The 57671-nt window shown below is 69.2% G+C and carries 45 protein-coding genes and 12 pseudogenes (1 of these 57 running past the window's edge); 41 read left to right on the forward strand and 16 right to left on the reverse strand.

All coding sequences use genetic code 11. From position 1 onward, the window contains the following. Nucleotides 1-126: 126 nt before the first annotated feature. Nucleotides 127-1335, reverse strand: a complete 1209-nt coding sequence (gene eboE / locus ACZ4WH_RS33640) for a metabolite traffic protein EboE (protein ID WP_468187981.1) — start codon at nucleotides 1333-1335, stop codon at nucleotides 127-129. A gap of 363 nt (nucleotides 1336-1698) precedes the next feature. On the opposite strand from eboE, the gene ACZ4WH_RS33645 reads away from it, so the two are divergent. The 16 genes and pseudogenes from ACZ4WH_RS33645 (at nucleotide 1699) to ACZ4WH_RS33720 (ending at nucleotide 18691) form a co-directional block, all read left to right on the forward strand. Continuing rightward, nucleotides 1699-2763 (forward strand): 2,3-butanediol dehydrogenase, encoded by a 1065-nt coding sequence (locus ACZ4WH_RS33645; RefSeq protein ID WP_468187983.1) that lies wholly within the window; start codon nucleotides 1699-1701, stop codon nucleotides 2761-2763. Nucleotides 2764-2793: 30 nt separating this feature from the next. Beyond that, on the forward strand, nucleotides 2794-4170 hold the full coding sequence (locus ACZ4WH_RS33650; protein ID WP_468187985.1) for a M24 family metallopeptidase: 1377 nt from the start codon (nucleotides 2794-2796) through the stop codon (nucleotides 4168-4170). Nucleotides 4171-4219: 49 nt separating this feature from the next. Then, the gene (locus tag ACZ4WH_RS33655) at nucleotides 4220-5200 is read left to right on the forward strand and encodes a zinc-dependent alcohol dehydrogenase (protein WP_468187987.1); all 981 of its coding nucleotides are present in this window, start codon (nucleotides 4220-4222) and stop codon (nucleotides 5198-5200) included. Beyond that, nucleotides 5197-6267, forward strand: a complete 1071-nt coding sequence (locus tag ACZ4WH_RS33660; protein ID WP_468187989.1) for a zinc-dependent alcohol dehydrogenase — start codon at nucleotides 5197-5199, stop codon at nucleotides 6265-6267. Before ACZ4WH_RS33655 ends, ACZ4WH_RS33660 begins: the two co-directional genes overlap by 4 nt. Beyond that, nucleotides 6264-7166, forward strand: coding sequence for an NAD(P)-dependent oxidoreductase (locus tag ACZ4WH_RS33665; protein ID WP_468187991.1), 903 nt, complete (start codon nucleotides 6264-6266; stop codon nucleotides 7164-7166). Before ACZ4WH_RS33660 ends, ACZ4WH_RS33665 begins: the two co-directional genes overlap by 4 nt. A 275-nt stretch (nucleotides 7167-7441) precedes the next feature. Next, the gene (locus tag ACZ4WH_RS33670) at nucleotides 7442-8503 is read left to right on the forward strand and encodes an ABC transporter permease (RefSeq protein ID WP_468187993.1); all 1062 of its coding nucleotides are present in this window, start codon (nucleotides 7442-7444) and stop codon (nucleotides 8501-8503) included. A gap of 175 nt (nucleotides 8504-8678) precedes the next feature. Further along, on the forward strand, nucleotides 8679-9806 hold the full coding sequence (locus ACZ4WH_RS33675) for a substrate-binding domain-containing protein (protein ID WP_468187994.1): 1128 nt from the start codon (nucleotides 8679-8681) through the stop codon (nucleotides 9804-9806). 32 nt (nucleotides 9807-9838) lie between these two features. After that, nucleotides 9839-12343 (forward strand): ATP-binding cassette domain-containing protein, encoded by a 2505-nt coding sequence (locus tag ACZ4WH_RS33680; protein WP_468187996.1) that lies wholly within the window; start codon nucleotides 9839-9841, stop codon nucleotides 12341-12343. Between the two features lie 69 nt (nucleotides 12344-12412). Further along, on the forward strand, nucleotides 12413-13789 hold the full coding sequence (locus tag ACZ4WH_RS33685) for an NADP-dependent succinic semialdehyde dehydrogenase (protein ID WP_468187998.1): 1377 nt from the start codon (nucleotides 12413-12415) through the stop codon (nucleotides 13787-13789). Between the two features lie 572 nt (nucleotides 13790-14361). Next, nucleotides 14362-14615, forward strand: a pseudogene (locus tag ACZ4WH_RS33690) (IS5/IS1182 family transposase); the annotation flags it as partial. Between the two features lie 154 nt (nucleotides 14616-14769). Next, entirely contained in the window at nucleotides 14770-15540 is a 771-nt protein-coding gene (gene budC / locus ACZ4WH_RS33695) for a meso-2,3-butanediol dehydrogenase (protein WP_468188000.1), read from the forward strand. Between the two features lie 549 nt (nucleotides 15541-16089). Continuing rightward, nucleotides 16090-16653, forward strand: a pseudogene (locus ACZ4WH_RS33700) (transposase); the annotation flags it as partial. Beyond that, nucleotides 16587-17122: pseudogene (locus ACZ4WH_RS33705) on the forward strand (transposase); the annotation flags it as partial. The pseudogenes ACZ4WH_RS33700 and ACZ4WH_RS33705, both read left to right, overlap by 67 nt. Before the next feature lie 419 nt (nucleotides 17123-17541). Continuing rightward, a complete protein-coding gene (locus ACZ4WH_RS33710) occupies nucleotides 17542-17772 on the forward strand; it encodes a helicase associated domain-containing protein (RefSeq protein WP_468188002.1) in 231 nt (76 codons plus the stop codon). Next, on the forward strand, nucleotides 17769-18077 hold the full coding sequence (locus ACZ4WH_RS33715) for a helicase associated domain-containing protein (RefSeq protein ID WP_468188004.1): 309 nt from the start codon (nucleotides 17769-17771) through the stop codon (nucleotides 18075-18077). Before ACZ4WH_RS33710 ends, ACZ4WH_RS33715 begins: the two co-directional genes overlap by 4 nt. Nucleotides 18078-18505: 428 nt before the next feature. Further along, entirely contained in the window at nucleotides 18506-18691 is a 186-nt protein-coding gene (locus ACZ4WH_RS33720) for a hypothetical protein (RefSeq protein WP_468188006.1), read from the forward strand. 85 nt (nucleotides 18692-18776) lie between these two features. Here the strand turns inward: ACZ4WH_RS33720 and ACZ4WH_RS33725 are convergent, their stop codons facing one another. The 3 genes and pseudogenes from ACZ4WH_RS33725 to ACZ4WH_RS33735 form a co-directional block, all read right to left on the reverse strand. Then, entirely contained in the window at nucleotides 18777-18941 is a 165-nt protein-coding gene (locus ACZ4WH_RS33725) for a hypothetical protein (protein ID WP_468188008.1), read from the reverse strand. 496 nt (nucleotides 18942-19437) lie between these two features. Next, nucleotides 19438-19890 (reverse strand): annotated as a pseudogene (locus ACZ4WH_RS33730) (IS701 family transposase); the annotation flags it as partial. Nucleotides 19891-20024: 134 nt separating this feature from the next. Next, nucleotides 20025-23204, reverse strand: a complete 3180-nt coding sequence (locus ACZ4WH_RS33735) for a S8 family peptidase (protein ID WP_468188010.1) — start codon at nucleotides 23202-23204, stop codon at nucleotides 20025-20027. Nucleotides 23205-23992: 788 nt separating this feature from the next. Between ACZ4WH_RS33735 and ACZ4WH_RS33740 the strand changes: the two genes are divergently transcribed. Next, nucleotides 23993-24691 carry a hypothetical protein gene (locus ACZ4WH_RS33740; RefSeq protein ID WP_468188012.1) on the forward strand — a complete coding sequence of 233 codons (699 nt, stop codon included), beginning with the start codon at nucleotides 23993-23995 and terminating at the stop codon, nucleotides 24689-24691. A gap of 62 nt (nucleotides 24692-24753) precedes the next feature. Here ACZ4WH_RS33740 and ACZ4WH_RS33745 read toward each other — a convergent pair whose 3' ends face one another. Further along, entirely contained in the window at nucleotides 24754-26181 is a 1428-nt protein-coding gene (locus ACZ4WH_RS33745; RefSeq protein WP_468188013.1) for a non-reducing end alpha-L-arabinofuranosidase family hydrolase, read from the reverse strand. A gap of 1075 nt (nucleotides 26182-27256) precedes the next feature. Here ACZ4WH_RS33745 and ACZ4WH_RS33750 point away from each other — a divergent pair. The 5 genes and pseudogenes from ACZ4WH_RS33750 (at nucleotide 27257) to ACZ4WH_RS33770 (ending at nucleotide 32133) form a co-directional block, all read left to right on the forward strand. Then, on the forward strand, nucleotides 27257-28693 hold the full coding sequence (locus ACZ4WH_RS33750; protein ID WP_468188015.1) for an endo-1,4-beta-xylanase: 1437 nt from the start codon (nucleotides 27257-27259) through the stop codon (nucleotides 28691-28693). A gap of 100 nt (nucleotides 28694-28793) precedes the next feature. After that, a pseudogene (locus tag ACZ4WH_RS33755) lies at nucleotides 28794-29243 on the forward strand (RICIN domain-containing protein); the annotation flags it as partial. Next, a pseudogene (locus tag ACZ4WH_RS33760) lies at nucleotides 29241-29443 on the forward strand (IS5/IS1182 family transposase); the annotation flags it as partial. The pseudogenes ACZ4WH_RS33755 and ACZ4WH_RS33760, both read left to right, overlap by 3 nt. Nucleotides 29444-29961: 518 nt before the next feature. Further along, complete coding sequence (locus tag ACZ4WH_RS33765) at nucleotides 29962-30159, forward strand: hypothetical protein (protein ID WP_468188017.1); 198 nt, start codon at nucleotides 29962-29964, stop codon at nucleotides 30157-30159. A gap of 747 nt (nucleotides 30160-30906) precedes the next feature. Further along, the gene (locus tag ACZ4WH_RS33770) at nucleotides 30907-32133 is read left to right on the forward strand and encodes an IS110 family RNA-guided transposase (protein WP_468188019.1); all 1227 of its coding nucleotides are present in this window, start codon (nucleotides 30907-30909) and stop codon (nucleotides 32131-32133) included. Nucleotides 32134-32138: 5 nt separating this feature from the next. Here the strand turns inward: ACZ4WH_RS33770 and ACZ4WH_RS33775 are convergent, their stop codons facing one another. After that, nucleotides 32139-32723 (reverse strand): hypothetical protein, encoded by a 585-nt coding sequence (locus ACZ4WH_RS33775; RefSeq protein ID WP_468188021.1) that lies wholly within the window; start codon nucleotides 32721-32723, stop codon nucleotides 32139-32141. A gap of 523 nt (nucleotides 32724-33246) precedes the next feature. Here ACZ4WH_RS33775 and ACZ4WH_RS33780 point away from each other — a divergent pair. From ACZ4WH_RS33780 to ACZ4WH_RS33790, 3 genes and pseudogenes are all read left to right on the forward strand, one after another. Then, nucleotides 33247-33576: a hypothetical protein gene (locus tag ACZ4WH_RS33780; RefSeq protein WP_468188023.1), complete on the forward strand. Its 330-nt coding sequence runs from the start codon at nucleotides 33247-33249 to the stop codon at nucleotides 33574-33576. A 370-nt stretch (nucleotides 33577-33946) separates the two neighbouring features. After that, nucleotides 33947-35201: pseudogene (locus ACZ4WH_RS33785) on the forward strand (IS256 family transposase). 25 nt (nucleotides 35202-35226) lie between these two features. Next, nucleotides 35227-35967 carry a GNAT family N-acetyltransferase gene (locus tag ACZ4WH_RS33790; RefSeq protein ID WP_468188025.1) on the forward strand — a complete coding sequence of 247 codons (741 nt, stop codon included), beginning with the start codon at nucleotides 35227-35229 and terminating at the stop codon, nucleotides 35965-35967. A gap of 57 nt (nucleotides 35968-36024) precedes the next feature. Here ACZ4WH_RS33790 and ACZ4WH_RS33795 read toward each other — a convergent pair whose 3' ends face one another. Beyond that, nucleotides 36025-36333 carry a hypothetical protein gene (locus tag ACZ4WH_RS33795; RefSeq protein ID WP_468188027.1) on the reverse strand — a complete coding sequence of 103 codons (309 nt, stop codon included), beginning with the start codon at nucleotides 36331-36333 and terminating at the stop codon, nucleotides 36025-36027. A 452-nt stretch (nucleotides 36334-36785) separates the two neighbouring features. Here ACZ4WH_RS33795 and ACZ4WH_RS33800 point away from each other — a divergent pair, with 452 nt between their 5' ends. After that, nucleotides 36786-37061, forward strand: coding sequence for a hypothetical protein (locus tag ACZ4WH_RS33800; protein WP_468188029.1), 276 nt, complete (start codon nucleotides 36786-36788; stop codon nucleotides 37059-37061). Between the two features lie 10 nt (nucleotides 37062-37071). Then, nucleotides 37072-37419, forward strand: a complete 348-nt coding sequence (locus tag ACZ4WH_RS33805; protein WP_468188031.1) for a DUF6233 domain-containing protein — start codon at nucleotides 37072-37074, stop codon at nucleotides 37417-37419. Between the two features lie 380 nt (nucleotides 37420-37799). Here ACZ4WH_RS33805 and ACZ4WH_RS33810 read toward each other — a convergent pair whose 3' ends face one another. Beyond that, entirely contained in the window at nucleotides 37800-38075 is a 276-nt protein-coding gene (locus ACZ4WH_RS33810) for a hypothetical protein (protein ID WP_468188033.1), read from the reverse strand. Further along, nucleotides 38072-38437: a M28 family peptidase gene (locus tag ACZ4WH_RS33815; protein ID WP_468188035.1), complete on the reverse strand. Its 366-nt coding sequence runs from the start codon at nucleotides 38435-38437 to the stop codon at nucleotides 38072-38074. Before ACZ4WH_RS33815 ends, ACZ4WH_RS33810 begins: the two co-directional genes overlap by 4 nt. 786 nt (nucleotides 38438-39223) lie before the next feature. On the opposite strand from ACZ4WH_RS33815, the gene ACZ4WH_RS33820 reads away from it, so the two are divergent. The 5 genes from ACZ4WH_RS33820 (at nucleotide 39224) to ACZ4WH_RS33840 (ending at nucleotide 43311) form a co-directional block, all read left to right on the forward strand. Further along, entirely contained in the window at nucleotides 39224-40246 is a 1023-nt protein-coding gene (locus tag ACZ4WH_RS33820) for a peptidoglycan-binding protein (RefSeq protein ID WP_468188077.1), read from the forward strand. Further along, a complete protein-coding gene (locus tag ACZ4WH_RS33825) occupies nucleotides 40243-40968 on the forward strand; it encodes an ABC transporter ATP-binding protein (protein ID WP_468188037.1) in 726 nt (241 codons plus the stop codon). Before ACZ4WH_RS33820 ends, ACZ4WH_RS33825 begins: the two co-directional genes overlap by 4 nt. After that, entirely contained in the window at nucleotides 40955-42190 is a 1236-nt protein-coding gene (locus ACZ4WH_RS33830) for an ABC transporter permease (RefSeq protein WP_468188039.1), read from the forward strand. The genes ACZ4WH_RS33825 and ACZ4WH_RS33830 overlap by 14 nt, the downstream gene beginning before the upstream one ends. Nucleotides 42191-42324: 134 nt before the next feature. Further along, on the forward strand, nucleotides 42325-42942 hold the full coding sequence (locus tag ACZ4WH_RS33835; protein ID WP_468188041.1) for a hypothetical protein: 618 nt from the start codon (nucleotides 42325-42327) through the stop codon (nucleotides 42940-42942). A gap of 201 nt (nucleotides 42943-43143) precedes the next feature. Further along, entirely contained in the window at nucleotides 43144-43311 is a 168-nt protein-coding gene (locus ACZ4WH_RS33840; protein ID WP_468188043.1) for a hypothetical protein, read from the forward strand. Here the strand turns inward: ACZ4WH_RS33840 and ACZ4WH_RS33845 are convergent. Continuing rightward, a pseudogene (locus tag ACZ4WH_RS33845) lies at nucleotides 43266-43498 on the reverse strand (IS5/IS1182 family transposase); the annotation flags it as partial. The gene ACZ4WH_RS33840 and the pseudogene ACZ4WH_RS33845 sit on opposite strands and share 46 nt — an antisense overlap. Nucleotides 43499-43626: 128 nt before the next feature. Here ACZ4WH_RS33845 and ACZ4WH_RS33850 point away from each other — a divergent pair. Then, complete coding sequence (locus tag ACZ4WH_RS33850) at nucleotides 43627-44322, forward strand: response regulator transcription factor (protein WP_468188045.1); 696 nt, start codon at nucleotides 43627-43629, stop codon at nucleotides 44320-44322. Between the two features lie 29 nt (nucleotides 44323-44351). Further along, nucleotides 44352-46298 (forward strand): sensor histidine kinase, encoded by a 1947-nt coding sequence (locus ACZ4WH_RS33855; protein ID WP_468188047.1) that lies wholly within the window; start codon nucleotides 44352-44354, stop codon nucleotides 46296-46298. On the opposite strand, the pseudogene ACZ4WH_RS33860 reads toward ACZ4WH_RS33855, so the two are convergent. The 3 genes and pseudogenes from ACZ4WH_RS33860 to ACZ4WH_RS33870 form a co-directional block, all read right to left on the reverse strand. Next, a pseudogene (locus ACZ4WH_RS33860) lies at nucleotides 46207-47098 on the reverse strand (IS5 family transposase). The gene ACZ4WH_RS33855 and the pseudogene ACZ4WH_RS33860 sit on opposite strands and share 92 nt — an antisense overlap. 409 nt (nucleotides 47099-47507) lie before the next feature. Continuing rightward, nucleotides 47508-50255, reverse strand: a complete 2748-nt coding sequence (locus ACZ4WH_RS33865) for a toll/interleukin-1 receptor domain-containing protein (RefSeq protein WP_468188049.1) — start codon at nucleotides 50253-50255, stop codon at nucleotides 47508-47510. 44 nt (nucleotides 50256-50299) lie between these two features. Next, nucleotides 50300-50770, reverse strand: coding sequence for a hypothetical protein (locus ACZ4WH_RS33870; protein WP_468188051.1), 471 nt, complete (start codon nucleotides 50768-50770; stop codon nucleotides 50300-50302). Nucleotides 50771-51324: 554 nt separating this feature from the next. On the opposite strand from ACZ4WH_RS33870, the gene ACZ4WH_RS33875 reads away from it, so the two are divergent. Both ACZ4WH_RS33875 and ACZ4WH_RS33880 read left to right on the forward strand, forming a co-directional pair. Beyond that, a complete protein-coding gene (locus tag ACZ4WH_RS33875; RefSeq protein ID WP_468188053.1) occupies nucleotides 51325-52017 on the forward strand; it encodes a hypothetical protein in 693 nt (230 codons plus the stop codon). Between the two features lie 57 nt (nucleotides 52018-52074). Next, nucleotides 52075-52605, forward strand: coding sequence for an NUDIX domain-containing protein (locus tag ACZ4WH_RS33880; RefSeq protein ID WP_468188055.1), 531 nt, complete (start codon nucleotides 52075-52077; stop codon nucleotides 52603-52605). A 327-nt stretch (nucleotides 52606-52932) separates the two neighbouring features. Here the strand turns inward: ACZ4WH_RS33880 and ACZ4WH_RS33885 are convergent. Further along, nucleotides 52933-53683, reverse strand: a pseudogene (locus ACZ4WH_RS33885) (DEAD/DEAH box helicase family protein); the annotation flags it as partial. Between the two features lie 474 nt (nucleotides 53684-54157). Here ACZ4WH_RS33885 and ACZ4WH_RS33890 point away from each other — a divergent pair. Then, nucleotides 54158-54391 (forward strand): hypothetical protein, encoded by a 234-nt coding sequence (locus ACZ4WH_RS33890; protein WP_468188057.1) that lies wholly within the window; start codon nucleotides 54158-54160, stop codon nucleotides 54389-54391. Nucleotides 54392-54542: 151 nt separating this feature from the next. Beyond that, the gene (locus ACZ4WH_RS33895) at nucleotides 54543-55151 is read left to right on the forward strand and encodes an SMI1/KNR4 family protein (RefSeq protein ID WP_468188059.1); all 609 of its coding nucleotides are present in this window, start codon (nucleotides 54543-54545) and stop codon (nucleotides 55149-55151) included. Between the two features lie 124 nt (nucleotides 55152-55275). Here the strand turns inward: ACZ4WH_RS33895 and ACZ4WH_RS33900 are convergent, their stop codons facing one another. Then, nucleotides 55276-56046, reverse strand: coding sequence for a transposase (locus tag ACZ4WH_RS33900; protein WP_468188061.1), 771 nt, complete (start codon nucleotides 56044-56046; stop codon nucleotides 55276-55278). A 61-nt stretch (nucleotides 56047-56107) separates the two neighbouring features. On the opposite strand from ACZ4WH_RS33900, the gene ACZ4WH_RS33905 reads away from it, so the two are divergent. Both ACZ4WH_RS33905 and ACZ4WH_RS33910 read left to right on the forward strand, forming a co-directional pair. Further along, on the forward strand, nucleotides 56108-56377 hold the full coding sequence (locus tag ACZ4WH_RS33905; RefSeq protein ID WP_468188063.1) for a YrhB domain-containing protein: 270 nt from the start codon (nucleotides 56108-56110) through the stop codon (nucleotides 56375-56377). Between the two features lie 26 nt (nucleotides 56378-56403). Then, a pseudogene (locus ACZ4WH_RS33910) lies at nucleotides 56404-56697 on the forward strand (transposase); the annotation flags it as partial. Between the two features lie 80 nt (nucleotides 56698-56777). On the opposite strand, the gene ACZ4WH_RS33915 reads toward ACZ4WH_RS33910, so the two are convergent. Then, on the reverse strand, nucleotides 56778-57350 hold the full coding sequence (locus ACZ4WH_RS33915; protein WP_468188065.1) for a dienelactone hydrolase family protein: 573 nt from the start codon (nucleotides 57348-57350) through the stop codon (nucleotides 56778-56780). A 294-nt stretch (nucleotides 57351-57644) separates the two neighbouring features. Between ACZ4WH_RS33915 and ACZ4WH_RS33920 the strand changes: the two are divergent. Next, nucleotides 57645-57671: pseudogene (locus ACZ4WH_RS33920) on the forward strand (integrase core domain-containing protein); its annotated part runs 102 nt beyond the window's last position; the annotation flags it as partial.

Below are 57671 nucleotides of genomic sequence, written 5' to 3' on the forward strand. Positions count from 1 at the left end.
AGGATGTTCTCCCCCCGGGGAAAGAGGAGGAAAAAGAGGGGGGGGGGCCCCCCCCCCCCCCCCCCCCCCCCCCCCCCCCGCCCCTGACGCGTACCCCTCACGGGGGACGTCGTACGGCGGAAGCGGTCAGCTGCCGTCGGTCAGGTAGCCGCGCAGCCACTGGAGTTCGCGGACCACGTAGTCGTCGATGTCGCCGTCCTTGAGGTGGGCTGGCAGCACGTCCCAGGTGTAGGTCTCGATCTCCAGGTGGGTGGAGCGCGGGTGGGCCAGGTGGGAGTCGAGGGCCTGCTCGATGGCGAACCGCGTGGTGCGGAACGGGCCGAGGTCGTCGAGGAAGACCGGCACGTGGAAGTGGGTGCGCCACTCGCGCTTGCCGCCCGGCTCCCGGTGCCACTCGGCGATGGCGTCGGACAGGTTCAGGTGGCGGGTGATCTTCCCGTCGCGCAGTTCGCTGGTCTGGCTCAGGTAGATCGTGTCGGTGAAGCGTTCGAGCTCCGCCACGGTCTCCTCGGTGACCTCCGGTACCCACAGGGCGGCGGCGGCCTGGAGCTTGAAGACGGGCACGCCCGCCTCGGCCAGCAGTTCCAGGGAGGCGGGGATGTCGTCGAACTCCACGGCTTGGTGGCAGATGTCGAACACCACCCCGAGGTGGCGGCGGAGCGCGCCGTGCGCCTCGGACAGTGGGATGCCCGCCTCGGCGGCCAGGATGTCGGCGCCGGTGCGGGCGTAGAGCCGCTCGGTGAAGTAGCGGGCGGTCTCTTCGATGGTCTCCAGGTAGCAGAACGGCTCGGGTTCGATGGCGAGCTTGACGCGCCGCCCGGTGCGGCGTTCCAGGTCCACCAGGTCTGCCACCATCCGCAGCACGTTGCGGGTGAAGGTGTCGACGTAGGCGGGGTCGGTGGCCTTGGGGCGGAAGGCCAGCGGCATGGTCTGGATGCTGGGCTCGACGCCGGCCGGGGTGATGTCGGCCAGCACGTCGGCGACGTTCCGGGTGTAGGCGAGGCGCTCCTCGGTCGACCAGTCCGGCTCGTAGACGTCCTCCATGACCTTGCGGCCCTTGAACGACCCCTGCGGGAAGGCGTTGACGGTGTAGACGTACAGGTCCTCGGCGGCCAGGAAGTCGCGCAGCCAGGCGCGCTCCTTTGGGTCGGCGGAGAGGGTCGCGGCGGAGGAGCCGGACAGCCGCAGGGAGACGCCGAAGGGTGCGTCGGGGCTGACCCGGCGCTTCACCTCGGGCAGGTGGGTGACGAGGCTCGCGCGCATCTCCTCCCAGGTGTCGCCGGGGTGGACGAGCGTGGAGTAGGCGAGGTGGCCCAGCCAGTCGCCGAGGTTCATGGAGTCCTCCAGGGGATGTCCGGGCAGGGCGGACCGGCCCGGAGAGGCGGGGGAAGCGGAAAAAGGGGCCGCGGCCGGCCGGGATGTGGCGCAGGCCGGCGGCGGGGGCAGCGGAAGCCGGGCCCAGAGTTTCCTGGAAGTGAACAGTTTACGGGCGGACCACGTCAAGATGTCAGGGCGAATACCTGCGAGTATTGAATATTTCCGGCACAGGCATTGACGCGGCCCGAGGCAATCAGTTCACTGTGGCTGCACACCCGAGCTGAACAGCCGCTCGTTCGGCCCCGCTCCGTGTGTCTGTTGAGTCCACGCCCTGCGGGGCCGTCATCGTGTGAATCCCACCGGGCAGTCAGGAGTTTGAGGATGCGCGCAGCCGTCTACCACAGCAAACACGACATCAGGGTCGAGGACGTGCCCGAGCCGTCCGCCCCCGGGCCGCACGACGTCCGGATCCGGCCCTTCCTGTGCGGCATCTGCGGAACGGACCTGCACGAGTACGCCGCTGGTCCCATCGTCATCCCGACCGAGCCGCACCCACTGTCGGGTGCCGCCGCCCCGCAGATCCTCGGGCACGAGTTCTCCGGCGAGGTGCTGGAGACCGGTTCGCAGGTCACTTCGGTGCACGCCGGCGACCGGGTGACCGTGATGCCGCTGGTGTTCTGCGGCCGCTGCTACTACTGCGTGCGGGGACTCAACCACCTGTGCCCGCAGATGGGGTGTACCGGCCTGAGCTGGCTCGGCGGCGGCATCGCCGAGCAGGTAGTGGTGCCGGAGTACCAGGTCACGCCGCTGCCGGAGTCGGTGACCGACATCCAGGGCGCCCTGGTGGAGCCGGCGACCGTGGCGGCCTACGGGGTGGACCGCACCGGGCTGCGGGCCGGTGACTCGATCCTGATCACCGGTGCCGGGCCGATCGGCGCGCTGTCCGCGCTGTACGCCCACGCGGCCGGTGCCTCCCAGATCTTCGTCAGCGAGCCGAACGCTCGCCGCCGCGCCCTGCTGGACGCCTTCGGGGTGGCCACCGTGCTGGACCCGGCGGCCGTGAACGTGCCCGAGGCGGTCCGCGAGCTGACCGGCGGCATCGGGGTGGACACCGCGGCGGAGTGCTCGGGCTCCGAGCCGGGGCTCAACGCGGTGCTGGGGGCGGTGCGTTCGCACGGCACTGTCACGCAGGTGGGGCTGCACGTGCGACCGGCGTCCATCGACCCGATGGCGCTGTCCAACCGGGACCTCACCCTCACCGGGACCTGGTGCTACCCGGTGCACGACTTTCCCCGGATCACGGCGCTGATCGCCGCGGGCCGCTACCCCGTGGAGAAGGTGCTCACCGAGGTCATCCCCATCGACGACATCGTGGTCCGCGGCTTCGACCGCCTGCTTGACCCGGCCGGGGACGCGCAGAAGCTCCTCGTCAGCGTCGGTTCCTGAGTTCTCACAGGCCATACGGAGACAATCACCATGGGCATAGCGACCTTCGGCACGAACGCCGTCGACTGGGAGCAGCGGATCGACTTCGACCGGCTGCGTGACGACCGGCTGGCGCGGCTGCGCGCCCAGCTGGACGCCTCGGAGCTCGGCGCAGTCCTCGCGTTCGACTTCACCAACATCAGGTACATGACCTCCACCCACATCGGCACCTGGGCGGTGGACAAGCTCATCCGCTTCTCTCTGCTGGTGCGCGGCGGCGAGCCGATCGTGTGGGACTTCGGCTCGGCAGCCCGGCACCACCAGCTGTACTCGCCGTGGCTGGACTACTCCGGCGTCGAGAGCGACGACCCGCACGCCCCGCACCACGGCGCGTCGAAGCTGAATCCCTCCGGCGCGCGGGCCGGCATCTCCACGCTGCGCGGCGCGTTCCACCCGGACGCCGGGGTGGCCGACGAGGTGGCCCGCAAGGTCCGCCGGGAGCTGGAGCTGTATGGGCTGCTGAACGAGCCGGTCGGCGTGGACGTCATCGAGATGCCGGTGCTGGCCGCACTGCAGCGGGCCGGGGTCAAGGTCATCGACGGCCAGCAGGTCTTCCTGGAGGCCCGGCGGATCAAGACGCCCGGTGAGGTCTCGCTGCTGACCCAGGCCTGCTCGATGGTGGACGCCGCGTACGACCAGCTGTACGAGTTCCTGCGCCCGGGCGTGCGGGAGAACGAGTGCGTCGGCCTTGTCTCCAAGGCGCTGTACGACCTGGGCTCGGAGTTCGTCGAGGGCGTCAACGCCATCTCAGGTGAACGCTGCTCGCCTCACCCGCACGTCTACTCCGACCGCATCATCCGGCCCGGTGACCCGGCGTTCTTCGACATCCTGCACAGCTACCAGGGCTACCGCACCTGCTACTACCGCACGTTCGCGGTGGGCAGCGCCTCGATGGCGCAGCGCGACGCGTACACCCGGTGCCGGGAGTACATGGACCAGGCGATCGCGCTGGTCAAGCCGGGGGCGACGACGGCGGACATCGTGTCGGTGTGGCCGACGGCTCAGGAGTTCGGCTTCCCGGACGAGGAGGCGGCGTTCGCCCTGCAGTACGGGCACGGCGTGGGCCTGTCGATCTGGGAGAAACCGATCTTCTCGCGGCTGGTGTCGCTGGAGCACCCCGAGGTCCTGGAGGAGGGCATGGTCTTCGCGCTGGAGACCTACTGGCCGTCCGCCGACGGGCTGGGCGCGGCCCGGATCGAGGAGGAGCTGGTGGTGACGGCTGACGGCTGCGAGGTCATCACCAAGTTCCCCGCCGAGGAACTGCTGGTGGCCGGTAAGCGCTACTTCACCGCCGGCGGCACGCTGCCGACGCTGCGCGATTCGCAGTCCCACCTGAACACCGAGGCGGGCCGCAGCGGCGCGAGCTGACCTCGTTCATCCGCGCCCGCCGTCGTGGGCGCGCGTCGTAGGAGATCCTGTGAAAGCACTGCGATTCATCGGCGGCGACGCCGCGCGGGTCGACGAACTCGACATACCGCGGATCGCCGACGACGAGGTCCTGGTGGCCTCACGGTCGGTGGGTGTCTGCCACTCGGACATCGAACTGCTCGAAGGCCGTTACATCATCTCGTTCAGCTACCCGGTGATCCCCGGGCACGAGTGGGCCGGCGAGATCGTCGCGGCCGGTTCGTCGGTCAGGGGTCTGGGGGTCGGCGACCGGGTGGTCGGCGAGTGCGTCATCGGTGACGACCACTTCGGGTTCAGCATCAGTGGCGCGGCGGCGGAGTTCTTCGTGGCGCGACCCGAGTGGCTGCACCGGATTCCGGACAGCATGAGCTGGACGCAGGCCGCGCTGGTGGAGCCGTTCTCCTGCGGCTACCACGCGATCCTGCGGGCCGGTGACGTCGACGCCAGTGACACGGTGGCAGTCTTCGGCGCCGGGCCGATCGGGCTGGGCGTGGTGGCGGGCGCCGCGGCGCGCGGCGCGCGGGTGGTGGTGATCGAGCCGGACCCGGCGCGGGCGGCGCTGGCACTGGGCCTGGGCGCGGAGGCGCACCTGGACCCGCTGGCGGAGGGGTTCGCCGACGCGGTCGCCGAGGAGACCGGCGGCCGGGGCGCGGACGTGGTGATCGAGGCGAGCGGCAAGCCCGCCGCGATGGCCTCCGCGTTCGAGGTGGCGGCCTTCCAGGGAAGGATCGTCAACGTCGGTATCGACGTGGGTGGTTCGGCCCGGGCCGCGCTGGGGCTGTTGCAGTCCAAGGAGCTGCGGGTGCGAGGCATCATCGGTTCGCCGGCGATCTGGCCGCGGACCCTGCGGTTCCTGGAGCGCAGCGGTATCGACCTGTCGGCGGCGGTGACGCTGACGCTGCCGCTGGCCGAGGCGGTCACCGCGGTGGAGGCGGCGCGTTCCGACCGTTCCCAGGTGAAGATCCACCTCACGTCGCAGGCCACGCTGTGACGGCGGCGACGATGCGGGCGGCCGTCTACCACGGGGCGCGGGACGTGCGGATCGAGCGGCGGTCGGTGCCGTCGCCCGGTGCGGGCGAGGTGCTGGTGCGGGTGACCCGGTCGGGGATCTGTGGCACGGACGCCACCGAGTACCAGCATGGTCCCGGGCTGTTCCCGCTGGAGCGGCGGCATCCGGTCAGCGGGCATCTGGGGCCGATGGTGATGGGCCACGAGTTCATCGGCGAGGTGGTCGCGGCCGGGCCCGGGGCAGAGGGGTTCGCCGGGCGGCGGATCGCCAGTGGCGCCGGGGTCTCGTGCGGCGACTGCGCCTGGTGCGCGGCGGGACGGACCAATCTGTGCGCCGGGTACTGGACGCTGGGGCTGAACGCGGACGGGGGTCTGGCCGAGTACGCGGCGGTGCCGGCCTCCACCTGTGTGGTGGTGCCGGACGGCTGCGACGACGACAGCGCGGGCCTGGCGCAGCCGCTGGCGGTCGGGCTGCACGCGGCCCGGCGCTCCGGGGCGGGGCCGGGTGACACCGTGGTGCTGATCGGCGCCGGTGCCATCGGCTCGTTCATCCTGTGCGGGCTGGCGACGCGGTCGCTGGCGCGGATCATCGCGCTGGACGTGGACGAAGCCCGGCTGGCGACGGCGCGGGAGCTGGGCGCCACCGACACGGTGAACGTGACCGGCCGGGACGCGGTCGCGGCGGTGCTGGAGCTGACCGGCCCGGCGGGCGCGCCGGTGGTGATCGAGTCCAGCGGGGCGGCGAGGTCGGCGCAGCGGGCGCTGCGGATGGCCGGGCGCGGGGGCCGGGTGCTGCTGGTGGGGCTCTCCCACGAGGCGCAGCCGCTGGACCTGGCGGACGCGACGCTGCGGGAGGTCGACATGGTCACGACGGTGGCTCACGTTTGCGGGGAGGACATGCCCGAGGCGCTGGGCCTGCTGGCGGACGGGCGGATCGCCGGGCTCCTGCTGGACCGGGTGATCGGTCTGGACGCGCTGGTGGCCGACGGCCTGGAGCCGCTGGTGGCGGGCCGGGCGGCCGGCAAGATACTCGTGGACCCGCGGTCATGACCCGGGTCGCGGTGCTGGGGCTGGGCCGGATGGGTGCGCCGATGGCGGCCCGCCTAGCGGCGGCCGGTCACGAGGTACGGGTGTGGAACCGGGGTGCCGGCGGGCACGCGCTGCTGGCGCGGGAGCTTGAGTCGCTCGCCCCGGGCGCGCCGGCGCCGGTGGCCGGCGGGTCGCCCGCGGATGCGGTGGCTGGTGCAGAGGTGGTGCTGACGGTGCTGGCGGACGGTGCGGTGCTGGACGCCGTGCTGTTCGGCACCGGGGGCGCGGCCGGCGCGCTGGCGACCGGTGCCGTGGTGTGCGACCTGGGCACGTCGGGCCCGGCGGCGGCGCGCTCCTGCGCGGAGCGGCTGGCGGCGTTCGGTGCCGGGTTCGTCGACGTGCCGGTGTCCGGGAGTGTGTCCGCGGTGCGGACCGGCACCCTGACGGTGATGGCTGGTGGTCCGCCCGGTCTGGTGACGGCGGTCGAGCCGGTCCTGGAGGCCTTCGCGGGCGCGGTGCACCGGGTCGGTGACACGGGTGCCGGGCAGGCGATGAAACTGGCGGTCAACTCGCTGCTGCACGCGTACAACGCGGCGCTGAGTGAGTCGCTGGTGCTGGCCGAGCGCGGCGGTGTGGCGCGGGACGCGGCGCTGGACGTGCTGTCCGACAGTGCGGCGGCGGCGCCGTTCCTGCGCTACAAGCGGCCCGCGTTCGAGGATCCGGGGGCGGTGCCGGTGGCGTTCACCGTGGATCTGATGCGGAAGGACCTGAGGCTGGTGCGGGAGTTCGCCGCGCTGCACGGGTCGCCGATGCCGGTGGCCGCGGCGGTTGCCGCGGTCGCTGACGCGGTGTCGGCGGCCGGGCTGGGCGGCCACGACATGTCCGGTGTAGCCGAACACCATCGTGGCCGTCACGGCTGATCCCGCTGCGGCGTGCTGGTGACCCGACCGGGGTCACACATTGCCGCTGGCTCGGTGACCTGCTGAATCCACAGGTCACCGAGCGAGCGGCGGCGGTGCAGGGGCCGATGCCTTCCGGGGTGGCCGTGTCCCAAAATCTGTGCGCTATCCATTGACGAGCGATAGCCGCTTGTACAGCATTAGTGAACGCTCGATGTCGAGGATGTTTCCGGGCGTCGTGAGCGTGTTCTAGCCTCGGAGGACTTTCGATGAGCGGTACGCCAAGGGGTGTGCTCATGAGCAGCAGCCAGCAGACGGACCCCGCCGCGGCAGGGCGCCCGGCCGGTGAGCCGGCCGGCATTCTGCGCCAGGGGCCGGCGGGCCGGGCCTCGCGGGGCCTCGTGACCATCGTGGTGGCGACCGTGCTGCTGTTCGTGGTCAGCGCGGTCGTCCAGCCGGACAGCCTCGGCCACAGCTCGCTGCGTGGGATGCTGCCGTTCGCGGCGGTCCTCGCGATCGTCGCGCTGGGCCAGACCCTGGTGATCCAGCAGGCCGGTATCGACCTGTCGGTGCCGGGCACGGTGTCGCTGGCGGTGGTGATCGTCACGCACTACCCGAACGGTGACAACGGCAAGTTGTTCACCGCGATCCTGCTGGCCTACGCGGCGGCGCTGGCGACGGGCCTGCTCAACGGCTTGATCGTCGCCCGGCTGGGCCTGTCGGCGATCGTGACGTCGCTGGGCACCAACGCGCTGCTGTACGCGGCGGTGCTGGGCATCTCGCACGGCTCGCCGGTGCGCACCACCTCCGCGATGCACACGCTGGCCACCGGCACCTTCCTCGGGCTGCCGCTGTCGGCGTACTACGCGGTGGTCCTGACCGCGGTGGTCAGCTTCGCCGTGAAGCGCACGGTGGTCGGCCGGCGGTTCGAGGCGGTGGGTGACAACCCCCTCGCGGCCAGCGCCGCCGGGCTGCGGCTGCACCGGCACCAGATGTCGGCGTACGTGTGGGCCACCCTGCTGTATGCGACGGCCGGCATCCTGCTCGGCGGCATCATCAGCACGCCGAGCGCCTTCCAGGGTGACTCGCAGCTCCTGCCGTCGGTGGCGGCGGTGGTCCTGGGCGGCACCTCCCTGCTGGGCGGCAAGGGCAGCGCGGTGGCCAGCGCGGTCGCCGCCCTGTTCCTCAGTCAGCTCGACCAGTTCGTCCTCACGCTGGGTGTCAACCCGGCGACCAGCAACATCGTCCAGGCAGCGTCCCTCGGGGCCGGCGTCGCGGTCTACGCAATCCGCTGGAGCGCCGTGCGGGACCGGCTGCGCCGGCCCAGGTCCGGCGGCGCCGCTCCCGTCAAGGCGTAGCCCCGTCAGGGCGAAGCCCCCTCACGTAGCCCCCGTCACGGCGAAGCAACCGTCACGGCGAAGCCTCCTCAACGGCGGCGCAGCCGCCCTGCTCCCGCCACTTTCGGCCGCACCACCCCACGTGGCAGGGCGGCCCACTCGTACCCGCGCGTCATCGAAGGAAAGTTGGGACGTCATGTCAGGAATGCTCCGCAGGCCAGCGCTGATCGCCTGCGCCGGGTTCGTCGCCCTCGCCGCCTCCGCCTGCACCGTGACCACCGGCGGCAGCTCCGCCGCGCCGGACGGTGGCGGCAGCGGTACCGGGAAGCCCGCCAACAGCCACGTGCCGTCGTGGTGCGGTCCGAAGAAGGTCTCCCTCGGCCTGGCCGACGGCTTCGGAGACAACAACTGGCGGCAGGTGACCGCCGCCGAGGCCAAGGCGGAGATCGCCAAGTGCCCGAGCGTCACCTCCTACTCGTACACCGACGGCCAGGGCAACACGCAGAAGGCCATCTCCGACGTCCAGGGCCTGGTCGCCAAGGGAACCTCCGCGCTGGTGGTCTTCCCCGACGCGGGCCAGGCGGTGCTGCCGGCGCTGCGCAGCGCGCACCAGGCCGGGGTCGTGACCGTCCCCTACCGGGTGGACCCGGGCGGCAAGCCAGGCACCGACTACGACGCCTTCGTCTCCACCGACTTCAAGCAGACCGGGGTGCTGTGGGGGCAGTGGCTGGTGAAGGCGCTGCACGGCAAGGGCAATGTGCTCAACCTGGGCGGGCCGCCGGCGAACTCGCAGAGCCTGGCGGAGTTCCAGGGCATGCAGAGCGTGCTCAAGGACCACCCGGACATCAAGTTCGTCGGCACCACGCCGTACGAGGTGACCAACTGGGATGCCGCGCAGACCCAGAAGGTGGTGACGGCGGCGCTTGCGAAGTACCCGAAGATCGACGCGATCACTACGGACTTCGGTTCGGCGCTGGCCAGCTCGTTCTCCGCGTTCAGCTCGGCGGGCCGAAGGATCCCGGCGATCGCCACTGAGGACTCCAACCAGCTGGCGTGCGACTGGCAGAAGGACAAGGTCGCCGGCAAGCCGTTCCCGCTGTTCACCGTATCCAGCCAGAACGCGATGTCTCGGCTGGCGGTGGACGTCGCAGTGGCGAAGGCATCCGGTGGGGTGGTGCCGTCCTCGACGGTCTTCCCGCAGACGGCGTTCGAGGACTCCATCAGCGGCCAGCCGCACCCGGTGACCTGTGAGAAGGCACTGCCGATGGACGCCTTCGTCTCGTCCTCACTCACCACCGCCCAGCAGAACGCCGCACTGAAGTAGTCGCGGACAACCGAACGGTAGGAGCACGTCCAGTGGATACTTCGACGCCCGGGCCGGTTCTCAGTCTGACCGGGATCTCCAAGAGTTACGGACCGGTGCACGCGCTGGCCGACGTCTCGCTCAATGTCCATCCCGGCCGCGTCCACGCGCTGCTCGGTGAGAACGGCGCCGGCAAGTCCACCCTGATGGGGGTGGCGTCCGGCGCCGTACGCCCGGACCGCGGCGAGATCGTGGTGGCCGGGGAGCGGCTGACGCACCTGACCACCGACCAGGCCACCCGGCTCGGTATCGCCATCGTTCACCAGCACCCCGCGGTGCTGCCGGACATGACCGTGGCGGAGAACATCCGGATCGCCGTGCCGGCGGCCCGGATCAAGTCGGTCGGGCCGAGCCGGTCGTGGATGACCGCGCTGCTGGCCCGGGTCGGGTCCAACGTGCGGCTCAGTGACCGGGTCGACCAGCTCAGCGTGGCGCAGAAGCAGTTGCTGGAGGTGGCCAAGGCTATCGCGCTGGAGCCGAGGGTGCTGATCCTCGACGAGCCGACCGCGCCTCTGGGCGCCGACCAGACGGAGCTCCTGTTCGACCAGGTCCGGCAGGCGACCGCGGCCGGCACCGCGGTCGTCTACATCACCCACCGGCTCGCCGAGGTACGGGAGATCGCCCACGAGGTGACCGTGCTGCGGGACGGCCGCGTGCGCGGTGCCACGAAGGTCGCGGACGTCGACGACGAGCAGCTGCTGCGGATGATCGTCGGCCGGGAACTGGCCTCGACGTTCCCTGACAAGAACACTACCGCCGCCGACGCTCCGGTCGTGCTGACGGTCGAGGACCTGTCGGGCCCTGGGTTCCACGGCGCGAGCCTGCAGGTGCGGCGCGGGGAGATCGTGGGCCTGGCCGGCATCGTCGGCAACGGGCAGAGCGACTTCCTGCGGGCGCTCGCGGGCCTGGCGAAGGCCTCCGGCAGCGTCACGCTGGATGGGAAGGCCATCTCCGGCCGGGACCTGGTGGGTGCCTGCGCCTACATGCCGGCCGACCGGCATGCCGAGGCCCTCATGCCGGCGATGTCGGTGCGGGAGAACGCGGCGGTCAGCGCGCTGCCCGCGCTGGCCGCCGCCGGTGTGATGAGTGACCGGCGGGAGCGGGAGGCGGTGGGCGCCCAGACGGCCCGGCTGGCGGTGAAGACCGCGAGCCTGGAAACCAACGTCATGGCGCTGTCCGGCGGCAACCAGCAGAAGGTGGTGATGGCCCGCGCCCTGCTGAAGTCGCCGCGCATGCTGCTGGCGGACGAGCCCACGCAGGGCGTGGACGTGGGCGCGCGCGCCGAGATCTACGGCATCATGCGGGGCGTCGCGGCCACCGGGGTGCCGGTCGTCGTGGTCTCCTCCGACGCCAAGGAGCTGGAGGGACTGTGCGACCGGGTGGTGGTCTTCTCGCGTGGGCACAAGGTCGCCGAGCTGACCGGTGACGACGTCACCGAGGACCGGATCACCGGCACCGTCGTCAACGCCACCACGCTGCGGGCCGAGGAGCGCAAGAAGGAGCTGGGCCGGCCGAAGCCGCCGGGTAGCGCCTCCCGGCTGCGGCGGCTGGCCAAGGGCGACTACGCGCCCAGCATGATTCTCGCGGTGGTCATCGTCGCGCTGGGCGCCTACACGTTCGCGCAGAACGACCGGTATCTCGCGCCGTTCAACGTCACCTCGGTGCTCACCCTACTGACCGCGCTGGCGTTCATCAGCCTGGGCCAGGCGGTGGTCATCATGACCGGTGGCATCGACCTGTCGGTGGGACCGCTGTCCGGGCTGCTGGTGGTGATTGCCTCGTTCCTGGTCACCGGCAAGGCGACGGCGGGCGGGATCGTCATCGGATTCGTGGTGATGCTGGTCGTCGCCGTGGCGTCGGGCCTGCTCAACGGTTTGTTGATCAGGTTCGGCGGCTTCACCGCGGTGGCGGCGTCCCTCACGCTCTACATCGGCCTGCAAGGTGTCTCGCTGCTGCTGCGGCCGTTCCAGGGCGGCTACATCTCCGCCACCGTCACCGGGCTGATCACCGCGCGGGTCGGTTACGTGCCGCTGGCGTTCGTCGTGGTGGTCGTGGTGGCCGTTGCCATGGAGCTGGCGCTGCGATTCACGCCGTGGGGCCGGGGGCTTCGGGCGGTCGGCTCGCAGGAGGAATCGGCCCGGCGGCTGGGCGTCAAGGTCAACCGCACCCATGTGCTGGCCTACGTCGCGGCCGGCGTGCTGACGTTCTTCGGTGCGCTGCTGCTCATGGCGCAGATCGGGGTGGGCGATCCCACCCAGGGTGTGACGTACACCCTGTCCAGTATCACCGCGGTCGTGCTGGGCGGCGCGAGCCTGCTGGGCGGGCGCGGCTCGTTCATCGGGACGCTGCTGGGCGCCGCGCTGATCCAGCAGGTGCTGAACGCGACCACGTTCCTCGGCCTGAACCAGTCGTGGCAGTACTTCTTCCAGGGCTTCCTGATCCTGGTGGCCGCCGCCCTCTACACCCAGGCGCGCAGGCGTTCCCAGGACACCGCCTGACCCCGATCGCCGCTCTTCCCGGCCCCACCCGGCCGGTCCACCTTCCGCGTACCAGGAGTGACGACGCCCATGGCCATCAGCACCATCAACCCGGCGACCGGGCTGTTGGAGAAGGAATACCGTCCGATGACCGCGGAGGAGGTCGACGCGGCGCTGACCGCCGCGCGCGGCGCGGCGCTGTCCCTGGCGGAAACGACGTTCGCCGACCGGGCGCGCTGGATGCGGCGGGCGGCCGACCTGCTGGAGGAGGACGTCGAGCGGCTGGCCGCGCTGATGACCCGGGAAATGGGCAAGACCCTGGTCTCGGCGCGGGCGGAGGTTCGCAAGGCGGCGACCGGCTGCCGGTTCTACGCCGAGCACGCCGAGGCGATGCTGGCTCCGGAGCAGATCGACCCGGCGGACGTCGGCGCGCTGCGGGCGGGCTGGGTGTACCAGCCGCTGGGGGTGGTGCTGGCGGTCATGCCGTGGAACTTCCCCGTGTGGCAGGTGCTGCGGTTCGCGGCCCCCGCGCTGATGGCCGGGAACGCGGGGCTGCTCAAGCACGCCTCGAACGTGCCGGGGACCGCGCTGTACCTGGGTGACCTGTTCGACCGGGCGGGCTTCCCGGCGGGTTCGTTCGACACGCTGCTGATCGGCTCCGGCCAGGTAGAGGCCGTCGTGCGGGATCCGCGGGTGGCGGCGGTGACGCTGACCGGCAGTGAGGGCGCGGGGCGCGCGGTGGCGCGGGCGGCCGGTGACGCGTTGAAGAAGACCGTGCTGGAGCTGGGCGGCTCCGACCCGTTCGTGGTACTGCCCAGCGCGGACGTGGAGCGGGCCGCGGCCACGGCGGTGACGGCCCGGGTGCAGAACAACGGCCAATCGTGCATCGCGGCCAAGCGGTTCATCGTGCATGCCGACGTGTACGACGCGTTCCTCGCGGCGTTCAGCGCCGGCATGGCGAAGCTCGTGGTGGGCGACCCGGTCGACCCCGGCACGGACGTCGGTCCCCTCGCCACCGAGCAGGGCCGTACGGACGTGGAGGAGCTGGTTGCCGACGCGGTGGCGCTGGGCGCGGCCGTAGAGGTGAGCGGCAAGTGCCCGGACGGTCCCGGCTGGTTCTATGCGCCGACGGTTCTCACCGGCGTCACGCCCGCCATGCGGCTGTACCAGGAGGAGGCATTCGGTCCGGTGGCCTGCGTGTACCGGGTGGACAGCGTGGCGGAGGCGGTCGAGCTGGCCAACGCGACGCCGTTCGGTCTGGGCGCCACGGTCTGGACGACCGACCCGGACGAGCAGGAGGCCTGCATCACCGCGCTGGAGGCCGGCGCGGTCACCGTCAACGGGATGACCGTCTCCTACCCGCAGCTGCCGTTCGGCGGGATCAAGACCAGCGGGTACGGGCGGGAGCTGTCGGCCGCCGGGATCCGCGAGTTCTGCAACCTCAAAGCCGTGTGGGTCGGGGCATGACCGACCCGGCCCTGCGCCGGCTGGTCCGGCGGCACGGGGCGAGCGGGATCGGCCGGTCGGTGGTCAAGCCGCTGCTCGAGCGCGCGGTGTGGCGGCTGATGCCCGGGCCGCGGGCGGATGACCTGCGGCGGCACGGCTGCGGAGTGCGGGCCCAGGCGGTGGACGGTGCGGGGACGCTCGTCGACGACTTCCTGATCACCACAACGGCGACCGGGCGTGCGCGTCCTCAACGGGCCGTCGTCGGCGGCCACGTCGAGCCTGCTGATCGGCCGCCGCATCGCGCAGGAGGTCCTGGGGCTGCTCGGTGGCCCGCCGGTTTTCCGGAGCGAGCGGTGACCGGGAGGCGGCCCTCGCGCCTCAGAGCGGCGATGGCCCGCTGGTGGCGGGCGGCCACCGAGACGGTGGCGCCGTACGGAGCGGGGCTGGTTCCGCCGCGGCCGCAGTGTCCGCGGCCGGTGGGCGGACCGGCGGAGCCGGAGGCCGAGGACGCGGCCAGGAGACCGGGGACGAGCTGAACGGGCGGCGGGCCCGGGGTGGCGGGGGTTTCGGCCCAAGTGAAAGAAGGACGTAAGCGGAAGGCCGTCGTCGAGCATGGCGCGAAGCGCGGAATCGACGTCGAGTCGAAACCCCGGAGTTCGCGGTTCTCACGTCATGAAAGGGCGCTGGGTGGTGGAGCTGAGTATCGGTTGGATCATGATGCACCGCTGGCTCACCCGTGATGACAAGGCCCTCGCCGCCAGTTCCGAAGCCATGATCCACGTCACGTCGATCGACAACCTCGCCAAGCACATAACGGGCGAGCCCACCAACTTGGCGAAGAACCCACTGGGGCAATAAGCCGGCAATTCGACTACATCAAATGCCCACCGATGAATCTCCTGTGGCTGGGTCAGGTAGCTCAATTGGGGCACTGGCCGACGGCTGAAGGTCACGGTGGCCCGACCATCAATTGATGCTGCCCAGGAAAGGAGCTTTCCATTATGGAGAGTCGCTTCGCAGAAAAGGTCGTGATCGTCACAGGAGCCGGGTCCGGCATAGGTGCAGCCACCGCCCACAGGTTCGCGCGGGACGGCGCAACGGTGATCGCCGTCGGGCGTACCGACGGCAAGCTGCAGAAGACCGTCGCAGACGCGCCCGCTGGCTCCACGATCGTCGCACGCGTTGCCGACGTCTCGGACGAGGCGGCGATCACCGCGCTCGTTGGCGATGTGGCCCGGGAGCACGGCCGTCTGGACACACTGGTCAACAACGCGGGCATCTGCCTGGCCGGCACCGTCGAAGCCACCGACACGGCCGCCTGGCGCCAGATCATGGCCGTCGATGTCGACGGTGTCTTCTACGCATCGAGGGCCGCGCTGCCCCACCTACGTGCCGCCGGCGGCAGCATCGTCAATGTGGGCTCGGTCTCGGGACTCGGCGCGGACTGGGGTCTGGCTGCCTACAACGCCGCCAAGGGCGCTGTGGTCAACTTGACCAATGCCATGGCGCTCGACCACGGCAGTGAGGGCGTACGGGTCAACGCCGTGCACCCGAGCCTCACCGTCACCGACATGGCGAGGTTCAATCTGGAGAACGAGGATGTCCTCGCAATGTTCCGCCAGCGCATCCCCATGCAGCGCCCGGCCGAGCCGGACGAGGTCGCCGATGTCATCGCGTTCCTGGCCAGCCCTGACGCCCGCTTTGTCAACGGCGCCCACATCCCGGTCGACGGCGGACTGAGCGCTTCCAACGGCCAGCCCTACATGTTCTGAGCCCCAGCCGGATCGGCGACATTGTCCGCGCCGCCCTCGTCCGCAACGGAATCCGGAAGTGATCTCCGCTGAGAAAACCTCACTGACGGCCGGCCACCACCCCGAAGATATCGGAGAGGGGAGCACCACACACCTCGGGCTCGTGGAACCCGACGCCCCCGCAGCGTCACGCGACGGCGAGTCGGGACACGGTACGGGACATACCGGACACCCAGCCGCCCATGACGCTGCCACCAGGCCAAAGCGTCAATTCGACTACATATAATGCCCTCTCAGTGAGGTTTTCTCGTGCGCCCAGCAGAACAGGAGGTGACACCCTGGGGTAGCGGTGTTCTTGCTGTTCGGAAGCTCGCCTTCACCTGCTGGTCGAAGTCGGGTCCGGGTAGTTGCCAGGAGGACCGGGAGCAGGCTGGTGGCGTCGGAGGGAAACGTCCGGCGTCGAAGCCCAGCGTCAAACACGGCAGCTGTAGTTCCAGTGTCTGGGCTGGTCAGCGAGTCTCTCGGGGGCGGGTGCGGGCATGAGTACGGCCACCGTGATCATGAACGTTTGTGACGACGTATCAAGACGCGGTGGCCCGTGGAAGCAACGGTGGCCGAGCGGGCGTGGGGCGAGGTGTTCGGGCGGGCGATGCGGGCGGTCGCGGGCTGCTTCGCGCGACGTGAAGCCCGGGCGATGGCGGCGGAGTTGGTCGCGGGGGGCTGTTGCTGGAGGGGTGGACACGCGGAACTGCTGGACGCTCGCCCAGGTTCTGGGGCATCCGGGCCCGCACCGGCTGCAGCACCTGCTCTCGCGCGCCCGGTTCCTCCATGAGCGGGCCCGGCAGGAGATCGCTGCCTCGTGATTAATGAACTTGCTGGTCAGAGCGTGGTGTCGGTGGCTGACGAGACGGGGGATGCGAAGTCGTCCACGGACTGCGTGGGCGCCGGCCGGCAATAGTCCGGTGCAATCGGCGGTGTCGGACTGTGCCAGGTGGCGGTGCACCTGGCGGCGGTCACCGCGACGACGAAGGTGATCATCGATCGGGCCCTGTATCTCCCGCGGACCGGGCTGCGGACGAGGAACGCCGCGAGGTCGCCGGAGTGCCGGAGGAGATCGCCTTCGCGACGAAGCCGGATTCTCCATGACGCCGCCGCAGGCCAGGACATGGTCCCAGCGCGGCCGGACCCCGGTGGTGCGGGTGCGGGGCCGTTCCCGCAGACGGATATCGATCGCCGCGCTGACCTGCTACAAGCCCGGCCACACTGGCGCGACTACCGGGACCTGCTGACCACAGCACATCAGCAGCTCGGCGGCCCGATCGTGCTCGTCTGGAACAATCTCAACGTGCACAGAGTTGCTGATCTGCGGGAATCGGCGGCAATCCGGGAGCGACTGACCATCTACTACCTGCCGCCGTACGCACCCGACCTCAACCCCGTCGAAGGGATCTGGTCCCTCCTGCGACGCGGCTGGCTCTCCAACGTCGCCTTCAGCAGCCCCGAACACCTCGTCCAGTGCATCCGACGCGGGCTACGGCACATCCAGTACCGCAGCCACCTCATAGACGGCTGCCTCACCGAGACCGGTCTCACCATCAGCCCTACCTGGGCAACCCAGCGATACGCGGTAGGCGAACGGTACGCGCAGGTCACCGTGCAGCCGGTTGTAGATGACGGCGGCTTCGATGCCGCGTCGCCAGTGTTCGTGTCCGGGGTTGAGAACGCGCACGTTGATGAACGCGGCCAGCTGCGCGGGGTCACGTGGCGTTGAGAATTTCATCAGCTGCCGGACTGGTACCGACAGACGGTCACTTCGGTCGCTCTCTGCTCCCTCGCCTTGACCCTCCTGGCACTCGCTGCGGCTTTTAACGCCTCTGAGGCGGCTTTGTGCCTGCCGCTCGGCGAGCTGTTCCACCACCCGGGCCCCGACAAGGCCAAGTGGCTGCCCCGCGAGACCAGCCAGGTCATCCACCGCCGCTGGCACTTCGACCTCACCTCCACCCCGAACGCATCGCCCGCGCGATGGACCTGGCCTCCTTCGACCCCCGCGGCCCCGGCGTCTCTCGCTCCCGCAGCCTCTGCCTCGCCGCCGCCCAGGCCTACCGCGACACCCACGGTCACGTGGACGTGCCCGCCGACCACACCGACCCCACCGGCTACAAATTCGGCACCTTCATCACCACCATGCGCGACGCCCGTACCGCCGCCGCCTCGAATCGGACTGGGCCGCCGAACTCGACGCCCTCGGCATGATCTGGGACAAGCACGACGGCGCCTGGCGCTCCCGCCTCACCGCAGCCGCCGACTACCTGAGCGTCCACGGCCACCTCGCCGCCCCCGCCACCACCCCCGTCGACGCCTGGCTCGCCGAACGACGCCACCACGCCACCAAGAACACCCTCGACCCCAGCCGCGCCGACGCCCTCACCGCCCTCGCCCCCGACTGGCGCCCCCCACACGGCCCGGACTGGCACCGCAAATACCACCTGCTGCGCGCCTACCTCGCCACCGGCGCCGACCCCGCCACCCTCGCCGCGACACCGTTCTCGCCGGCGTGAAGATCGGCTCCTGGCTGGCCCGCCAGCTCACGACCTGGTAGGCCCTAGCGCCCGGCCAGCAACAGCTGATGACCGCCCTCGGCCTCACCCCCGACACCAATCCCCTCGCCCCCGCCCGCGTCGCCAGCTTCTGGAACTCTTCCTCCACCGCGAAGGCCACGCCCCCACCGCCCGCGAGACCATCCGCGTCGACGGCGACACCGTCAACCTCGGCGCCTGGCTCGCCAAAGCCCGCACCAAACACCGCACCGGCCAGCTCCCCAACGACCACGCCCGCCTGGTCGCCGCGCTCTTCGACGGCGACTGGACCACCGAAAACACCGCCCCCGTCGTCCTGGCCTGAACGCCCCGCCTCAAGCTGGGTGGTCTCCGGGCCGTTATGCTGCGCCAGTCCGGCGCACCGGCCGCTGAAGGGAAACCGTCCCACCGTGTTCTCGCAGACCCCCGTCTACGACCGCCTCGTCGCCGAACGCGGCGACATCCCCGTCCAGGTTCGCGGCGAAGCCGACCGGATACACCGCGATCTGGCACAGGTACTGCGCCAGACGTCCACCCCCCAGCCGAGTGCCCCGCAGAGCGTCTTCGAGCCGAAGCAGCCTCCCAGCGCCCTGTAAGAACTCAGGGTTCCACTCAGGGAACCGGCGGCGTCGGAACGTATCCCGCACGCTGAGTCGGCGGCCTGGGGGCGGCTGGCGAGCCTCAGGGCAGCAGACGGGCGATGGTGCTGCGCGAGACGCGCGTCGTGTCGTTGACCTCGGTCTGCTTCCGGCCGGCGCCGTGGACAGCCCAGGTGATCAGTGGGTCGCGCAGGTCGCGGAGCTGCGCCCATGCTGTCAGCAGGTCGCGGGCTACGGTCTGGGCCATGTGGCATCACGCATCCCGCCCCGGGAAAGACCGGCCGGATCTCTTTCGCTCATCCGGGGCCGGGCCGCGTGAAACCGGTCCCGCCCGCTCCGTACGCTGCTGTACTGGCCTTCAACCAGCAACAGGCCGGCGGAGGGGCGGGGCAGTGGCGCAGGGCGTGAAGCGGGCGGAGGTAGGGGAGGACTTCGACTGGGTGGTCTGGCGGCTGGAGGTCCAAGACCCGCAGCAGCTCGCCGGAGAGGACCCGGACCTGGACGAGCGCACCCAGGAGACGATGACGCAGCTCGCCGCCTCGCTCGGCTGTATCTGCGAGCACTGCGTCGACTACGACTCCTGCGACAGCGGCATGCCCTACTACGCGTGGTGGGTCCGCCTGCCCGCAGCCGAGCACGGCCGATGCGGCAAAGACGGTCTGCCGCTGGTCCTCAATCCGATCCTTGAGTACCTGGACGGCCAGCTGCCGCAGGGTCTCACCTGGGAGATCACACCGGATCGGGAGCTGACGGCCGACCACGCCGCCAGCACGGCCGTGCGCGAGGCGTACGCCGACCTGATCATTGCAGTTCTCCGTCCGCCCGGCGGTGCCGGAGTACTGCCGCTGCACCCCGGCCGAGCGCGTGCCCTTCTTCACAAAGCCCGTGTCGTCCACGACCAGAACGGCATCCCGGTCGCCGAGGTGGTCGACCACATACTGACGCACATCATCGAGGACCTCATCGGCGTCCGACTCGATCCGGTTCAGCATCCGCTGGATGCGGTCCGGACCTGCGTGGCCGGCTTCCTCCGCCAGCGTCCAGCCGTTCTTCCGCTGCAGCGGAGCGATCAGACCCCGCATATAGGCAAGCGCCGACTCCCGCGGCTCCGACCTGCTGAAACGGTGCACGAACCGCTCATGCACAGCGTCCAGTTCACCCGCCCACAACCTGACATCGCCAAGGTCCCCACCCATAACCACACCAACGACCAACTTGGCCATCAGTCACGGCAAGCACCGTTGCAGTACTAGGAGTGACCCGGCTCCCCTGGTGCTGCGCTCACCGTACGGGCTGCCTCTGCGGCGGCCCGTACGGGTCGCGGGTGCTGTTACCGGGTGCGATAGGCGTCCAGAATCGTCTGCGAGAAGGCGTTCCCCTGGCGGTCCGTGAACTCGGCCTTGAAGGAGACGGACTCGCCCGCGGCCGGGTTGAGCACGGTGACCTTGCCGTGGCGCACGGCGGTCCGGGACCAGTGCGCTCCCCGGTCGTAGGAGACGTACACGGTCAGCGATCCGAGGCGGTGGCCGGCTGCCGAGCCCTGAACGGTGAGCGGGACGGTCTGCCGGGCGCCGGCCGGCGCGGTGGAGTCCAGGCCGAGTTCCGGCCGGTAGCGCACCACGCTCGCCGGCAGCGCGGTGGGCCTCGCCGTGTGGCCCGAGCTGAACTCGGCGGACCAGGAGACCTCGGTACCCACCGTGGACACCGCCGACCGAGCGCGGCTGACGGTGGTGACCAGCCGGTAGCGGGCCTTGCCCGGGGGCAGGTCGAAGGCGGTCTCGTCGAGGACGCCGGGCAGCGTCGCGTATTCCACGCCGTCGCGGAAGAGCGTGGTGGTGGCGCTCTCCCCGTCGTACACACTCTCCCCGTCGTGTCCCGCGCCGTCGGTGAACGGGCGCACCGCTCCGGTGAGCCGGTCGCCGTCCCTGACGAGTCCGGCCGCCGCCCCGACGCCGGTGCCCGTGTCGAGTGCGGGACCGAAGACCCCGGTGTTGAACGTGTCGGTGTAGGCCCGTCCCGCGCGGTACTTCCTGGCCGGCAGCCGGTACCGGGCCTCGGTGTCCCGGACCGCCTGCTGCTCGAAGGTGTGCTTCCACTCGATGCCGCCAGAGAGGTACAAGGTGGTGGTGTGGGGCAGGTCGGTGGAGATGGCCGCCGGCGGTGTGCGGTACTCGGGCTCGGACACGATCGCGCCCCATCGCGGTGTCATGGTGGTGCCCTGCCGGATCGTGAGCCTGGCCAGCTCCTTGGCCTTCGCGTGGTGCCGGTAGCCGGTGAAGAAGGCGTCCTTGAGCTCGTCCGCCAGCAGGTAGTTGGTATCGCCGTGGGCGAGATCGAGGAGCAGGGTGGAGGTCACCGTGCCGGGTTTCGGCTCGGGGCCGACCTGCTGGAGCCGAATGCCCTCGGCCATCGGAAAGGTGGAGAGGGCGATCGGCAGACCGCTGATGTCGCGCGGGATGATGTTGACACTGCCGGACTGGAGGGTGGCGGCCGGATCCTGGACGGTCACGTCGAGAGGCTTGGCCTGCCTCGCGTCGAAGGCGAGGCTGGTGTCCTTTGTGAGGCTGAGCCGGGGGGCGACCATCCAGTCCTCGCCGACGTAAGCGACACCTTCCTCGTCCAGCGTGATCACTTCGCCCAGGATGGTGTAGTCGCCGGCGTGCAAGCGCAGTTCGAGCGTGCCGTCGTCGCTGGTGACCGGGTAGAAACGGTTGCCGGTCAGGTCGTATATCCAGGCCTTCCAGGTGTCCTCGTCGGGTGCGGAGCCGTCCCGCGCGGTGGCCTTCATCCGCAGGTTGTACATCTCGCCTTCGATCTGGACACCCCCTGCGGTGCGGACGGTCTGGCCGCCTCCCGTCGCCGTGACGGCCAGGCTGAACACACCCTCCGTCGAGCCGGCGAGGCGGGGGTTCGCGGTGACATCGACCGATGCGGTACCGCCTGCCGGGACGGTGAGTCTCCGGGCCCCGAGGGTGAAGAAGCCGTCGGGTACGGGGGCACCCGCCGGGCCGTCGGCGGTGGCCGCCAGGTCCAGCGTGACCGCCGTGGTGCCGGTGTTGCTGTAGGTGAGCGTCTTGGTGACCGGCTGGTCGTCGCCGTGCGGCCAGCCGGGCCGGTCGAAACTCAGCGAGACGGGTCGGGCGACGATGCTCTGGGTGATGGCGTGTGCCACGTCGACCCGTCCGCTGCCCTGTTCGACGGCGCTGTAGGGGCCCGGATCGGCTGAGCCGACCAGCGCCTCCTTGAGCAGATCGGGGCTCCAGCCTGGATGCCGCTGGGCGAGCAGTGCGGCCGCACCCGCCACGTGCGGCGTGGCCATGGAGGTTCCCGAGAGCGTCAGATAGCCGGGGGCGGGGTGCGGGACACCGCTCTGGTCGACAAGGCTCCCGTCCGCGGCCGCCGCGGTGATGTCCACCCCGGGCGCGGTGAGGTCGGGTTTGATCGCGCCATCCAGCCGGGGGCCTCGGGACGACCTGTCGGCGAGCACGTCCTGCTTGTCGACGGCGCCGACGGTCAGGGCGGCGTCGGCCGAACCCGGGGTGCCCACAGTCATGGCGCCCGGTCCCGCGTTGCCGGCGGCGGTGACGAACAGGGCACGGCCGGAGAGCCTGTTGACGGTCTCCTCCAGTGGATCGGTCCCCTGCGTGTCGGAACCTCCCAGCGAGAGGTTGACGATGGTGGCGCCCTGCTCGACGGCCCACTCCATGCCGGCCATGATCGAGGACTCGGTGCCTCTGCCGTAGTTGTCGAGCACCTTGCCGCTGATCAGCTCGGCGCCGGGTGCCACTCCCCGGTACGTACCGTGTGAGGCGGCCCCGGTTCCGGCCAGAATGGAGGCCACATGGGTGCCGTGGCCGTTGTGGTCGGCGGCGTCGGGGGCACTGGTGAAGTTCTTCTCCGCGACCACCTGGGTGGCCAGGTCGGCATGGCGCGTGTCGACGCCGGTGTCCAGCACGGCGACCTTCACTCCTGTGCCGTCGTATCCGGCACGCCATGCTTCGGGGGCGCCGATCTGCTGCACGCTCACGTCCAGCGACGCCTTGACCAGTCCGTCGAGACGGATGGAGCGCACCCCCGCGGCGAGCCGAGGGCTCCGGCCGGGGCCGTCGGTGAGGGAGGTCCACACCCGCGAAGCCGCTGCCCCCGGCACGGTCAGCGCCTCGCTGCCGGTGGTGGCGATCTCCGCCCGCACGTTCGCACCGCCGGCCCTCGCGACGGTCCTTCGCTCCGCGCCCGTGTAACTGACGAGCAACGGTACTCCGTCACCGACCAGTTGACGGTATTCCGGGCGGCTGAGCTCGGTGACGTCGAACAGCCGCATGTCCAGTCTTCCGGAGGCGATCAGGCCGCCGACATCAGTGGGCAGCACATAGGTGTGTCCCTTCGCCGAGAAGGTCTGGAACGGTACCGACTCCCGGCCCTTCGCCTGGCTCACCTTCGCCACCCTGCCGCGATGGTCGAGCCGCACCACGTCACCGGTGATGAGGGTGACCTGGCGGTCGGCATCCACGACATGTTCGTCACCGGACCGCGTTGGCGGGGAGGCATCGCCCCGGGCACCTGGCGGCATGGCTGCCGCCGTCGTCCCGGAGGCGGCCATGGCGAGTGCCGCGACTGCGGCCATGACGGCCTTGACGGTTCTTCTCGGTGATCTTCGCAAGGTGCCGTACCCCTTTGCCCCGTGGGGGGAGTCCTCGGTGGGTCCCCTGACCGCTGCGGGCGCCGTCGCCCCATGACGCGGACACGCTAAGTTTCCCAATTCGGCTCGTCAATCGGGCCATTCGCGACATAGAGGCATAACGTGGCTGGATTAGTCTGGACTTACTCATCGTCAGATGTGGTTTGTTCGTGGTCGGCGGCGCATGGTGACCGGGAGGCGCCGGCCGCGATCGTTCCGTGGTGTTCACGGCCGGGCGGCGGAGTGACTCGCCGCAGTTCGAACCGGTCCTGGAGGCGATCCGGGTGCCTGGCTCGGTCTGGGCAGGCCCCGTAGGCGCCCGGACGGGGTGCGGGCTGACAAGGCGTACGGCTCCCGCCGCAACGGGCCTACCTGCGCAGACGCGGGATCAGGGCGACCATCCCGGTCCGGTGACGCTCGAGCCGGTTGATCCCGCACTCGACGGCATGCCGGCGGCGGTAGTCAGTCTTGTCGAACGTCGGCGGCCGACCGCCCTGGGAAGCTTGCGCTGCGCACCCGTGCAAATGGCCCTATCAGCCGCGAAGATCGGAGCCGTAAGCGACGCTGCTCAGTCAACCGCTCCTGTTCGGGTGCGGTGATGTCGAGGACAGGGAGCTCTTGTGGTGGGGGAATTGTCCAGGTGGTGTAGCAAGTGGCTGCGCTCGCCGCCCGCCCAGACGCTCTTCGAACGCGCCCACCTGTCCACGGTCATGGGACTGCGGCTGGCGGACGGCCGTGAAGTCGTGGTCAAGGCAAGGCCCTTCGCACACCGCCTGGCCGGCTGCCTGAAGGTGCAACGCCGCATGCACCAAGCCGGCTTCCCGTGCCCGGAGCCGTTGGCGGGCCCGGAACCTGTGGACGGCCAGGGGCCGTTGAGGGGCCTGGCCGTCACGGCCGAGGCATTGGTCCCCGGTGGCACCGTGCTGCCGCCGCATCCGGACGCGCCCGAACTGTTCGCAGAGGCGCTGGCCCGCCTGATGGCGGCAGCGCCGTCAGTCGCGGACGTGCCATCGTTGTTCGCCTTGGCGCGGCGGGCGGTCAGCCGGTGCTGCAGCCGTTCGGGCGAGGTGCCCTCGCGCAGTTGGAGGCCCACCTCGCGGGCCACCTTCCGCGGCGCGCCGCATTTCGACCCGCGAGCATCGCGCCTGTGCCTTGCCGGCCCTGTTCGGCTTACCGGCGAAGTGAACCCGGGATGCGAATCGACCGGCCGTGACCCGCCGATCCGGCTTGCGTCATCGCCGCCGCTGGTCGGCCCGCAGCTTCAGCTGCTTCATGGTGCGCGGTCCGGTGATCGCTGGGGTGACGCCGGGTGGCTGTGACGGAAGGCGACGGGCGGCCCGCACTGGGTGGGGCCGGCCGCCGACGGGGTACACGGGCCGGTTCAGCGCTGCAGGGTGAGGACACCCGGTCGCCACGGCAGCTGGTCGTACGGGCCGCTCGCGGTGGGGGACTTGCCCTGGTAGAGGAACTGCAGGTTGCAGGGGTCGACGGTCATGGTCTGGTCGGGGTTGTTGCGGACCAGGTCACCGTGGCTGATGTCGTTGGTCCAGGTGGCACCGCTGTTGGCCTTGCCCGCGAAGGGGTTGCTCTCGGTGGCGGCCTGCGGGGTCCACGAGCCGCTCAGGCTGGAGGCGGTGAAGGAACGGAAGTAGCGCCCGTTCGCGCCCATCGCCTCGACGATCATGAGGTACTGGTTCTGGCCCTGCACCTTGTACACCTGCGGCGCCTCGAAGAGGTTGGCCTTCGTGTCGCTCATGATCGTCGTGTACGACGAGCCGAAGTTGCCGGGGAAGTTCCCGATCGGCATGCTCGCTCGGTAGATCTTGCCGTTGTCACCGGCGAAGAACAGGTACATGTTCTGGCCGTCGGCGATCAGGGTCTGGTCGATCGGGCCGGTGTCGGAGCCTGAGATGCTCCCGGTGAACAGCGGCTGCGGAGCGGACCAGCCGTTGGGGTTGGTGGGGTCGCTCGACGTACGGTAGATGAAGGGCCAGGCACCCCACTGGTACGCCAGCACCCAGATGTTCTTGGGCGCGAAGTAGAACAGCGTGGGCGCCACCGTGGCCTGGCTCATGCCGGTCTGGCCGGCCGACGTCATGTCCGACCAGTTCGTGAAGGGACTGAACATCATCGAGCCGTACGACGACCCCGAGACGTTCGATGCGTAGACCAGGTGCTTGCCGTTGTGCGTCACAGTGGTGAAGTCCTTCACCGCGGTCCACCCGTTCGCCGGCTGCGCCAGCACACCCGTCGACGTCCACCGATACGTCGACGGAAGAGAACACGTGCCGTCCGGCGGGGTCGGGGTCCCGGACAGGCCGGTCCACTTCTGGTTGCTGCCGCCGTTGCACGTCCAGATCTGCACCGCTGTGCCGTTGGCCGTACCGGCGCCCGTAACCTCCAGGCACAGCCCGGACTCGACTCCGACGACCGTGCCGTCGGAGTTCACCCGCCACTGCTGGTTCGCCCCGCCGGAACAGGTCCAGATCTGCACCCGGGTACCGGCCGCCGTGGCGTGGCCCGGAACGTCCAGGCACTTGTTGCCGTACACGGTGAGCTGGTTGCTGTCCGTCAACGTCCACTGCTGGTTGGTCCCGTCCCAGCAGTCATAAATCTGCAGGTACGTGCCGTCGGTCTGGCTGGCGCCCGGCACGTCGAGACACCGGCCGGAACCGACGCCGCGCAAGGCGCCGCTGGAAGCCGCCTGAGCCGGGGCGGCGACGAGCATCGCCACCAACGCGGCCAGGGTCGCAACCACGGCGGCGAGCACCGCAGACGGATGCCTGCGGCTGAAACTTCCTTTGTGCATGGATACTTCCTCAACCTTGAGTAGGCGGTTCCGGTCGGCCTCGTCGGAGGCCGACCGGACTGTCGGTGGGTGCGGTGTGCAGCAGTCTGTGAGCACCACGGCAGACGGTGGCTATGAGTTGGCGCGGTCATGACATGTGTAAGCGGTATGGCCCCTTTGCGGCTCCGACTTCAGGCGGTGCTACCCGGAATGGCCCTGCTGCGCGAGGGAGCGCCTCGATCTGTTCGTCATGTCGAACAGGGATCGAAGTGTCGAGCAACCCGAATGATAGAGAACCGGTGAACGGCGTCAATACCTCTCGCATGGATCGCTATCCACACCGAAATCGTTCGAACCCATGCGTCGAACGGCCCACGTCACACCGTCAAATGGTTGGCTTGTACGCCACTTGACCCCCAAGAGAAGCGATGTGCGGAGGGTGCCGACACCCGGTCGACCCTGCCTCCAACGCCCGTGACGCGCCGGACTGTCCGCACGCCACCACAGCTCCCTTCCAGCGTCCGCCGACGGCGGCACCGGGGCTGGCAGTCCGGTTCAGCGATATTCTGAAAGTTTCGCACGCCGATCGGAAACTTCTTCTGCGGGGAGTATTGACGATCCTTGGTCGCCACCTCAATCATCCCTGTCTGAGAAACCAGCCCTGGTTCCGAGATTCCGAGCCGTATCGGCCTGGGGCATTCCGTGCTGCACGACAGATCCACGACCAGCCGCACGACAGCTCCGCGCTCCACAGCACCTGCGCCACCCCGTTTCGTTCCGGTGAGGTTCGCACCAGCGCATCCTGGCTCTTCGCACAGTTGGAGAGATACGCGACGCAGGGTGACGGTCCCCCGGCTGAGCCGCGATGGAGTACTCCATGCCTGTGTCGAGACACCGCCGCCGGCCGTACGTCACCCGACGGCCGACCGGGTGCGGCGCGTCCCGGTCGGGATCGTCCCGGCCCCGTGACCGCGGTGTCCGGTGATCCCGTGCTGCCCGGGCTCCGGCCCGGCCCCGTCCGTCTGCCGCATGGGAGCGGACGACGCACTCCCCTGCACTTCAGTCCATCCGTGATTCCTACCTCGGAGGCACAGTCATGGGCTCTTATGCCCTTCCCAGACCCGTTGTCCGCCGGAAGATCCGCGGCCTGCTGCTGGCCCTGGTCGTCGGCGTCCTCGGTGCGGTCACCGCACTGGTCACGCCGCCGACCGCACACGCCGCCGAGAGCACGCTCGGCGCCGCGGCGGCGCAGAGCGGCCGCTACTTCGGCACCGCGATCGCCTCGGGCAGGCTGGGCGACTCGACGTACACGACGATCGCGGGCCGTGAGTTCAACATGGTGACGGCCGAGAACGAGATGAAGATCGACGCCACCGAACCGCAGCGGGGCCAGTTCAACTTCACCGCCGCCGACCGCGTCTACAACTGGGCGGTGCAGAACGGCAAGCAGGTGCGCGGTCACACCCTGGCCTGGCACTCCCAGCAGCCCGGCTGGATGCAGAGCCTCAGCGGCAGCACGCTGCGCCAGGCGATGATCGACCACATCAACGGCGTGGTGGGCCACTACAAGGGCAAGATCGCCCAGTGGGACGTCGTCAACGAGGCCTTCGCCGACGGCAGTTCGGGAGCCCGGCGGGACTCCAACCTGCAACGCACCGGCAACGACTGGATCGAGGTGGCCTTCCGGACCGCGCGCGCCGCCGACCCGGCGGCCAAGCTCTGCTACAACGACTACAACATCGAGGACTGGACCTGGGCCAAGACGCAGGCCGTGTACGCCATGGTCCGGGACTTCAAGCAGCGCGGTGTGCCGATCGACTGCGTCGGCTTCCAGTCGCACTTCAACAGCGGCAGTCCCTACAACAGCAACTTCCGCACCACGCTGCAGAGCTTCGCCGCCCTCGGCGTCGACGTGGCCATCACCGAGCTCGACATCCAGGGCGCCTCGGCCTCGACCTACGCCAACGTGACCAACGACTGCCTGGCCGTCCCGCGCTGCCTGGGCATCACCGTCTGGGGTGTGCGCGACACCGACTCGTGGCGATCGGGTGACACGCCGCTGCTCTTCAACGGCGACGGCAGCAAGAAGCCCGCCTACACCGCCGTCCTCAACGCACTCAACGGTGGCACCACCACGCCGCCCCCGGCGGGTTCCGGACAGATCAAGGGCGTCGGTTCGGGCCGTTGCCTGGACGTGCCCAACGCCAGCACCACCGACGGTACCCAGCTCCAGCTGTGGGACTGCCATAGCGGCACCAACCAGCAGTGGGCATACACCGACGCCGGCGAGCTCAGGGTCTACGGCAACAAATGCCTGGATGCCGCCGGCACAGGCAACGGCTCCAAGGTCCAGATCTACAGCTGCTGGGGCGGCGACAACCAGAAATGGCGCCTCAACTCCGACGGATCCATCGTCGGCGTCCAGTCCGGCCTCTGTCTCGACGCCGTCGCGGGCGGCACCTCCAACGGCACCCTGATCCAGCTCTACTCCTGCTCGAACGGCAGCAACCAACGCTGGACCCGCACCACCTGAGAGGGCCTGCCACAAACGGCAGGGTGAGGCGATGAGGGCCTACGGTGCGGCTTCTCCCGCTCCTCCGGCAGGACGTCCTTGATGGTCCCGGGTCGCCGCCGTGGTGGCGGCGACCCTCGGGATCGGCATGCTCGCGGGGTGAATCCGGCGCCCGCCGAGGTGGCGACGGTGAACACCAACGCCTGGTACGTCCTGACCAATCGCAACAGCGGCAGGGCGCTGGACGTCTCTGGGACGTCCACCGCCGACGCCGCGCGGGTCAGCCAGTGCACGCGCAACGACGGAGTCAACCAGCAGTGACAGTTCGTGGACTCCGGCGACGGCTTCCACCGCCTCAAGGCCCGGCATTCGGGCAAGGTTCTCGACATGGCCGGCGCCTCGACCGCCGACGGTGCCGCTATCCAGCAGCGGGCCGACCACAACGGGGCCAACCGGCGGTTCCACCTGGCCGGACTCCGACGCGGGCCACGTCCGGCTGATCAACCGCAACAGCGGCAAGGCGGTGGAGGTGCAGGGCGACTCCACCGCCGACGGCGGCAACGACGCGCAGGTCATGGCCCGGTTACGGGTGCCGCGGCCAATCGGCCGCCCCAGAACCACGCCGCACGTGATCCTCGCCGACAAGGCCTACTCCTCCCGCGCGACCCGAAACATCTGCGCCGACGCGGGATCCGGGCGGTGATCCCTCAGCCCTCGGACCAGGGCGCTCACCATCTACCTCGCCGGGCTCCACCTGGAAAGAAACGGCCTGGTAGTGCTTCGTTAGTTCTGGGTCTGTTCTGCTGGTGGTGAGGGGGCGGCCGCATGTGGTGAAGGTTCCGGTCCAGCACCTCAGCAGGTCATGGAGGGCGTCCAGCACCTGGTAGAGGGTCAGGCCGGCGGCTGGGCTCTGGGTCGAGTCGCCGCAGGGTGAGCATGGCCTGGGCGGCGGCGACGAGGGTGACGTGACGGTGTCAGCCGCGCCAGGTACCTGCGTGTCCTGCGCGGGCGAGCCTTGCACTTTGCAGCTTTACCTCGCGTGCGAGGTTGCATGGTGCGGTCGGATCTTGCATACGGCTTCGGCTTCGTCAGCGGGCGTTGACCACATCGGCACTGTGGCAGAGTCCTCCTCATGCGGATACCCGGACCGAGAAACGTTGCTGCGGGCCTTCTCCTGGGCACTGCCTTGACCCTGACCGCCTGCGGCCAGGAGCACACAGGACCGACGGCGGCCGGCCCAGGCTCCCCTTCACACAGCGGCTCCGCCGCCGGCCCGGCGCGGGGCAAATGTGGAGCCCGGCTCCCGCGACGGAGCCCCGCACTACCAAGAGAACAACGGCTTCAAGATCCCCAAAGAGATGTCCCCCGCCAGTGAGGAGGCCGCCCGCGCGGAGGCTGCCCGCATCGAGCCCGTCCTCAAGCGGCTCTGGACGGCCAGGACATGGGATGCCGAGAGTGTGCGCACGGCGCTGCTCAAGCTCGGCTAGCGAAACGAGGGTCCGGACAGCGAGCAGGGGCGCGGAACACTCTTCGTGCAGGCCCACGATCCCGACAGCAACCCAGGTACCAGCATCGCCCTCAACGTCCGTCACGATGCCTGTGTGACCGCGTTCGTGCAGTCGACCAACTACCAAGTCGAGGTCAACGGCCGGTTCCTGGGATCGGGCTGTTTTGAGCCGCGCGGCGGCCACTGAGCGTTGGGGCCTCTGGGTTCACTCCGACAAACGAGGTGCGCCCGGCAGGGGCACGCTGGGAGGCGTGAGCAGCGCGCCGATCGTCGTGCACCGGCCCTCCCCCTCGGGCGGCCGGAGAGTCACCGTGCACCGCCACGACCAGGACGTGATCCTCGGCACCGCCTAATCCGTAGCTAAGGCGCCCAGCGATGCGGGCATCCTCAGCCCCGAGGCGCCGGACTGATGCCTAGGTACCGCCGGGCCTCGATGCCTAGCTGTAGATCGCGCACCGTCCGGCGCTCTCGGGGCGTAACCGTCAATATCCATCACCTTGATCACTCGTTGGTGTTGGTGGTGTGAGCCCGCCGCACGGTGACCTCTCGTTATGCCCGAGCTGCTTGAGCTCCTGCGCAGACCGAGGCCCGTGGGGCGTGCTGGTGCCACGAACGGCTAGTGAGGTGGAGGCACATCCGCATGATGGTTGATGCCTGGGATTAGGTCGCTCGCGTGGCCCGCATGCGCTCGTGACCAGCGCAAACATCCGCACATTGGGAGGGAACATTGATCTACTGCGGCATCGATTGGGCTGAGAAGACGCACGATGTCGCTCTGGTCGACGACACTGGCACGCTGGTGGCCAAACGGCATATTACCGACGACGCGGCTGGCTACAAGATCCTGCTGGAACTGCTCGCCGAGTACGGCGACACCGAGGGGAACCCGATTCCGGTTGCCATCGAGACCTCCCGCGGTCTGCTGGTTGCCCTTTTGCGGACCGGGACGCGGCAGGTGTACGCGATCAACCCGATGGCCGCCGCCCGCTATCGTGACCGGCACAGCGTCTCGCGCAAGAAATCCGACCCCGGCGATGCTCTCGTCCTGGCCAACATCCTGCGCACAGACATGCACGCTCACCGGCCACTGCCCGACGACTCCGACCTCGGCCGGGCGATCGCCGTCCTGGCCCGCGCCCAGCAGGACTCGCTCTGGAACCGGCAGCAGCTCGCCAACCAGCTCCGCTCGCTGCTGCGGGAGTACTACCCGGCTGCCCTGGACGCCTTCGCCACCTGGACTAACGGCCTGTGCCGTCCCGAGGCTCGTGAACTCCTCAAGGCTGCGTCAACTCCCGCCCGGGCCGCACGGCTTACCCGCAAGCAGCTCCAGGCCGCCCTCAAGCGCGCCGGCCGCAAACGCGGCGTTGAGGCTGAAGCCGACCGCCTCCGTGACGTCTTCCGTGCCGAGTGGGCGCACCAGCCGCCGCTGATCGAGGACGCACTGGGCAAGCAGATGCAAGCCCTCCTCGTCCAGCTGGAGGCCGCCTGCACCGCCGCCGACCAACTTGCCGAGGCGGTGGAAGAGGCGTTCCCTCAGCACCCGGACGCCGAGATCCTGCTGAGCTTCCCCGGCCTCGGCACCCAGCTCGCCGCCCGGATCCTCGCTGAGATCGGGGACGACCGCACCCGCTTCGCCGACGCCCGCGGCATGAAGGCATACGCCGGTTCCTCGCCCATCACCAGGGCCTCCGGCAAGAAGTCGTCCATCACCCGCCGGTGGGTGAAGAACGACCGGCTCAATCACGCGGGATACCTCTGGGCCTTCTCAGCCCTTCGACACTCGCCTGGAGCTGGCGCCCATTACCGGCGACGCCGCGAGGTCGGCGACTGGCACGCCGCTGCCCAGCGCAACCTCTTCAACCGCATGATCGGTCAGCTCTACCACTGCCTCCAACACCGCAAGCTGTTCGACGAGCACACCGCGTTCCCCGTCGAGCTCGCCGAAGCGGCCTGATGCGATTACACCCTCCAGGCCGCGGTTACTTCAGCAAGCATCTGCCGAGCTGCCTCGTGGCCGTCGGGGCGTGGTGCCAGCAATCTCGGGCCAGCCAGGTCGCGGCCAGTGAGCGACCGGGCTGGGACGGCAGCCCAGTCGTCTCGGTGGACTACCGCGACGTGCCCCTCCATGCGGGCCTGTTTGTCCTGCCAGTCGTCGGGCGGGGCCATCAGGATCCGCAGGGTGTGTTCGTCAATCCACTCCAGCGCCAGGACCTGCCGGCCGATCTCATGCTCGATGAGCGATCGGGTTTCGCTGGTCTTCAGGTGCAGGAGCAGCAGTTCCCCCTCGAAGAAGTAGCCGCCGTCGTATCGGCCAGTGCCGACTGCCAGCAGCGGGAGCGCAGGATGGAAGGCCATCGCATGCACAGGGAAGCGCGAATGAACGAGAACGCGGCAGCTCAGATCGGACGTGTCATAGACCGCTACCGGGGTCGGGACGCGATATCCGCACCTACCCGCCACGGCCAGCAGCCCACCTCGCTCGTCTCGCACAGCCAAGGCGGGCTCTTCCACCGCGGAGAAGGGATGAGGGTCTGCTGCGGTCACGCTCATGATCTTCGCAGGACTCGAATCAATTGGAAAGCGTCCTGTCCGGGAGCCTTCCGGTACAACCAGGAACCAAGCTCGACAATCGAACGCCACGCTCGCCCCGCTTGACGGCATGGCAACGTGAGGTGTCTACAGCGACCACGACCTGGTCGTGTTCCTCGAAAGCGCCGGCGTCACTGACCCCGATGCGATCCTGGACGACCCGCAGTGGGTGGAGTGGCGCGGTGGCCCCCGCTCACGAGTTCAGCCCTGCCTGACGTGGCCAACGAACGCTCGTGTCTACCGCCTTGTTCCTGGCTCGCAGACGGTGTACCAGGCACCTAGGCATACTGCTGGGCATGATGTCCGGCCTGCCTGTCCGTGTGTACGTGGTCTCTGCGCTGTTGTTGGCGGTGTGGACGGCTGCCGGCGGCTTCGTCGCATTGTCATGGGGCGGCGTGGGGTGGGCCGTGCTCGCAGCAGTCGTTGCCGGTCTGGCCGCAGGGGCCGGTATGGTCCTCTTCATCCGAAGAGAAGCGGCTTGCGCAGGCGGGAGCAGGCCCGGCGCCTGCGCGAGGCGGAGAGCCGGGGAGAGACGGAAGGAACCGCCGACGCCGTGCTGATGGCTGTCGCCCTGTACAAGGTTGCGGTCTTCCCGATTGTCGCCGGGTCGGTCAGTGCAGAGGAACAGCAGGGCCGCCGCATGGTCGCCTACCGGATGTCCGCGTACGACAGCCTTCCCCGCCAGGTGCGCCTGTCGGCGGCCGAGGCGCTGGAGGTCATGGACGACGGCCAGGACGCCGAAGCCGCGCGGACCGCATTGCAGGCCCTGACGATGGCGGTGTCCGACTGCCGGCTCCGCTCACGGTGACCTAACGGCTGGTAGTCGTCGGGGGAGTATCGGCTCCAGGTCCCGCACCCTTCGGTGGGCGCGGCGGAAGCCGGGCAGGAGAGCCCTGCCCGGCTGCTGTGGCTACTTCCAGGGCCGCGGTAGCGCGTGCCACAGGGACTTGAGCCAGTCGGGCGGGTTGGTGAGGAACTTGTCCACCAGCCAGTCTGTGATGGACCTGACGGCACCCTGGGCGGTGCCGTGAGTTATCGCGGCGGGCAGGTGGGCACCCGAGCAATGCTCAATACCTGTGGATCACCCCTGACGGAAGGAGGCGTACCTTCCCGATGGATCGATCGATAGGTCATCGAGCAAGGCCGGTGTTCGCAGCACCGGTCGGGAGGGCACGCCTGTGCTTGCGGTAGTCAACGAGGACGGCACCACACCAAGCGGCGGCTCGCTGTTGGATGAGATCGTCCGGGAGGGGGCGCGGCGGATGCTGGCTGCTGCGCTGGAAGCAGAGGTCAACACTTACATAGCCGAGTTGGCCGACCAGCGTGACGAGCGCGGCCGGCGTCTCGTGATCCGCAACGGCTACCACCAGCCGCGAAAGGTGACCACTGCGGCCGGGACGGTAGGTGAAGGCGCCACGGGTGAACGACAAGCGCGTCGACACCAAGACCGGTGAACGCAAACGGTTCTCGTCGACGATCCTGCCGCCGTGGTGCCGCAAGTCCCCGAAGATCAGCGAGGTGCTTCCGCTGCTCTATCTGCACGGTTTGTCCTCCGGTGACTTCATGCCCGCGCTGGAGCAGTTCCTGGGCAGCTCTGCCGGGCTCTCACCCGCGACGGTCACCCGGCTCACCCAGCAGTGGCAGGCCGACCATGCCACCTTCATGGACCGCGACCTCACGGAGGTCGACTACGTGTACATGTGGGCCGACGGCATTCACCTCAACGTCCGCCTGGAGGAAGCCAAGGCGTGCCTGCTCGTCCTCATCGGCGTGCGTGTGGACGGCAGCAAGGAACTGGTCGCGCTCAAGGACGGCTACCGCGAGTCGGGCGAGTCCTGGGCCGACCTGCTGCGCGACTGCGCACGGCGCGGCATGCGCGCTCCCGTGCTCGCGGTCGGCGACGGCGCCCTGGGCTTTTGGAAAGCGCTGTCCGAAGTCTTCCCGGAAACCCTCGAGCAGAGATGCTGGGTTCACAAGACCGCAAACGTGCTCGACTCCATGCCAAAGTCCGCGCAGCCGGCGGCGAAGAAGGCCATCCAGGACATCTACAACGCCGAGGACCGCGGCCACGCCGAAGCGGCGATCAAAACGTTCGCCCAGCTCTACGGTGCGAAGTTCCCCAAGGCCATCAAGAAGATCACCGACGATCAAGAGGAGCTGCTCGCGTTCTTCGACTTCCCGGCCGAGCACTGGATCCACCTTCGGACCACGAACCCGATCGAATCCACGTTCTCAACCGTCCGCCTACGGACCAAGGTCACTCGCGGAGCCGGCTCCCGCACCGCCGCCCTGGCCATGGTCTTCAAACTCGTCGAGTCCGCCCAGCAACGGTGGCGGGCGGTGAACGGACCTCACCTCGTCGCCCTCGTCCGCGCCGGAGCCCGCTTCGAACGCGGCCGCCTGGTCGAACGCGAGGAGACGAGAGCAGCCTGACCACAGCGCCGATTACCCTGCACCCATGGCCGACCTGCGTGAGCTGCATTCCCTCCATGACGTCCGCAGCGCGGCGAACGGTGATGCGCTGCTGCTGTGGGCCGCGGGCGATCTACCGCACGGCACGCGGGTCTTTTCCCTCGGTGAGGCCACAGCAGTGGCGGCGACAGCGCTGTCCTGCCGCGACCGGCTTGCCGTCACCGGCCCTGCCGACGACGCTGCAGACTTGATCCGCGCGGTTCTGCCACAAGTCGGCCCTACCTTCCGGCCCATCGGCGACGAGGATCTTATCCGCGGCCTCGTGACATGCGTTCCGGAACTGGAGATGGCCGACGCTTTCGGATGGATGCAGACGGAAGCCTCCACCAGCCGTCGCGACGGGGCCGCGTGGCTGACCGCATCGGATCGTTCCGACATCGCCAGGCTGCTGGACGAGGCGTTTCCGAATTCCTACGCCCGACCCGATCGGCCGGGCGTGCGTCGCTGGGCCGGCGCCCGCGATGAATCCGGAACGCTGCTGGCATGTGCCGCCGACGCCTGGAGCGCGCCGAGTGTCGGATTCCTTGCGGGTGTCGCAACCGCTGAACAAGCGCGCGGGCGCGGTATGGGCACGGCCGTGTGCAGTCTCGTCCTGGACAGCCTTGTCGTCGACCACGGCGTGGCCGCGTTGATCGTCGACAGCTGGAACACCGCCGCCGTCGGCCTCTACCGCGGCCTCGGCCTGTCATGGCGTCCTCTCGCAGCCGCCCGCGTCACCGACCATTGAATGCCCCCACGCCGCAGGCCGCCGAGAACCATCGATCCACAAGATTTGACAATTGCTCTAGAACGGCTGGTCTGCCGCTGCACCGTTGGTGCCGGTGGTCACGCGGATGGAGTTGGCCGGGCAGGAGCTGTGGTTGCGGGAGACGCGGACCTCGCTTCCCCAGTCGGCGGAGTTGGAGAGGGTGGCAACCGGTACGGCCTTGGCGGCGTCGATGTCCGAGACCAGCTCGACGCAGTACCGGCCGGTGCCGGTCCTGCTGGTCGAGACGACGGTGTTTGTCCTCTGGACGTTGGTGCCGTCCTTGCCGACCGCGGCCGCCGCCTGGGCGTAGGGGGCCTTGACGTTGTTGGTGGGATCGGCCGCCACCGCGACCCCGCCGAAGACGGCGCCGACGGTAGCTTCTTGGCCTTGAGCATGCAGTCCGTCCCTTCACGAGGGTGTCACCGCCTCCCCGGGCCGTGACACAGGCAACGCTAGGGAACCGTTCGCTCCGTTTGCGGACTATGCGCGGCAAACCACCGCTTAGGCGGGTGCTGCAGCTCACCAGCGGCCACCTGCTCCGACAGCGCACACCGGCGCCATACGCCGGAGCGGGCACGCCGTGTTCGATCTTTCAGTGAGCCCCCTCCAGATCCGCTCACCGCGCGAGACGGCCATGATCGTTTTCACCGATAACCGCCTACCAGTCCCGCGGCCGGTAGCCCCCAACGAGGCTTCTCCCCCTGAGCGCGGCGCTGGCCCTGGCCGTGGTCGTTCCGAGTGCGGCGCCGGCGGCCGCCGACAGCAGCGCGTGCACGCATCACTGGTCGGGTCCGCAGGTGTGCATCCGGCTGGAGGGCCGCAACGAGTGGAACTCGGTGACGGCGATCTGGGTGAACCCACCGGGGCCGGTGAAGAAGCGCTCGGTGCGGCTGTTCCTGGACGGGGATCAGCTCGGCCCCGCACAGACGGCTCGGCGGGTGGGCAAGACTCTCAGCTACCGCTGGTCTCGATTCGATACGGGAACGGGGACCAAGGTCTGCGTGCGGTTCTCGGGAATCGACCGGGTGGCCTGCGACACCACCAAGTACATCGGGAATCGCGCCTCGCTCTAGAATCGAACGTGTGAACGATCAGCCGTCCCGTCTCGATATGCTCCACTTTGCGCGCCGTGTCGTGGTGCAGCAGGCGGAGGCAGCGCTGAGCCAGGTCGATCGGTGGATAGCCGAGGAGGAGCGGCGCGAGGTCGAACGCCGTCAGGGAGAGGAGCGGCGGCCGCCGCCGGCCTGGCTGATCCAGTACGGCCTGAACCGCGTGAACGTCGACTTCGTCCATACCGGCGAGTGTTGGGCGGCGGCCAAGAGCGGCCGGTGCCGGCCGGTCAGTCGGGCGCAGGCTCTCGATGCCCTGCGGCAGAGCGTCCCGCCGTGTACGCATTGCCGCCCGGACACGGAATTGGGCCTGCTCGACTGACGGGGCCGGGGTCGCAGCCCGGCCCGCCAGTTGCCCCGAAGGCTCGTGTGGCGGTCCGGGGTCCCCCGTTGTCAGGCGGAGGCCCCGGACCGTGGCCGCGCGTCAATCGCGGCCCTCTTCGTTTCCCCGGACTGTTGGAGCTAGCAGCAATACAGGGGACGGCGTGAGCGAGATGCCTTTTCAATCACGCTCACTTACAGATGCGAGTGTAGATACCGCATCTCCGCAAATCCGCTTTTTCAAGCTGGACAGACGGTGAGCCAACTCTCGGTGTGATGGTGAACCCCGAGGTCAGGTTGGGGACAGGTTCAGCTCTCCAACATGGACGGAACAGGAGCCAATCCGTAACTCGTCCGCGCGGGGCGCGCGTTGGTGCGAGGCTAGGGCATCGGAGGACCGGTGTCATGCGCGGCCGTGACGTCAAACGGCCCGTGGCCGGTCCCCGCCACGGACTCGCGGCCGCCCCCCGTCACCAACACCGCGGCCGGCGCCTTGAAAGAGGGCATACCGTGCGCGGCGAAGTAGGCCTGGTAAGAGTAGTACGTCTCCGGGGCGCCCTTGGTCACCAGCCAGAACTGATCGACGTTGGCGTACGAGTCGATCGCCTCGCGAGCGTGCGGCGTGAGGCTCCGCACGTAGTGGGCCGAGCCGATCATGCCGGCTCCTCGGTGCCCCACCATGCGAAGCGCGCGTGCCGCTTCACGCTCGGATGGGTGTGTGCGAAGGCCAGCACCGCGGCGGAGCCGGACCCGTTGTCGTTGTGCCCCGGCCCCTCTTCGACGCTGTCTAGGTGGGCGCCGGCCATGACGACGGGTCGCATGTCGCCACCAGGCCAGTCCGCCAGCAGGTTGTACCCATGCGCTCCCACGTACGTGAACGGTTGAACAGTCGTCCGGAATCCGGCCTGCTCCACTACGCTCTTCACGTACACCAGCGAATCCCAGTAACCCTTGGTGCCGTGTGCGCGGTTGCCGCCGTCGCGGTCAGCGATGCCTTGCAGCTCGTCGAGATGGGCCATGACGATGTTCTGCGAGATCGTCGGCGGCCCTGCCGGGCCGGACACGGTCGCCTGGGCGCCGCTCGCCCCGCCCAGACCTGCTGCGCACACGCCAACTGCCGTGGCCAAACACGGGAGATGGCGAATAAATCTCATACGGGTTCTCTTCCTCAACCGGAATCGGGAATGTGCCCGTCAAAGGTGTCGCATCCTGTCAGGTGCTGATGCGGATGGCGTCGGGAAGCTGTGCCGGTGACAGGGCAGGCGCCCGGATCGCCGAGGGTGCCGACCGATGAGTTGGCGGAGAGCGGCGGGCGCCGCGCCCGGGCCTATGAAGGGGGAACGGGGGCGGGCTTCGGCGTAGTCGGGTGACGTCCGGTTCGTCACCTACGGTGTCCCGAGGATCACCGCCGAGCTCCGCGGGACGGGCGTGCGCGTGCACCACAACCGCATCGCGTGCACCAAGCTCCCCATCGGCGCCCTGGGCAGGGTGCCGGTGCGGAGACCGGATGACTACGGCTTTCCGATCGGTTGCTGACATCCCGTCGCGAAACTTGCAGGCATGCTACCCACGAGGCCCGATCCAAAGCGCGTTCCAGAGCCACCTCATGGAAGCCGCAATCGCAGGCGCCGGTGGGCGGACCGTTTGCGGGCCGTCGGCCAAGGCGTCCGCCCGCAGGAAGACTCTTGGAGGTGGCGATGAGCCGACGTACCAAAGCGCGGTCAAAAACTGGCCGAGGCCGCGCTGTCTCAGCGGTGATGATCGGGGCAGTCCTGGCCTGCGGGGCCACGGGAGTCGCGGTGGCGATGTGGCAGGCCCACGGACAGGCCGCCCCACGGCCGACCGCCGCCGCCAAAGTGTCGTTGGCCCATGTCAAGCGAACCGATCTCGCCACCAGCATGACCCTGCCGGGGTCCCTGGGTTTCGGAAGCCCGCAGGTGCTGAAAGGCAGCGGCAGCGGCATCCTGACGAAGCTGCCCGGCGTGGGAACGCTCACGGCGCGGGGTAAGCAGCTCTACCGGGTGGACGACCGGCCGGTGCCGGTGTTCTACGGGGACACGCCACTGTTCCGTGAGCTCGGCAAGACCGGAGTGGTCGGACACGACGTGAGTGTGGTCAAGGACAACCTGGCCGCACTCGGCTACGACGTGGGCTCCGACGGAGCGGTGACGCGCAACACGGACGGTTCGTCCGTGTACAACGGCGACACCTTCACACCGGCGCTCGCCTATGCGGTCAGGAAGTGGCAGAAGTTCCTCGGCCTGCCGGCCACCGGAAAAATCGGGGTGGGGGACGTGGTGGTGCTGCCGAGCGCGCAAAGGGTGAGTGCTGTGTCGGCCCATGTGGGCGATCCCGTCGCCGAGCCCCTGCTCAGCTACACCTCGCCGCAGAAGGTCATCACTGTTCCGGCCGATTCCGGCCAGGCGTCGGCGGTCACAGCCGGCGAATCCGTCACGATCACCCTGCCTTCGGGCAAGGAGATCCCAGGGACCGTCACGTCGATCGCCCCCGCGTCGCAGAACTCCGAGAACGCCTCCGGGGGCGACTCGTCGCCGAAGACAACGCTGGTCGTCAAGGCCAAGCGCGCCGCCGACGTGGCGGCCTACGACGCAACCGACGTACAGGTCCTGTTCGTATCAGAAGTACACAAGAACGTCCTGACCGTACCGGTCGGTGCCCTCCTCGCACTGGCCGGCGGCGGCTTCGCCCTTCAGCATCCCGACGGGAGCCTGGTGAGGGTGAAGACTGGGATGTTCGCGAACGGACTGGTCGAGATCAGCGGGGCCGGCATCGCCGACGGGCTCGCGGTGGAGGTGGCGACCCCATGAGCCTCCGGCCCAGTTCGCCGGAACCGAAAGCCGCGGTGCTGCGGGTGGACCGGGTGAGCCGACACTACCCGGGAGGGGTCGTCGCACTGGACGACGTCTCGCTGTCGATCGCGGAGGGCGAACTCGTCGCCATTGTCGGCAAGTCCGGCTCGGGCAAGTCCACCCTCCTCAACCTCATGGGCGCGCTCGACCTACCCACCAGCGGGACGGTGTGGATCAACCGAACGGACATCGCGCTGCTCAGCGACCGGCGGCTGTCCACGCTCCGCGGCCAGCGGATCGGATTCGTCTTCCAGCAGTTCCACCTCACCGACGGACTGACCGCGGCGCAGAACGTCGCCACCGGGCTGCTCTACGCCGGCGTCCCGCGCCGCCGAAGGCACCCCATGGCCGTGGAAGCTCTGGCACGGGTGGGACTGGCCCACCGTACCGATCACCGGCCGGCTCAACTGTCCGGCGGTGAACGGCAGCGGGTCGCCATCGCCAGGGCGCTGGTGCACGGGCCGGACATCTTACTCGCCGACGAACCCACCGGAGCCCTGGACACCGCGACCGGTGACAACGTGGTGAACCTCCTGATCGATCTCAACAACGAGGGCACCACGATCGCCGTCATCACCCATGACCGGGAGATCGCCGCGCGGCTGCCGCGCCAGGTGGAGATACGCGACGGGCACGTGGTGAGCGACACCCGCAAAGGAGCCTTCGATGCCGCGCGATAGCCAACGCCGCGGGGCCGGACGCGCCGCCGGGCAGGTCGTCAGGCTCGGGCCGCTGGACATACTGAGCTTGGGATGGCTGGGGATCGCCATGCGCAAGTCACGGGCTGCGCTGTCCGCGCTCGGCATCTCGGTCGGGATCGCGACCATGGTGATCGTCATAGCTGTCCCGGCCTCCAGCCGGCAGGCGCTGATCGACAAGTTCACCGCGCTGGGTTCCAACACGCTGCAAGCGCAACCCGATCCGCAGCAGAACAACCCGGTCGAGCTGCCCGAAGAGGCCGCCTCCATGGCGGCACGGATCGGACCCGTCACCGCCGCGAGCCAGGTCGCCAACACCCACGCTTCGGTTCAGCGCACCGAGCACAGTGACCCCGACGACAGTGTCGCGATCACTGTGCTCGCCGCCCGCCCCGATCTGTTGTCAGTGGTCAACGGGACAGTGCACACCGGCCGTTTCCTCACCGCCGGCACGGAACGGTTCCCCACGGTGGTCCTCGGCTACCAGGCCGCCGGAACCCTGGGAATCCGCACCCTGCCCCCGGGCGGCCCCGCACCGCAGGTGTACCTAGGCAACATGTGGTTCACGGTCACCGGAATCCTCAACCCGATGCCGCTCGATCCAGACCTCGAACAGGCGGTGTTCGTCGGCTGGGACGCCGCCGAGCACTACCTCGGCTTCGACGGCCATCCCACCGTCGTCTACGTGAAGGCCCGCGGGGACGCCGTGAACGCGGTGAAGTCCGTCCTCGCCGCGACCGTCTATCCCCAATTGCCCGGTCTCGTCCAGGTGACCAACCCAGCGGATGTACTCAAGGCCAAGGAGGAGACACAGAGCACCTTCTCGACGCTCTTCGTCGGCCTCGCCGGCGTCGCGCTGCTCGTCGGCGGGATCGGCATCGCCAACACCATGGTCATCTCCGTCCTGGAACGCCGACGGGAGATCGGCCTGCGCCGCGCACTGGGCGCCAGCCGCAGACACATCCTGGGCCAGTTCCTCATGGAGTCCATCGCACTGTCGACGCTCGGCGGCCTGGTGGGAGCGGTGGTCGGGACCGGTGGGGCGGCCGGATACGCCGTCTACCAACACTGGCCGGTCGTCATCCCGGCCACCGTCGTCGCCGGTGGGGTGGCCGGCGCCGTACTCGTCGGGGTTCTCGCCGGAATCTACCCCTCGGCCGGCGCCGCCCGCCTCACTCCGACCGAGGCCCTGGCAACCACGTGACCGGCGGTCGGCGCACAAGGAGCACCGGCTCCGCCGACTCCACGGCGCGACGTGTAGGCCTGAAGCCAGAACCCAGGCACCCGGGCGCCCGCGCAACACCACGGACAGTCCACACCCTCTCCCACTCTCGGAAGGTGAAAACCATGCACATCCCTTCAACCGCTCGACGACGCCGCGCCGCGGTGCCCGCGCTGGCCGGCTTTGCCGCCTGCTTGAGCATGCTGCTCGCGGGCTGCTCCGGGGCTGACGGGGCCAAGGCCTCGCCGACGGCTGGCTCGGCCGGCGTAGCCTCCCTGCCCGCGCCCTCCAGCAGTTCCTCATCCGGCTCCGCCGACAGGGCGGCATCGGACGCGGCGAACACGCCCGAGGACAGCACCAGGCCTCAGGAACGACTCGACGACTCCATGGAGAAGCGCCTGCAGTACCGCAAAGTCTGGGCGGAATGCCTCAGCAAGCACGGCATGGGCTCCGGGGCGAATGGCACCGTGAGCCAGTCGGTGGAGGCGAAGGCCCAGGCGGCGTGCAAGAGCAAGGAGCCGCTTGGGCCGCCGGAGCTCGACCCGGCGAAGAACCCGGACTACGCCAAGGGCACCGTCGCCATGGTCAAGTGCTTGAAGAAGCACGGCATCGACGCCTACGTCGTGCCGGCGCACGGGAACACGCCCATGTCCTGGTCGCAGCACTCGGCCAATGTCCCTGACAACTACGACCAGATCAACAGGGATTGCTCGGTTGCCTCCTACAGCCACTGACACGGCAGCAGCCGGAGTTCCGGTCATGGACGAGGAGAAACGGGCCTTGAACCTGGATCTTGAACACGTCTCTGCGTCTGGGCCAGGGTATTGCTGTTGTGGCGGGAAGGTGTTCTCGAAGGCGATGGGGGATCGCTGACCGAGCCGGGAATGCCGACGCCGGGTGGCGCGTCCACCTGATCACCAGCCTGAGCGTCTTCGATGCCATCCCGCGACGAACGCGCCACCTGGATCGAAGGACATTGGGGCGTCGAGAACCTGCTGCACCACGTCCGCGGCCGTACCGTCCCCGACTCCAAGGTCCGCACCGACGTCCTGCCCCACGCCATGGCCTCCAAGGCCAGGTGGTTGCGGTGGTGGCGTTCGTAGCGGTGGTCGGCCGCGACATGGTGCGCTCGATGACCCACCTGCGGCGGCCTGTTCGTCGGCGGACTCGATTCCTTTGCGGGCGATACGGACGCCGATGTGTTTACCCCACAGCCACTTTCGCAGGTGCGAGATGTCGTACGCCTTGTCGGGGGTGAAATCTCACCGGTTTGGATTCAGCTGCTGAGTGATCGAGTCATGACATGCGAGCAGGCTGGTTGATTCGATTTTCAGTAACTTGTCAGGAAGTTTTGGTGATCTGTTGCCGCTCCCCGGCTGCGGGGCCGGGCCGCGGAACCGCTTCCTATACTCGCGACCATGTGTGCAGACATCCTGGTGGCGGAGGACGACGGGAAGCAGGCCGAGCTGGTGCGCCTGTACCTGGAGCATGAGGGCCACAACATCACGGTCGTCCACGACGGGCGCGCCGCCCTGGAGCGGCTGCGCCAAGACCCGCCGCAACTTCTCGTCCTGGACGTGATGATGCCCAAGGTCGACGGACTGGACGTGTGTCGCATCCTGCGCCAGGAGTCCGACCTCCCCGTCCTGATGCTGACCGCGCTCGGCGGCGAGGACGACCTCCTGCTCGGTCTCGACCTCGGGGCAGACGACTACATGACCAAGCCCTACAGCCCACGCGAGCTGACCGCACGGGTACGGACCCTGCTGCGCCGCACTCGACCCGCGCTACGTGCCAGCGAACCCGAGCCCGTACTGGCCGTCGGCGCTCTGGAGGTCGACCCGGTCCGCCACGAGGTGACCTGCGACGGCAGGCTCGTCGACTGCACACCGGGCGAGTTCCGCATCCTCGAAACGCTGGCGGCCCAGCCGGGGCGCGTCTTCACCCGCGAGCAGATACTCGCCCAACTGCATGGAACCGGTCGGTACTTCACCATACGCACAGTGGACACCCACGTCATGAACCTGCGCCGGAAGATCGAGATCGACCCGTCCCGTCCGAAGCGCCTGGTCACCGTCTACGGCGTGGGCTACCGGCTGGCCGAGGCACTGTGAGGCTGCCGCCGGTCCACCGCAGTCTGGTGATGCGGCTGCTGGTCCTCTCCGTCCTCATATCGGTCTGCTCGATCGCCGCGACCGCATGGCTCGCCGTCCGTACCACCGCCCGCGCCATCCAGCAGGAGCAGGGCCAGGCCCTCACGGACGACGCGCACGTCTACGACACCCTCCTCGGCTGGGCCGCCACCCACCCCAGTTGGCAGGGCGCACACCCCCTCGTGGACCGGCTGGCGCAGCAAACCAAGCACCGCATCACCCTGACCGGCCAGAACCGCGAAACCCTCGTCGACTCGGATGGCAGCCAGTCCGGACCGCTCCCGGAACGCGCGTCGGCGACCGTGGACCCGCTTGCCGTGGACGCCGGCTTCGTGCCGGGAACGGACGGCGTCGGCTCCATCGACTCCCGCGCCGTCGGCCCTTTCCGCCTGCCTGCGAACGAGCGCGAACGCCTCGATGTGCTGGCCCTGCGACGGGTCTCGTGCCTGGGACAGCTGTACGGCGTCGACGCGACCATCGTCCACGCGCCCAACGGAAGACCGATCGTCAACCTCGGCACCGGCCCGGGGGACTTGTATGCGGAGCGCTGTGCCGGAAGCGAACTGGCACAGCCGACCCCCACCGAGGCGCACGCACTCCACCAGCTCAACACCCTCGTCGACGCCTGCCTGAAGCGCCGGGGCATAGGACCGGTCACCCTCTCCCTCGACCTGACCTGGACGACGAGGGGATCGCGCGCCGAGGCTGCGCGGCTCGTCCCGCAGTGTCTGGCCACCGCCCGCCGAGAGCAGCTCGCCCCCTACGTAGCCCCGCCCGTGCTGCTCTTCATTGGCTCCTCCCGCACCCTTGCCTCCACCTCGCCCTTCGACCTGTCCCCGTCCAACAGCCGCCGGATCCTGGAAGTGGTGGGCGCCGTCCTGCTGCTCACTGTCGCCGTCACGGTCGGCGCCGGACTCCGCCTCGTGGGCCCGCTGAGGGCTCTGACCCGCGCCGCCCAGCGGATGAAGGATGGCGACCTCTCCGCCCGCGTCGACATCTCGGGCAACGACGAGATCGGCCGGCTCGGCGTGGTCTTCAACGAGATGTCCCTGCGCAGGGAAGAACTGGAGAAGCTGCGCACCGCCATGGTCGCGGACGTCGCCCACGAGCTGCGGACCCCCCTCAGCAACATCCGAGGCTGGCTGGAGGCAGCCGAGGACGGCATCGTGGCCACCGACCGGGTCCTGACCGCTTCCCTGCTCGAGGAGGCGGTGCTGCTTCAACACGTCATCGACGACCTGCGCGACCTCGCCGCCGCCGACGCCGGCGAACTCCGCCTGCACCCGGAACCCATCCACGTCGCGGACTTGCTCGACCAGGTGGTCACGGCGCACCGCGCAGGCGCGGACCGGGCGGGCATCATGCTCACGGCTCGCACGGACCCCCGCCTCGGTCCCGTCCACGCCGACCCCGTACGGCTGCGCCAGGCTGTCGGCAACCTTGTCTCCAACGCGGTGCGCCACACCCCGGAAGGCGGCACGGTGTCACTCCGCGGCACGCTCGTCGAGGGACACGTCGTCATCGAGGTGGCCGACACCGGCACCGGCATCGACCCAGAACTACTCCCCCGGGTCTTCGACCGGTTCTGGCGTGCCGAGAAGTCACGCAGCCGCGCCACCGGCGGCAGCGGTCTCGGGCTCGCCATCGTCCGCAACATCATGCGCGCACACGGCGGCGACGCCACCGCGCGGAGCACCCCGGACAAGGGCTCGGTATTCACCCTGCGACTTCCGCCGACCGCAAGTGCCGCCGCCCTTGGCATTCGTCCTGACCGCGGGCCAGGCCGCGGACAGCCCGCAGTTCATTCCCGTGCTCAACTAGTGCCCGGCAGGCAACGTTTGCCCGTCAGAGGTCGTTTTCTCCCGGTGTTTCATCCCGGAATCTGCGTTGATGTGGCTTTGCGGGGTCGCGCCAAGAGATGGTGGTCTCGCCGGTGAGGCGGCGGGCCATGAGGTCGGTCATGGCGAGGTGGATCATGGCTTCGGAGCGGGCGGGCAGGGTTTCATAGCCGCGGGCCAGGCGGCGGTGGAGCATCAGCCAGCCGTAGGTCCGCTCGACCGTCCAGCGTTTCGGTGTTGGTGTGAAACCCCGGTCCCGGGGGTGCGGGCGACGATTTCCATGTCGATGCCAAGGGTGGCGGCGTGTTCGACGAAGTGCTTGCGGTAGCCGCCGTCGACCCAGACCTTGTGGATGCCGGGGTGGTCGGCGGCGACCTGGTTGAGCAGGTGGGTGCCGGCCACGGAGTCCTGGACACTGGCCGCGGTGACCAGCACCGCGAGCAGGAGGCCGATCGTGTCGGTCACGATGCTCCGCTTCCTGCCCACGATCTTCTTGCCCGCGTCCGTGCCCTGGCTCATGGCGGGGACACTGGTGGAGGTCTTGACGCTCTGGGCGTCGATCACGCAGGCCGACGGGCTCGCGTTCCGGCCCTCCTTCTGCCGCACCAACTCCCTGAGCAGGCCGTTGAGCTGGGCGACACGCCTTCCTTCTGCGACTTCGCGAAATAGCCGTAGACCGTCTCCCAGGGCGGGAAGTCGTGGGGCAGGTAGCGCCACTGCACACCGGTCCGGTCCACGTACAGGATCGCGTTCATGATCTCGCGCAACTCGTGCTCGGGCGGGCGGCCGATGTCCAGGGCATGCCGCCGCCGCTCGGCCCGCCAGGCAGACAGAACGGGCTCGATCAACTCCCAGCGGGCATCGGACAGATCACTCGGATACGGACGTCGCTCACTCATGTCCTGGACGTACCGCCCGGACGCGAATGCGCCCAGGCGTGCGTCTTCGCCCCTGGAAGCACGTCCACAGAATGAGGCGTCCTGGGATGAGACAGGCGCAAGTCTGGTCCCGTCCCAGCCGTCACCCCATCCGATCGTTGAGACACAGCAGCCTCAGTCGCCGCACCGACACCACGGCCTCGCGCCACTCAAATTAGGAGGTACCGGGGCCACAGAGATGAAAACGACCTCTCAGTTCCGTCAGTCCCGCGGTCGCCTGACACCTGCGGTCCGACTTGCTGCTCCGTGCCCCGCCCGGCACGGACCACCAGCAGCAGCCAGCGCACGCCCGGCGCCGGGGGAGCGGCGAAGAGGTCCTCGTGGATCGGCCTGGCCAGCCCGGCGCCGCTCAGCCCCGGCGCAGGCCCACTCAGGACGCCGGGCAGAGTGTGCGGGGGGCGGGGCCCGGCGGCACGTCGTCACGCCACCGGTCAGCGGTGAGGGCGCCCCTGGCCCATCTGCACAATGCCCGCACCGGGTCCACGGTCGCCTCGACGTTCCATACCCGTGCCGTGCCGTCTGTGCCCCAGCTGACCACCGTGCTGCCGCCGGGACCGAAGGCCACACCGGTGACGTCGGCGCTGTGTCCGTCGAGCGGATCGCCGATCTCGCGCCCGGTGGCGACGTCCCAGAGCCTGACCGTGTGGTCCATGCTGCCGGTGGCCAGGGTCGTCCCATTTGGGCTGAACGTCACGGACGTGACGCCGCTGCGGTGGCCGGTCAGCGCATCCCCGATCTGCTTGCGTGTGGCTGCGTCCCACAGTCGGACGGTGTTGTCGCGGCTCGCGGTCGCGAACGTCCGGCCGTTGGGGTTGAACGCTACCGCGGTGATTTGCGCGATGTGACGGGCCGGGGTCTCGCCGACACGGCGGTGCGTGGCGACGTCCCAGAGCGCCACGGTGTCGTTCTCCGTGTTGGTGGCCAGGGTGCGGCCGTCGGGGCTGAACGCGACGCTCGTCGCGCTGACGTCGAGTGCTTTGCCGGTTTGACGATGTGCCGCCAGGTCCCACAGGTGCACGGAGTCCGAGCGGGCACTGGCGAGGGTCCTGCCGTCTGGGCTGAACGCGACTGCGGTGATGTCGTTCGTGACGTCGTGCGGGGCGGGCAGCGGCTCGCCGACGGGGAGGCGGGCCGCCACGTTCCACAGCCGCAGGCCGTGGGAGGCGATGGCGAGCACGGCGTTGTCGGTACTGAAGGACAGCTGGAAGGCTAAGCCATCGTGACCGTGGAGCAGGGGAGCGCCGGTTGGACGACGTGTGGCGACGTTCCAGAAGCGCACGGAACGGAGGCCCACGACGGCCAGGGTCCGGCCGTTCGGGCTGAGTGCTGTCGCCTGCTGGTCCCCGATCCTGAGCGGTGCGCCGACCTGCCGCTGTGTGCGGACGTCCCGGAGACGGACGGTGGTGTCGTCACTCGAACTGGCCAGGACAGCCCCGTCCGGGCTGAAGGCAACAGCCCGGACCTTACCGGTGTGGCCGATGAACGGCGCCCCGGTCTGGGTGTGCCGCACGACGTCCCAGAGCCGCACGCTGCCGTCTTCGTACCCGGTGGCGAGCACCGCACCGTCGGGGCTGAAGGCCACCGACTCGGTCCAGGTGGCGGAGGAGCCCAGCGGCTTCCCGATCGGGCTCCGGGTGCTGGTGTCCCAGAGCTGCACGCCGCCGTGGGTGCTTGCGGAGGCGAGGGTCCTGCCGTCGGGGCTGAAAGCGACCGAGGTGACAAGAGCGTCGTCTCCTCCCAGGGTCCTGCCGATCGGTGCGCGGGTGCCGGTGTTCCAGAGCTGCACGCCGCTGCCGGCTGTGGCGAAAGTCCTGCCGTCGGGGCTGAAGGCGACCGCGGCAGCGCCGGAGGCGTGACCACCGAGCGGCCCGCCGAGCTGGCGGTGGGTCGCCACGTCCCACACCCGCACGCTGTCGTCGGCGGTGACGAGGGTTCTGCCGTCGGGGCTGTAGGCCACCGCGTTGACCATCCCGGCGTGGGCGTTGAGCGGGGCACCGATCTGCCTGCGGCTGGCGACGTTCCAGAGCCGCACCGTGCCGTCGTAGCTCGAACTGGCCAGCGTCTTGCCGCCCGGCCCGAACGCCATGGACGTAACGCCCTGGTGGTGCCCGATGAGCGCATTCCCCGCCTTCTGCTGTGTCGCCGTGTCCCAGAACCGCACCACGCCGTCGCCCCCGCCGGAGGCAACCATCCTGCCGTCGGGGCTGAACGCCACCGAGCCCACTGGCCAGGAGTGGGGGAGCAGGCCGGACTCCGGGTTGACGGTGGCGTCGAGGACCGCGAGACGGGTTTCCGGGGAGGGGTCGATACGCCATGCCGCCAACGCCTTCAGCCGGGCGCCGAACGGGTCCCGGGTGGCGAGTAGGGAGCTCTGGGTGATCAGTTGTTGCGCGACGGCATGGTCACGCTGGCGCCTGGCCTCGGCGCGTTCGACCACTGCGATCACCGACACCGTGCTCGCTACCAGGAGCAGGAAGCCCAGCACGGCCGCAACGATCCTGGCTGTCCGCAGGTTGCGTCTGGTGTCGCGGAGACCTTCCGACCTGAGCTCGTCCTCGGGAAGGCCGCGAACGACGGACGCGATCCCAAACGCGACACCGTCGATGTCGGGCAGGGAACCGGCGCCACTGCCGAGGTGGCGGAGATCCACGGACTTCCAGACCGGTTGCTGCTCGAATCGGCCCGCCAACCGGGCGGGCAGCGCTGTCGACAGCTTCGGCTCCCAGTCACCCCGCCGTTCGTCCCACACCAACTGCCCGGCGGTGACGACGAGCAGGATGGTGTCGACCGACCTGTGCTCCAGCCACCACTCGATTTCCCGGTCCACCCACACCGAGGCTCTGGCCTCCGGCGACGCTAGGACCACGAGCCAGTCCGAGCGGGCAAGACCGGCCTCGATCTTGGCCCACAGCTGTGGCCCGATCGACACACCGCTGTAGTCGAGGAAGACCCTGATGCGCGGTGGCTTGTACCAGGGGCGGGACTGCTTCTCGATCACGCGTTGCAGGCGCGGCAACCACTGCCGGTCGCGGTCACCGCTGTAGGAGAGGAAGACGCCGTAGCCGATCTCGGCTCTGACCCGCCCACGGCGGGCCAGGGAGGACCGCAGCCGCGCCAACGCTGAACCGAGCCCGCACGCCCGCGCCGACACACCCCTCAGCCCTATCCGGCCGAAAGGTACTCGTGGCCGTTCCAACGCAACGTCACCTGCGTGGTGGTGCCTTGGGCGCAGCTGGGCACGCACGAGTTCACGGACCGGACGATTGTGTAGCGACCGTCGTCGCCGGGGCCGGCGAGCCGTGCGTGGTAGTAGGCGAACCGGCCGCCCGAGTAGTGGTCCTTCGTGTCGATCCAGCCAATGTCCTCGAACCCGTCCGCGTCGGGCACGAGCACCAGCACCCCGTCATAGCGGCCAGGGTTGTAAATCACGAAGGTGTTGCCAGTGGCATCGGTCGCGGGGTCGGCGAAGTGCAGTTCGTTCTCGTAGATGTCCACGTCGACGGAGGCCAGTGCGCGCCCGCTGCCGGTGACGGCCGCGACGCACCCCGTGGGGTCGTGGGAGGCGGACCGTCGGATCAGGAACACGCGGACCGCCCCCAGCTCGGGATGACGGATGTCCCGGTGGTCGAGCACCGCGCCGTCACACCGTGCGGCAGCCGGTGGGGTGGGCGGAAACGAGACGGGGGGCGTCGCCCGGGCCGGAGACGGGGCCGACGGGGGTGTCGCCCGGGACGGCCCGCTGGTGTCGGTGCATCCGCCGGCGAACATCCCCGCTAGGGCCGAGACCAGCAGCGCGGTCCGAGCCACAGTCGAGCGGAGCGGGCGCCGGAAGCACCGTCGATGTAAACACAAGGATGTGCTGGAAGCCATGGCATTCCCCCTGTGTCCGAGTAGGACCGATCAGCCGGGTTGAACACCTCCGACTCTACCGAGCGGACGGGCTGCCGGGGGGGACTTGGACGAAGCCCGGTCACCTGCCAGCCGTCGTCACGTGGCTGTGCGTGGCGGCGACCGGTGCGATGGCGCGCACACTCGCCGCAGACGGGCCCACGGAAAGGGGCAGTCGTCCCCGTGCGGGTGCGGGTAGGGTCCGTCACAGGGCCAGGTCCGGGCCGTGGCCGGTGGGAACGGGAACGCAGGATCGCGGGGGGACGCGCATGAGTCGACTCGGCAGGCAGGCCGGTCGTGTGGCACGCATCGGACTGTCCGTGGTCGCGGGGGCGGTGGTCGGGCTCGGCGTCCACGCCGTCGGTCACACCAGTGGCTCCTTGCTCTTTGCAATCACCGGCGCTCTGGCAGGCGCCCTGGTCGCCGTCGGCCTCGATGCCTACCGGCGCTCCGCCCGCCTCGCGGAGGTGAAGGTGACCGTGCCGCAGCTCAGTGAACTCACCTTCGTGGTGAACAACGACTCCCGACAGGTCGCCTGGCAGCTGTTCGTCGAGTCGGTAACGCGCGTGTCGGTGCAGCGACTCGATGACGAGGACGGCCTGCTGCGGGAGGCCCTGACGTCCCTGTACGGTCTGTTCGCGACCACCCGGGAAACGCTGAAGGTTAGTCGCCCCTCCACTCATGTGAGCGTCGGGATGACCGTGGAGTGCCTGGCCGTGAACTTCCTCAACCTCGAATTGCGTCCGTTTCTGTCCCGGTGGCACCCGCGCCTGCGGGCCTTCGAAGAGGCGTCACCGGGGCGCCCCGAGACGGAGTGGCCCCTCGCCGCGGACTGCCGCGCCGAACTGCGGCTGCTCCAGGACAATGCCCGCGACTACCTGCTGGCGTTCGCGCGACTCGCCGGCGTCCGGGACCCTGAAGCGATGATCGACGCACCCCTGGGTCACCGCCCCCGTACCTTGGTGCTGCCCCGTGGACCCGTGGGCAGCTGACAACCGGGGAGCCCGTTCCTGACCGGGCCCGCTGGCCGGGCCGGTACGGTGCTCCTTGTGGAGCAGCGAGGACCGTGGACCCGGTACGGCGGCACGACGCCGTACCGCACCCCCCGTTTCCAGGTACACCGTGACGAGGTCACCGGGCCCGACGGACGGCGCGGCGGCTACGACTGGGTCCAGGCACCCGACCAGGTGCGGGTGGCGGCTCTCGTCGACGGGCAGCTCCTCCTGGTCGAGCAGTACCACTACCTCGCCGGTGCCCTGTGGCAGCTGCCTGGCGGGTCCGTCGACCCGGACGACGACGGCGCGTTGACCGCGGCGCGGCGCGAGCTGGCCGAGGAGACGGGGTACCACGGGGGCACCTGGATCGGGCACGGCTTCCTCCACCCCTTGCCGGGCCTCACCGACTGCCGAGTCCACCTGTGGCGCGTCGACCAGCCGACATCCGGTCCGACCGCTGCGGAGCCGTCCGAGGCGGACCTCAGGGTCCTCCGCGTCCCTCTGTCAGAAGCCGTCGCCGCCGTACGCGAGGGCCAACTCCGCTGTGCTCCCAGCGCCGCACTGGTCCTGTCGCTGACGGGCTGAGCCACGCCTCCGTCCGCCCCCTGGAGCGCTACGAGCGCCCCGGCGTCGACGCGGTCGCCCGGCACGTCGCGTAGCGCGACCGTGCCGCCCGCCGCCGGACCTGAGCCCCCGTGCACCGGCGCGGGGCCGTTGTGTGGGCAGAAGTCTCATGGCATCGGCCTGTCCTGGCGGAACGGTTCGCCATTCCGTTTCCCGCCGATGTGCATTCAGATGAGCGAGTCGGCGCTGGCCAGCTCTCGACGGCGCCGTCGTCCGAGCCGCACTTTTGAACCTCGTCGTCCAGCTCAGCCTCCAGCTGCGCCGTCGCGGCCAGGCCGCCTGGGCGATCCTCCGGGAGCCCCAGCTCGGCCAGCCACGGCCCGTAGGTCTCGGAGTCCTGGCCCATCGACGCGAGCACCAGCTCCTGGCCGCTGGCGCCCCTCTGCGGCCGGAGAGAGGCCAGAATGCGCGGGGTCGCCGTCAGGTAGAGCCGGAAGTCGGCGGGGATGCGAGCGTTGTCATGGATCGCCGCCCACGGCCGTCCAAGATCACCGGCAGTGCCGTGCGCCTCATCCACGATCGCGAGGTCGAAGCCCGCCATCTGCTGCCCGTACAGCCGCTCCCCGCCCGCCAGAGCAGCCTCCAGCGGTCCCCGAACCTTCCGCTGGCCCTCGGCAGCGTCGATGTCCTCGCGGTCCACCAGGGAGGCGTATGTGGCGAACACGACCACCGGCCCGGTCCCGGCCCACAGGGCGAGCTGGATCGGGTTGGTGGTGGTGCGCACCCCCAGCGAGTCGAGCACCGGGTCGTTCTCCAGCGAGCACACCCCAACCATCGCAGCCCGGTGGCCCACCAGCCGCCATGCCTGGGCGGTCTGCACGAGCAGGTCCAGGGTCGGCACGGTGACGAGGATCCGGCCGCCTGGGAAGCATTCCAGCGCGCACGCAGCGGCCGTGATCGTCTTGCCCGACCCGGTCGCGGACACGATCGTGCCCCGCGCCCCTTCCGGGGGCACAGATGACCTTGCAGGAAATCCCACCCACTTGCGGAAAGCCACCTTCTGGTCGACCTGGTGCTCGCGAAGCTGAATACCCGGCATTTCTGTGCATTCTCCCCTGATTCTGTCCACTGCGGGCTCGGGAATCACCGGGACGGCATAGACGGCGAGACGGATACGGTACCGTCCTCACCCACCACGGTCCGCTCGGTGAGCTGCGGCAGAATCCCGCAGGGCTGAGGTCTGCCTGGAGCCGTGGCAGGTCGTAACCGCTGACTCGGCCCGGCGGCCAGCTCCGCATGTAGTACGGCCGTCGCCTCCAGCGGCTGCTCCCCCGAATCCGTGTGGCCTTCTCCGCCGGCCGGATGGCGCAGTTCCTCGCGCCGGACCTGGTGCGGACGCAAGCTGGCTGGAGGCCATCAGCATCCCGGCGCTTTGATGGTGGCACGGCACATACAGGGCTGGTGCGTGTGGCCGGCGTGGTACTCGTATGGTGAGTGCCGCAGGAAGTCGAAAACGGTCCGTTGGACACGTCGCCCATCACGCCGCGAGACGGGGGTCTGAGTGAGCCGGGCCATGCAGGTGTTCCTTGCCGTGGCTGTGGTGATCGGCGTGGCCGGGTACGCCGCGACAGAAGTGCTCAATGCCAGCACGCGGCCCGCACCGGAGCCGATGCCGACGGTGCACCAGGATGATGCGCGTCCCACGCTGCCGTGCGATTGGACACCCACTGCTGCACCGACCGACACCGTGCCGCACACCGTCGTAGCGGTCGCATGTGACCCGTCCCTGAATAAAAAGGGCAGTTAAGTCGTATTGCCTGACTCATGCTGGACGGGAAGTGTTTGTCGGCGAGAGGGGCCCCGTGAACAATCATGAAGCAGATCAGGTGCCCAGCGCTGAGAGGAATCAGTAGGCGGGGACCGTGGCAGACCCAGGGCGCTGAACACGAAGGAATCGGATGAACGCTACGTTGGAACGAGACCGGGTCGACCAGGCGTGGGACCGGATCGAGACATGGCTCGCCGGTCATGCGCCCCGCACCTTGGCAACCCTCAATCCGCCCGCGCAGCCGAGCGAGATCCGTGCGGCCGAAGAGTCCCTCGGCGTCGCCTTTCCGCCTGGTCTCGTCGCGTCCCTGCTCAGGCACAATGGCGTACGCGGCGAGGACGCGCACGGTGATGTCGACCCCGCGGCGTTTTGCCTGCCTTCGGAGCATCGGCTACTGCCAGTGGCAGAGATCCTTTCCATGACCGGGCTCCTGCGATCCGTCCAGGGGGACGGTTCCGAGGCCGGGCAGTGGTGGCAACCTGCATACGTGCAAGTCGCCTCTTACGACATCACGACTGACGGCACGGTGCTCGACTGCCGAAACGGCAGGGTCGGGGAGTTCTCGCGTACGAGCGGCGCCATCTTCACCGGCAGTGAGTCGTTCGGCGAGCACCTGACGGCCACAGCCGACGGTCTGGAGCAGGGTCGAGCCGTCCTCATAGAGAGGGACGAGGAAGAGATCGACGAGGCCGACCCGGACGCCGCGCCCCTGACCGAGCGTGCTGTCATCTGGCCGTAGCCGATCGGTGCCACCATGAGAGAGAGGGGCGGCGCAGAGTGATTCCGCGCCGCCCCTAAGCGCTGTCCCGTAAATGATCCTCTGGTTGTTTCGGGCACGGTGAGCCGCCGTGTGGCCCGCTGACCTATCCGGCGAGAGCGAGGTTGTGCATCCGGGCGATGCCGAGCATGGCGTAGTGAACGCCGTCGCCTTTGAGGCGGCAGTCGCGGAGGATCTTCCAGGTCTTCATACGGGCGAAGACGTGCTCGACGCGGGCGCGGACCTGCTTGTGGGACCGGTTGTGTTCCTCTTTCCAGCCTGGCAGTTCGGTCTGACCGCACTCGCGGCGGTGAGGGATGACAAGTCCGGTGCACGGGTAGCCGCCGTCGGCGAGTGTGAGGGTGCTGCCGACGGCGGCCTTGGCGCCGGACTCCTCCCACGCCTTGCAGTCGTTGCGGTTCCCGGCCAGCGGCCGACCGACCACGACGACCAGCCGGGTGTCGGCGTCGATGACGACCTGGTGGTTGGTGGAGTACCGATAGTTCTTCGACCGCTCGGCCACGGTGTGGTCCCGGGTGGGGACCAGGGTGCCGTCCACGATGAGCACGGTGTCCTTGGCGAACCGCTTGCGGGGCCGGAGAGCGAGCATCGGCCCGAGATGGTCGATGATCCGGTCCGCCGCCGACTTCGACACCCCGAACAGCGGGGCGAGCTGCCGCATCGTAAGGTTCGTTCGCCAGTACGCCGCAACCAGCAAGGCCCGGTCCTCCAGCGGAAGACTCCACGGCCGGCCCCTGCGGACCGCGTCCGCACCCTCGCGTCGCAGCACCGTCACCAGCTTCCCGAACTGCCGAGGGCTGAGCCCAGTGAACGGGGCTATCCAGGAGGGCACCGACGCCGTGATCAAACCAGCCACACCAAGATCATCCCAGGCCGGTTAGGGTGCCTTCTCCGAGCCGACGGACTGGAGACGGATGATGGAGCCGGACGAGGCCCTGCAACTCGCGGTGGCGTTTCTCGCGCACAGCCAACGCGATGACGAGCCGCCTCTCGCCATCGACGCAGAGCGGGTCCGTGAGAGCAACGGGCTCCTCATCGTGCCCTACAACTCTGTGCAGTACCTCGCCTCGCGTGATGCGAGAGAGCAACTGTTGGACTGCTGGCCCATCCTCGTCGACCTTGAACGCGGAGATGTGCGATTCGGGACCCTGGACGAGCGGCACCTCTGGAGGAACCCGAGCGCCTGACGGCTGTCCCTCCACCACAGTTACGGGACAGCCTTTACGCAGGCCAGCTCGTCACCTGGGCCGGGGACTTCCTCCACATCACCCTCAAGACCGTCTCCCGCCCCAAGGGCGCCAAGGGGTTCGTGGTCCTCCCGCGCCGCTGGCGTGTCGAACGCACGCTGGGGTGGATCATGAACGCCCGTCGCAACGCGCGCGACTACGAACGGCTTCCCCAGCACAGCGAAGCGCACCTCAACTGGGCACTCATCACCCTCATGACCAGGCGGTTGACCCGCAAGAAGCCCGCCCCGGGCTGGTCGAAGAAGCCGCAGCCGACGGCTTGAGCCTCGAGACCGTGCTCTGATGCTCTGAATTCACCGATCCCACGGCGGTTCGTCGGGCACACCGAAAGGCGGGCGACTCAGACGAGGTGGCGGTTGATGAAGGCGTGCCAGATGGCGGGTGCGTGTTCCGGGGTGTGACGGTGACCTCCCGCGAAGCCGTGGAGTTCTTTGTCGGAGCTCGCGAAGGCGTCAAACAGCTGGAGTTGACCCGGACGCGGGAAGATCTCGTCGTCCCACTGCAGGTGGAAGAGGACTGGTGCAGTGATGGCGGAGGCGTCTTTCAAGGCGCGGTCCGGGGCGTGAAGTCCGGGATTGATGTCGGTGGTTGATTGCGTGCCGAACTTCCCGAGCACGGCGCATTTCAGCCCCGACCCGAGGGCGAGTGCGGCAGCGAGGCCGAAGCGGGTGCCCATGGACAAACCGAAGTACGCCTGACGTGTCCGGTCGGCCATACCAGCGTCTACCAGGAGGTCGCGAGCGGCGACCCAGTCGTCAGCCATGCGGTCCAGCACCCGGTCGATGCCTTCGGCGGCTATCCGGCCCTGGTACTCCGCCGGCGTGAGAGGTGATGCCACCCGTTCACCGTGGAACGGGCCATCGATCGCTGCGGCCGCGCAGCCAGAGGATGTGATCCGGTCGGCCAGCGACAAGATTCGGTCGCTGTGTCGATGCCCGCTGCCACCGTGTCCCAGCATCACCAAAGGGACTGCCCCTGAGCGACCGCTCGGCGTCCACACGGTGCCAGGAACGGCCGCGAGTGGCCGGTTGATCACGAACGAGCATTGTGTGGAGTGATCCGAGACCTGGTGGCAGTCGGACCAGACCACGTGCTGACTCACATCGCCATCAAAGCACGAGGAAGTCCAAGCTCGCCACGATCGCTCAGACCAGCGAAACGGAGACGTGGCGCCGCACATCACCAGCCGGGGATCAAAAACACTCACTCAGACACCGAACGACAGGCAGCATTC

Source organism: Streptomyces sp. NPDC029138, from assembly GCF_055564375.1.

Coding starts and splice junctions, on each gene's coding strand:
- eboE (WP_468187981.1), bottom strand. CDS start 1,335: ATGAACCTCGGCGACTGGCTGGGCCACCTCGCCTACTCCACGCTCGTC.
- ACZ4WH_RS33645 (WP_468187983.1), top strand. CDS start 1,699: ATGCGCGCAGCCGTCTACCACAGCAAACACGACATCAGGGTCGAGGAC.
- ACZ4WH_RS33650 (WP_468187985.1), top strand. CDS start 2,794: ATGGGCATAGCGACCTTCGGCACGAACGCCGTCGACTGGGAGCAGCGG.
- ACZ4WH_RS33665 (WP_468187991.1), top strand. CDS start 6,264: ATGACCCGGGTCGCGGTGCTGGGGCTGGGCCGGATGGGTGCGCCGATG.
- ACZ4WH_RS33670 (WP_468187993.1), top strand. CDS start 7,442: ATGAGCAGCAGCCAGCAGACGGACCCCGCCGCGGCAGGGCGCCCGGCC.
- ACZ4WH_RS33675 (WP_468187994.1), top strand. CDS start 8,679: ATGTCAGGAATGCTCCGCAGGCCAGCGCTGATCGCCTGCGCCGGGTTC.
- ACZ4WH_RS33685 (WP_468187998.1), top strand. CDS start 12,413: ATGGCCATCAGCACCATCAACCCGGCGACCGGGCTGTTGGAGAAGGAA.
- budC (WP_468188000.1), top strand. CDS start 14,770: ATGGAGAGTCGCTTCGCAGAAAAGGTCGTGATCGTCACAGGAGCCGGG.
- ACZ4WH_RS33710 (WP_468188002.1), top strand. CDS start 17,542: ATGGACCTGGCCTCCTTCGACCCCCGCGGCCCCGGCGTCTCTCGCTCC.
- ACZ4WH_RS33715 (WP_468188004.1), top strand. CDS start 17,769: ATGATCTGGGACAAGCACGACGGCGCCTGGCGCTCCCGCCTCACCGCA.
- ACZ4WH_RS33725 (WP_468188008.1), bottom strand. CDS start 18,941: ATGGCCCAGACCGTAGCCCGCGACCTGCTGACAGCATGGGCGCAGCTC.
- ACZ4WH_RS33745 (WP_468188013.1), bottom strand. CDS start 26,181: ATGCACAAAGGAAGTTTCAGCCGCAGGCATCCGTCTGCGGTGCTCGCC.
- ACZ4WH_RS33750 (WP_468188015.1), top strand. CDS start 27,257: ATGGGCTCTTATGCCCTTCCCAGACCCGTTGTCCGCCGGAAGATCCGC.
- ACZ4WH_RS33790 (WP_468188025.1), top strand. CDS start 35,227: ATGGCCGACCTGCGTGAGCTGCATTCCCTCCATGACGTCCGCAGCGCG.
- ACZ4WH_RS33810 (WP_468188033.1), bottom strand. CDS start 38,075: ATGATCGGCTCGGCCCACTACGTGCGGAGCCTCACGCCGCACGCTCGC.
- ACZ4WH_RS33815 (WP_468188035.1), bottom strand. CDS start 38,437: ATGGCCCATCTCGACGAGCTGCAAGGCATCGCTGACCGCGACGGCGGC.
- ACZ4WH_RS33820 (WP_468188077.1), top strand. CDS start 39,224: ATGTGGCAGGCCCACGGACAGGCCGCCCCACGGCCGACCGCCGCCGCC.
- ACZ4WH_RS33825 (WP_468188037.1), top strand. CDS start 40,243: ATGAGCCTCCGGCCCAGTTCGCCGGAACCGAAAGCCGCGGTGCTGCGG.
- ACZ4WH_RS33830 (WP_468188039.1), top strand. CDS start 40,955: ATGCCGCGCGATAGCCAACGCCGCGGGGCCGGACGCGCCGCCGGGCAG.
- ACZ4WH_RS33840 (WP_468188043.1), top strand. CDS start 43,144: ATGCCATCCCGCGACGAACGCGCCACCTGGATCGAAGGACATTGGGGC.
- ACZ4WH_RS33850 (WP_468188045.1), top strand. CDS start 43,627: ATGTGTGCAGACATCCTGGTGGCGGAGGACGACGGGAAGCAGGCCGAG.
- ACZ4WH_RS33855 (WP_468188047.1), top strand. CDS start 44,352: ATGCGGCTGCTGGTCCTCTCCGTCCTCATATCGGTCTGCTCGATCGCC.
- ACZ4WH_RS33890 (WP_468188057.1), top strand. CDS start 54,158: ATGCAGGTGTTCCTTGCCGTGGCTGTGGTGATCGGCGTGGCCGGGTAC.
- ACZ4WH_RS33895 (WP_468188059.1), top strand. CDS start 54,543: ATGAACGCTACGTTGGAACGAGACCGGGTCGACCAGGCGTGGGACCGG.
- ACZ4WH_RS33905 (WP_468188063.1), top strand. CDS start 56,108: ATGGAGCCGGACGAGGCCCTGCAACTCGCGGTGGCGTTTCTCGCGCAC.